This window comes from Mycobacterium sp. 4858 (assembly GCF_900240975.1).
GTDB lineage: Bacteria > Actinomycetota > Actinomycetes > Mycobacteriales > Mycobacteriaceae > Mycobacterium.
The window spans coordinates 113675-171023 of sequence record NZ_LT968776.1 but is presented as its reverse complement, the minus strand read 5'-3'; the positions used below and the strand labels follow the sequence as shown (position 1 = coordinate 171023).

Below are 57349 nucleotides of genomic sequence, written 5' to 3'. Positions count from 1 at the left end.
GACGCCGCTCACCGGATGGCCGTCCGCGTCCTGCAGCATCCCCGACGAGTCGATCGCGACGTGGCCCTGCGGGTCGCAGAGCACGGCGAAGATGTCCGGCGCCCCCGCCGCGATGGTGCGTTGAACCTCGATGCGTTCGGTCATGGTGCCTCGCAGCCGTCGTGATACGACACGGTCGTCGCTCACTCTACGACTCGGCTGTCGCGCGCCGACGCCGATCCGCGCGGAACGCGCGATGGGGTGGGGTTCATCAGCCGTCCGTGCGCGATGACGGATCCGTGCTGCTTGAGTCGCTGGGTGCGGGTGCTGACCTCGTAGGTGAGGACCTCCTCGATGGCTCCGAGGTGGTTGGCAAGGTAGGCATACAGGTCGCGGACGTCACGGCAGATGACCACGGCCATCAGGTTCTTCCTACCGCTGACGGCGGCGGCGAAGGCGACCTGATCGTGCGCGGCGATCTGTTCCCCGACGCGCTGAACGTGTCGGGGCGCGACGGTCAGCCACAGCATGGCGCTGAGGTGGTAACCGAGCCGCTCGGGAAGCACGTCGACGTCGTACAGCAACGCCCCGGCCGCCTCGAGCGCCGCCAGGCGTCTGCGCACTCGCGCCACCGACCATCCCGTGCGTTCGGCCAGCCTCGTGTGGGGGGCGCGGCCGTCGTCGGCCAGCGCGTTGAGCATGGGCCGGTCCTCGGGGGCCGGCGGCGACGGCCGGCCGGTTGTCACCGCCTCGGCACCGTCGAGGATTCGTTCGGCCTGTTCGGCGTTGAGCTTGTGGCCGTAGCCCGTCCATGGCGCGGTCGGGGGTCGCCCGAACGTGTGCAGCACCACCTCGATGTCGATGTCGATGACCGAACTCGTGCGCGGAAGTCGTTGCAGCAGCATGTCTTCGCGGCTCTCGCCGAGCGGTGCCCGGATGGTGCAGACCAGGTCGGTCCAGCCCGACAGGACGTTGGCGTGGGAAACGTCCGGGTTCCGGACCAGTGCGTCGGCCAGCTGGGGTATGCGATCGGGCTTGGCGTGTATCCGGCACACCCACTGCGCCCAATCGCCATTGCCGTCGACCCCGGGATTCACCAGCCCCACGACGCGCACGACTCCGTTTCGGCGCAAACGGTGGTAGCGGCGGGCAACCGTTTGTTCGCTCGCTCCGACAACCTCGGCGATGCGGCGAAAGGACACCCTGGGCGAGATCTGGAGGGCATGGAGAATCTGTCCGTCCAAGGGATCGATCATGAGCAATGTTAGGCAGATACCGACGATAGATGAGGGTTTCTCGACGGTGTGAGCCGAACGTTGGGTGTTTGGTGAGCGGTACTGCCAGCCTTGCACCATGAAGCTGACGGGCAATGTCGTGCTGGTGACCGGGGGAGGCAGTGGGATCGGCCGCGGCCTGGCCGAATCGTTGCACCGCCTGGGCAACCGGATCATCATCGCGGGGCGGCGCCGCGAGGTCCTGCAAGCCGCCGTGGCCGCCAACCCGGGCATGGAACATCTGCAATTCGATCAAAGCGACCCGACCAGCGCCGGCCGGCTGGCCGCGGAGGTGGCTCGTCGCCATCCCGGGCTGAACGTCGTGATCAACAACGCGGGAATCATGCGCACCGAGAACCTGCTGGCGGATGACACCACCGCGGCGGAGGCGATCGTGGCGGTCAACCTGCTCGGGCCTTTAAGACTCACCGCGTCGCTGCTGCCCACCCTGCTCACGCAGCCGGACGCCGCGATCATCAACGTCACCTCCGCCCTTGCGTTCGTACCCAAGGCGGTCGCGCCGACGTATTGCGCGACCAAAGCGGCGCTGCACTCCTACACCGAGTCGCTGCGCCACCAGCTGCGCGACACGGCGGTTCAGGTGATCGAGATCGTCCCGCCCCGGGTGGAGACAGACATTGAGCGTGGTCTTGGACCTGCGCGCCATGTGATGACGCTGGATTCCTTTGTCGCCGAGGTCATTTCGCGGTTGCGATCGGAGCCGGACGCCACCGAGGTGGTGGTCGATGCCGCCCGGCGTGTACGGTTCGCCGCGCGCGACGGCTGCTACGACGAGACCTTCGATGTCATCAATCAGCCGACCGCGCAGTCGAAATAGCGGAGGATCGCCATGCAACTCGGAATCGGATTGCCGAGCCACATCGCCCATGTGCGCGGGTCGTTGACGGTGCCTTGGTCCCGCCGGGCGGAACAACGGGGATTCGCGGGCCTGGCCACCATCGACCGGCTGGTCTACGAGAGCCTCGATTCGATCGTCGCATTGTCCCTCGCCGCAGGCTCGACCAGTGAAATCGGTTTGATCACAAACATTTTGCTGGCACCCCTCTATCCGGCCGCGCTGCTCGCCAAGCAGCTCGCCACCATCGCGGACGTCACCGACAACCGGCTGATGGTGGGTCTGGGTGTGGGTAACCGGACCGACGACTATGTGGCGGCTGGCGTGGACTTCCGTCGGCGGGGGCGCGTTCTGGACGAGACGGTGGGATTGTTGGGCGAGGCGTGGCGCGCCACGCCGGTCACCGGCGACAAGGCGCTGTGCCCGCGCCCGTTGCGCATCCCCATCCTGTTCGGGGGACGGTCGGAGGCGACCATGCGCCGGGTCGTGACGATGGGTGACGGCTGGTCTGCCGGCGCCCTGCGCGACTACGACAATCAGGCGTCATTCGCCGATCGGGCACGCGCGGCGTGGCGGGAGGCGGGCCGGTCCGGGCAGCCGCGGCTGCACGCCAGCGTGAACTTCGCGTTCGGTGGTGAGGAAGCCGTCCGACTCGGCCGGGAGCACCTGCAGCGCTACTACGGATTCAAACCGGACTACGCGGCTCTCAACGTCGCCGACATGCTGACCACCCCGAAGGACGCGGCGGCCACCGTCCGCGCTTACCGCGACCTCGGCTTCGACGAGCTCATCTTCCATCCCTCCGTCGGCGCGCTCGACCAGGTGGATCGCCTTGCCGACGCCGTTCTCTGAACGGGCGCTGCACGAGAGGAGTTTGCGCAGGGCTTGGCGAGCTCATGAAGCGTTGTTCGAATAGCTCGTGCCCCGGGACCGCGGAGGCAGTCGGGAGCTGCCCGAACAATTTTCAGAGCGCTTGGCGCTTTGGGACCAGGCGTCGTCCAGATCGCGCGCGGTTTCTCTACCAGGTGCGTGCAGCTTGCAGTGCCACTGCGACTTGGGCCAGCCAGAAATTGTCGGCCAGCGGTCGTCCGGTGAGTTCGGCGAATCGGCGCAATCGGTAGTTGATGGTGTTGCGGTGACAATGCAGTTCGTCGGCGGTAGCCGAGACGGACTGGCCGCGCTGTAGCCAGGTGTCGACCGTGGTGAGGAGTGGCTCGCGCCGCTCGGCTGGCAACTCGAGTACCGGTCCCAGTGTGGTTGTCACGACGGATGCGGCCGCGTCTGGCGAGCTGGCGAGCAAGACTGCGATGACGTCGCGGTTGTAGCGAGTACTCGGGCGACTCTTCGACGAGGCTGACATAGCGACTTGAGCTTGAGCGCGGGCTTTTGAACAGTCGGCGATGTCGGTGAAGGGGCTGCTGAGGCCAATCATGATGGGGATGTCGGTGCAGATGGTAGCGGCGATGGTGTCCAGCGCGTCCACGCGGTTTCGTCGAAGCGAGACGACCCCCAATTGCGAGTGGGACGTGAGACGAAACCACGAGTCCTGAACCGCGGGGTGCGCCGAGATCAGCGTCTCGATGTCGGGAGGCGAATGCTCCACCGAAGGCTCAGCGCTGGTTGCCGAGATGATCGTGAGCTGCCCCGTCCGCGGGAGACCGAGGGCGGCGACCGCGTCCCAGAACGCTGCCCCGACGCTGGATTCGTTGAACAGCACCGTATCGAGCAGGGCGGCGCGAACTTGTTCGTTGCGTCGCGCGTCGCGGATGTCGATTTCGCGGAAAACCGCGTGTGCGCGAAGCGAATTGGCGTTCATCCAGGCGAAGATGGACGGTGTCGCCGCGATGAGGGCTTCCTTTTCGATTTCCCCGGTGTCCGCCAGGCGTGCGAGCTCGTCCCAGATGGTCGCCGCGCCGAGGCGGTACGCGTGCAACAGACTTGACTGCGTCAGACCTTGGCTGGCGCGGTGATGAATGGCGGAGTCGAAGCTGTGGTGGCCGGGGTCAGTGCCTCGGTCGATCCATTCGAGCATTTCGTCGAGGTACTCGGCGATGTTGCCCCTAACGGTCTTGCCGTTGTCGTCGTCGACGGGCAAATAGTCGGGTACTTCAGCGCGCAGCCGGGCGAGGACCTTGGTCACGATTGCGCCCGACTGTTGTCGCACGCGATTGGTGAGCACGGTCAGCGGTCGTTGCTGCAACATGTAGCGGATCGTAAATCGCCGCGCGCCCCGTTGTGCCCCGGCACAGGTTTCGTGATCGTAAATCTGGGCTGCCGTTCATTGTGCAGTCCACACTGAACGATCACGCTTCTTGCTGTGAACGCCCCCTCCGATCAGACCATCGTTTTGGTGCACGGCCTGTGGATGACGCCGCTTGCGTGGGAGGACTGGGTTGCCCGTTACCGCGCCAGGGGATTCGCCGTTTTGACGCCGGGCTACCCGGGTGTGGCGCCCGGCCCGACAGGGGTCGCCGCGCTACGCGAGGACCCCTCTCCGCTGGCCGACCTTGGGGTGCGGGAAGTCTTCGATCACCTCGCCGAGGTCATCGGCGAACTGAGCGAACCGCCGATACTGATGGGCCACTCGTTCGGCGGCACGTTCGTGCAGCTGCTGCTCGACGCAGGTTACGGGCGGGCCGGCGTGTCCATCGACGGCGCCGGCGTCAAGGGCATCCAAGTGCTGCCGTTCTCGGAAATCCGGGCTACGTTTCCAGTATTGAGAAATCCGGGCAACGTCCACCGCGCTGTGCCCATCACGCCAGAGCAATTCCACTACGCCTTCACCAACACGCTCACCGAATCCGAATCTCAGGTCGCCTATGAGCGGTACGCGGTTCCGGTACCGGCGCGCATCTTGTTCCAGGGCGGCCTGGCCAACGTCACACCCCATGCGGCCACCACCTACAACTTCGCCAACGACGACCGCGCGCCGCTGCTGTTCATCGCCGGCGGCCACGACCACATCCTGCCGCCCGCGGTGCAGCACGAGAACTACACGACAAACGTCGAACACTCGGCCGCGATCACCGCCTACAAGCTCTTCCCTGAGCGAGACCACTTCACCTGCGGCGCACCGGGATGGGAAGAAGTCGCCGACTTCGCCTTGAACTGGGCGCTGAGCCCCCTGCCCGGGGAACTCGACTGACTCCTTTCACAACTTCGAACGAAAGCAACGGCCACCCATGACCACAGTGCGCGACGCCATCCTCGACCTGTTCCGCTCGCACAATTTGACCACCTGGTTCGGCAATCCCGGCTCGTCGGAATTAGCGCTGCTGCAAGACTTTCCCGATGACTTCCGCTACTTCCTGGGCCTGCAGGAGATGATCCCGGTCGGGATGGCCGACGCCTACGCGCAAGTCACCCGCCGTCCCGCCGTGGTCAACCTGCATACCGCCCCTGGCATGGGTAACGCGCAAGGCCAGATCTACAACGCCTACGTCAACAAGACGCCGCTGATCATCACCGCGGGCAACCAGCGCCGCAACATGCAGAACCAGTACTGCCTGCTGACCAATCACGAACCCACCACCACACCAAAGCCGTTCGTGAAGTGGGCCGCCGAGCCGGCGACCGCCAGCGAGTCCCCGGCGGTGCTGGCCCGGGCGATCCACCTGGCCACCACCCCGCCGATGGGCCCGGTGTTCGTCTCGCTGCCGATGGACGACATGCCGATCGAACTGACCGACGGCCAGCTCGCCGACATCGCGGTGGTGCGCGATCGCACCGTGACCCACGCAACGGGCTTTCCGACCGAGTTGGCCGAGCAGGTCGGCGCACAACTCGACGCCGCCACGTCGCCGGCGATCATTGTCGGCGGCGATATCGACCGCTACGACGCCTATGACGCGGTGATCGAGCTGGCCGAGCGCACCGAATCGCCGGTGTTCACCGCACCATTGACCGGCTGGAGCGGTTTCCCGGAGAATCACCGGCTCTATCACGGCGCGCTGCCCCCGGGGGCGGGCTGGATCTCCGGGCTTCTCGCGGGCCACGACCTGATCCTCACGATCGGGACGCCGGTGTTCCGCTATTACCCGTTGGTGCCCGGGCCGTACCTGCCGAGCGGCGCACGGTTGATCCAGATCACCAACGATCCCGACGAGGCCGCCCGCGCCCCCGTCGGTGACGCGATCGTCGCCGACATTCGCGCCGCCACTCGGGCCCTGGCGGCGGCGGTCAAACCCACCCGGCGCTCCGCGCCCGCGCCACGCGCCGCAGCACCGGAACGGGTCTCGGAGCAGGTGCCGCTCAAGCCCGCGGATCTGTGGACCGCCGTCGCTCACGCCGCACCCGCGGACACCCTGTGGGTCAGCGAAGCAGGCAGCAACGAGATCGTCATGACCGAAAGCATCCGCCCGGGCAATCCGCGATCACATCTGTCGGCCGCCGGTGGCGGACTCGGCTGGGGGCTGCCGGCATCGGTCGGTGCTCAAATCGCGGCACCCGACCGACCGGTCGTGTCGTTGATGGGCGACGGCTCCATCCACTACGCGATCACCGCGCTGTGGAGCGCGGCACGCTACAACATCCCGCTCACCGTGGTGGTGGCGTCCAACGCCGAATACGGCGTGGTCAAAGAATTCGGCGTCTGGGAAAAGACCCCGAACGTCCCGGGGCTCGACATCCCCGGCCTCGACATCGTGGGAACTGCGGCCAGTTACGGCGTCGACGCCCACGAAGCACACAGCTCCGACGAAGTGTACGAACTGGTCAAGGCCGGCATTGCCGACCGCGACCGACCCACCCTGATCAACGCCCGCACGACACCCGTGCCCGCGGGATTCGGCAGCTAGGAGACATCTGGTGGATGGCACGATCATTTCGGCGTTCGCCGCGGCGCTTCAGGGTCGCGACGCGGTGGCCGCCGACGAGGCCACCCTGCGCCGATCAAGAAGCCCGGCCACATCTGACTCGACCACATAGGCTTGACTCGATATCGAACTGATGTTCGAATAGAAGTATGCGCTGGGTGGACCAGGCCGTCGCAGTCAACGGGGAGCCGGTCGAGGACGGTGCGCTGCCGGGGCTGCAGCGGATCGGCCTGGTCCGCAGTGTGCGCGCCCCGCAGTTCGAGGGGATCACCTTCCACGAGGTGCTGTGCAAGTCCGCGCTCAACAAGGTGCCGGGCGCTTCTGCGCTGCCGTTCCGGTACACCGTCAACGGCTACCGGGGCTGCTCGCACGCGTGCCGCTACTGCTTCGCCCGGCCCACCCACGAATACCTGGACCTCGACTGCGGCAACGACTTCGACAGCCAGGTCATCGTCAAGACCAACGTCGTCGAGGTGCTGCGCCGCGAGCTGCGCCGGCCGTCGTGGCGGCGCGAGACCGTCGCGCTGGGCACCAACACCGACCCCTACCAGCGGGCCGAGGGTCGCTACGCGCTGATGCCCGGCATCATCGGCGCCCTCGCCGAATCCGGCACACCGCTGTCGATCCTCACCAAGGGCACCCTGCTGCGGCGCGACCTGCCCCTGATCGCCGATGCGGCGCAACACGTTCCACTGTCGGTCGCGGTGTCGCTGGCCGTCGGTGACCCGGAGCTGCATCGGGACGTCGAGCCCGGCACGCCCACGCCGCAGGCGCGGCTGGGCCTGATCACCGCGATCCGCGAGGCGGGCCTGGACTGCCACGTGATGGTGGCGCCGGTGCTGCCGTACCTGACCGACTCCGTCGAGCATCTCGATGGCCTGCTGGGCCAGATCGCGGCGGCCGGCGCCACCGGTGTCACGGTCTTCGGCCTGCACCTGCGCGGCTCGACCCGGGGCTGGTTCATGTCCTGGCTGGGTGGCTCGCATCCGGAGTTGGTGGGCCGCTACCGCGAGCTGTACCGGCGCGGCGCGTACCTGCCGCCCGGCTACCGCGAGATGCTGCGGGCGCGGGCCGCGCCGCTGATCGCGAAATACCGGCTGGGCGGCGAGCAGCGCTCGTTCCGCCGGCCCGTCGTGGCGGCGCCGCCGGAGCCGGAAAGCGTTCAGGCGACGCTGTTTTGATTCAGGCCGGCCTGTCTCGGCGCGGCTTGGTCAGGGTGAACCGGTCCACCACGGTCACTTCGCCGAACGGCCCGCTCAGCGCGTAATGGGTGGCCTTGATCGAGGTGTCGCCGCCGGGTTGGCCCGGGTCGACGTCGAACGCCGCGAAGCCGTAGGGATTGTCGCGGTCTCGGAAGGCGGACCACGGTGCGTCCTCCAGAACGTAGATCGGTGCCTTGCGCCCCAGCCCGGGGTCGAACGCGGCGACCCCGGTCAACACCCGGCAGCGCGGCTCTGCGAAGAAGAAGCCGTTGCTGGGCGCGGACGTGCCGCCGCCGCCGATGACGACGTGCACCGTCCCCTTGGTCGGGTCGATGACGTCGGTGCGGGTGTCCACCGGTATCGGCGTTCGGGTGTCGGTCTGCTGCGTGCCGCGTAACGGATGCGATCGCTCGTAATGGTGTTCGTGGCCGCACACCACGAGGTCGACCTGGTGCTGGTCGAACAGCGGGAGCCATTCCTCGCGGATCCCCAGGTCGGCGCCATTGGCGGGCGCGTCGGCGGTGGAGATCGCCGTCTGGTGCATGCACACGACGATCCAGTCGATGTCCGGGTCCCGCCGGGCGGCGACGAGTTCGGCTGCCAGCCAACGCTTTTGCTCTCCGCCCGAGTAGCCGTGCACGTAGAAGTTGCCGCCGTCCTGAAACGCCACGTCGTCGTTGTTCAGGCTGATCACCCGCACCGAGCCGGCGGTGAATGAATACCACAGCCCTCGCGTTTCGGGGCTCGATCCCGAGTCGGGCACCGCGAAATACGTCTGATAGGCGGCGTAACCGACTGGGCCATTGCCCAATTCGTTCTCGTGATTGCCCGCCGCGGGCATCCACGGCCGGTAGCGCGCCGATCGGGTGTTGTTGTCGAACCACGCCGACCACGTGCGGATCCGGTCCTGCGCGAGGTTGGCGTAGCACAGGTCGCCGTTGACCAGGTTGAACAGGGGCGCCATGCGTTCGATTGCCAGGGTGGTGTCGGCGGACGCGGGCGATCCGATGTTGTCCGTGCCGTAGGTGCCGTCGGGCATCCGCTCCAGTGTCGGCGTGGACTGGTCGCCGAAGCTGGTGAAGCGGAAGGGTTTACGTCCCGACGGCGCGGTGCGGAAGGTGCCCATCTCGGGCTCCGCGCCGTCGTGCACGGCGGCGTACACGTAGTCGGTGTCCGGGGTCAGGTCCGTCAGGCGGGCGTGGTTGACGCGGACCTCGGTGTTGGACTTGGCATCGCGATAGGTGCGGGTTTCGGCTGCGACCGTGCGCCCGAGGCCCGACGTCGGCGTGCCGAGCATGACGCGCGGGTTGCGGACCGCGTCGACGGTGTGCCAGGACACCACGGCCTCGGTGCCGGCGTGCCGGCCGAATTGCAGGTGCAGCCCGGTCACCGGCGGCGCGCCGTTGCGGCTGGGCTGATACCAGAGCGCGGGCGCGCTGGGGTGCGACCACACCAAAGTGGCCCCGCCCCCGACGCCCGCGCCGAGGGCGGCCGAGACCGCGCTGGTGGTCAACAACCTGCGGCGGCTGATGCCGGGGGCCGGATCGTTGCCTCGGGGGGCGGGGTCGTCGGCCACCCCTGCTTCATACCCGAAGCCGGTGAACGCCGCCGGAACGGCGGCCGCTAGGCGGTCGCCGCGGGCACGGACGCACAGCACGGAGCACTATTCGTGCGTAGTGCCGTAACGAATTGGGTAGCGTTTTCGATATGACGAACGTGCGAATAGTGACCACGGGGGTCGCGGCGGCGGCGTTTGCGGCCGCCGCAGCGGTGGCCGTCACGCCCGCGACCTCATCGGCGGACCCGGCCGGCCACCAGGTGACCTACACCATCACCGCCACCGGCAACCTCACCGGCAACGTCCGCTACATGAACACCGATCCGCCCAGCCAGGCGGCGTTCAACGCCAACTCCTCGCAGTACCTGAACAGCGTGCAGACGGCGTTCGCCGCAAATCAGCCGCTGGTCTACAACACGACGCTGAACGACCCGAATCAGTGGGCGTTCGTCAACGCGAGCGGCGGGTGCCACTGGCCAGACTGCGATTCGTCGAACACCCCGCAGATTCAGTGCCAGATCGCCGTCGACGGCCAGGTCGTGGTGACGCAGAGCGCCACCACCGGGGTCACCTGCTCCACGCGACCCTGGTGAGCCGGCCGACGCCGGTTCGCCGATAGCGAACACCGCGCCGCCGGGCGTGGTTCAGTGGCGCACCCGCAGCGCGAGGTAGTACTCGTGGTGGCGGGTGTTGTCGACGGTGTAGCCCACGGCGTTGGTCACCCCGTCGTGGTCGGACTCCAGCCAGCGTTCGGTGTGCTGGCGTTCGAATTCGGTCCACGATGGCACCGTGAACCGCTCGAGCACCGTGTCGGGATGTTCCAGGCTGTGATACAGCCCCCAGCTGTGGCCGCCCGTTCGCAGCCGTGAGCGCCGCACCGCGCTCATCGCCTTGACGAAGTCTTGGAGGGTGTCGGTCGCGACGCGATAGCGCACGGTCACCAGGACGGGCCCGTCGTTGGGGCACGGTTCGAAGACGACCATGGGTGACGGCCAGGCCCGCGAGATGTCGCGGCTCAGCTTCCCGGTTTCCGGCCGCAGCCCGAGCGGGACGACGCTCAGCGCGGTGACGCCCAGCAGCACCGCCGCCACGGTCAACGCCACGCCCAGTCCTTCGCGCGTGGCGACGACACCCCACAGATACGACCCGAGCGCCTGTGAGCCGGTGAAGACCAGCAGGTACATCGCCAACCCGCGGGCGCGCACCCAGCGCGGCAGATGCAGCTGCGCCGCGGCGTTCAACGTTGTCAGCGTGATCAGCCAGGTCATCCCCGACAACACCAGGAACGGCGCCGCCGCGGCGAACGGCAGAAAGACCACCGCGAGCGTGGCGGCGCCGTATGCGGCGGCGCACCCCGCCAGCAGTGTGTTGGGCGGCACCTTCTGGCGTAGCGGCGCGGGGACCGCGACGGCCAGCACGGCGCCGACACCGATGGCGCCCAGCGCCAGACCGTAGCCGCCGGCCCCCAGGTGCCAGGTGTCGGCGGCCGTCACGGGCAGCAGCGCCAGCAGGGCCGAGGCGGGGAAGACGAAAAGGGCTGCGCGCAGCAGGATCCGGCGGTAGATCGGACCGTTGACCACATAGGCCAGTCCCGTCAGGATCGCCTGGCCGAGGTGTTCTCGTTCGATGGGCGCGATCTGCTTGGGTCGCTGCCACGCCGCCAAGGCGACGATGATGCCCACGAACGAGATCGCGTTGATCGCGAAGACCGCCGCCGGACCGGTCACCGCCAGCACGATGCCGCCGATCGCGGGCCCGACCACCCTGGCGACGTTGACCGAGACGCTGGCCAACGTCGCCGCGGCGGTGATCTGCTCGCGGGGGACGACCTCGGGCTGGATCGCCTGCCAGGCAGGCGCCGTGATCGCGGAGGCGACGCCGATGGCCAGGGTGAACAGCAGCAGAGCCGTCGGGGTGAGGTGGCCGAAGTAGGTCAGTCCCGCCAGCGCGAGCGCCACCAACACCGCATACGACTGCAGGACGATCAGCAACCGTCGCTGGTCGAACACGTCGGCGAGCGCGCCGGAAAACAGTGCCAACACCAGCGTCGGCCCGAGGCTAGCGGTCTGGACCAATGCCACGACGGTGGCGCTGCTGCCGCCCTCCACCAAGACCCATTGCGCGGCCACACTTTGCATCCAGGTGCCCACGTTGGAGACGAACTGCGCGACGAACAGCGCACGGAAAACCTGGTTGCGCAACGGTGCCCACGCCGACACCTCCGCGGCGTCGGTGCGCTCCTGCGTCATATCCGACATACGGGCAACGCCTTTCGCGTCGTGCGGCGGGGTAGAAGTCTAGGGCACGCACCTGACCCGCGCACGACCTAGCGGTGGTCGTGAGCGCGGCGGAGCCGGGCGAAGCGGGCCGCCGCCATGGGACGAGCGGCGTCACCGCCGGGTGCGGAATTGCCGAAACTGCAGGCGGACTAACCCAGACTCGGGGCGGAGAAGGTGTCGCACTGCTTCGGGTCGCCGGTCTGGTAGCCGACGGTGAACCAGTGCTGCCGCTGCTCCGACGAGCCGTGCGTCCACGACTCCGGGTTGACCCGCCCGGTCGCTTCCTTCTGAATCCGGTCGTCGCCCACCGACGCCGCGGCCGACAGCGCGTCTTGGATGTCCTGGTCGCTCAAGGGCTGCAGGTACGGCACACCGGTGCTCTCCTGCTTGACGGTCGACGCGTAGTGCGCCCAGATGCCCGCGTAGCAGTCCGCCTGCAACTCCGTGCGCACGCCGTTGCCGCCGGCGCCCTTCGCCCCCTGCTGCGAGCGGCCCAGGACGCCCTGCAGCTGCTGCACGTGGTGGCCGTATTCGTGGGCGACCACGTACTCCTGGGCGAACGGCCCTCCGCTGGAACCGAATTTGTCGACCAGCTCCTGGAAGAAGTCGGTGTCGAAGTACGCGGTCTGGTCCACCGGGCAGTAGAACGGCCCCACCGCGGTGGTCGCCGGCCCGCAGCCGGTGTCGACCGAGCCGGTGAACAGCCGCACGTGCGGCCGGGTGTACCTCGGCATCAGCTGGTGCCAGACCGCGTCCACCGAGTTGCCCGTGGCGACCACGCGGCACTGCACGTACTTGTTGGCATCGGCGCCGGTCTTGCACTGGCTCAGGTCGAATCCGGGCGCGGAGTAACCGCTTGTGTTCGACTGCGACTGGTCCATGACGCGGCCCGGATCGACGCCCAACAACAGCGCGCCGATGAGGATGAGCAGCCCGAGGCCGCCGCCGCCGAGCGCCATGCCCATGCCGCCCCCCGACGAGGACGCGGTGCTGGTGTCGATCTGCATACCCTCGTTGAAGGTCACGGCAGGCTCCTAATGTTGCTGGGTCGCGGAGTAGCGGGCATCGGTGTAGCTGCGCAGGTTGCGCAGGAATCGGCGAAGGCCCAGGTTCAGCAGCGGCCCCACCAGGTACATCGCCAGCCGCGCCGGGCCCGCGGGCTTCTGCGCCATGGTCCACGTCAGCCGGCAACCACCGGGGATGGCCTCGACCCGGTAGTCCTCGGCGAACGCGGCGACGGCCTGCGTCGAGCATTCGTTGAACCGGAAAGCCATGTGGCTGAACGGCTCCCACGCCAGGAATTCCTCATTGCCGACCATGCCGCCGCGCATCTCGACGACGCGGGTGGTGCCCACACCGCGCGGCTCGGGGCTGGTCCAGGTCACCTTGGTGATCACGCTCGCCCAGCGCGGCCAGGACTCCGCGTCGGCGAGCACCTCGAACAGCTGCTCGGGCGTGATGGCCAGGTCGACGCTGTTGCGGAACACGAACGGCGCGCTGTCGATGAAGCTCATGTCCACGCGGTCGCAGGGGAACATGGCTCGAATCTATCCTGGCCCGTCGCTGGCCGCGGCCAGTAACGGCACAACGACGTCGCTGATCGGCGTCGCCAGATCATGGGCGCGGGCCTTGCGGATGATCACCCCGTTGCGGACGTCCCATTCCATCCGGCGGCCGTTCTCCCGGTCGGCCAGGATCGACGTCCCCATGTCCTCGGGTGCGCGGCGGAACATGTCCGCCAGCTCGTCGACGATGCCGTCGGGCAGCCGGGCGCCCTCGGCCCGCGCCACCGCCAGGCACTCGGCGACGTAGCGGCGCGACAGTGCGGCGACGTCGTCGCGGCGGAACATGCCGGACCGCCGCCCGGACAGCGCCATGAACCCGGCCAGCGCGTTGGTGAGCAACTTGCGCCAGGCCGCGGTGATGAAGTCGGGGTCGCAGTCCACCCGGCATCCCGCGCCGCGCAGCAGCTCGGCGATCGCCTCCGCCGAGGGCCCGCTGGGCAGTACCAGCGCGGGCTCGGTGCGCAGCCGGACCCAGCCGCCGGGCTGGGTCTCCGCGGAATACCAGACGATGCCGGGGACCACGGGCGACGACGGGCAGTGCGGCTGTACTTGCTCGACCTGCTCGACGCCGTTCTGCAGCACCGCGACGATCGTGTGCGGCCCGCACAGGCGGGCCAGCCATCCGGCCGCGGCGTTGTTCTGGGTGGCCTTGACCGCCAGCACCACCACGTCGACGGGCCCGTTCACCTCGCTGGGATCGGTGTGCACGGGCCCCGGGACGACGATCGGATCCGCGCCGTCGGGCCGCAATTCGATGCGGTCTCGGGGGGTGTGGCCGCACACCAGCACCGAATGCCCGGCCTTGTGCAGCAGTGCGGCGACCGTCGTACCGACGGCGCCGGGGCCGACTAGTGCGATTCTCATTGGGGGGTTGGTGGCGATAGGACCGAAAGTACCTGCTCTAGACTGGGCACTCGTCCAAAGCCTGCTGAAAGGGAGTGTTTGTGCTGCGCAGCCACGCCGCCGGTTCGCTGAGAAGCAGCGAAGCCGGGCAGCAGGTGACTCTGGCGGGCTGGGTGGCTCGCCGCCGCGACCACGGCGGCGTCATCTTCATCGACCTGCGCGACGCCTCGGGCATCGCCCAGGTGGTGTTCCGCGCCGAGGACGTGCTGGCCCAGGCGCACCGGTTGCGCGCCGAGTTCTGCATCGCGGTCACCGGGGTCGTCGAGATCCGCCCGGAGGGCAACGCCAACCCCGAGATCGCCACGGGTGACATCGAGGTCAACGCCGCGTCGCTGACCGTGCTGGGCGAGAGCGCGCCGCTGCCGTTCCAGCTCGACGAGCCCGCCGGCGAGGAGTTGCGGCTGAAGTACCGCTACCTCGACCTGCGCCGCGACGGGCCGGCCGCCGCAATCCGGCTGCGTTCCAAGGTCAATGCCGCCGCCCGCTCGGTGCTGGCGCGACACGACTTCGTCGAGATCGAGACGCCGACGATCACCCGCTCCACACCCGAGGGGGCGCGCGACTTCCTGGTGCCCTCGCGCCTGCACCCCGGATCGTTCTACGCCCTGCCGCAGAGCCCACAGCTGTTCAAGCAGCTGCTGATGGTGGCCGGGATGGAGCGCTACTACCAGATCGCCCGCTGCTACCGCGACGAGGATTTCCGCGCCGACCGTCAGCCCGAGTTCACCCAGCTCGACATGGAGATGAGCTTCGTCGACGCCGAGGACATCATCGCGATCTCCGAGGAGATCCTGACCGCGCTGTGGGCGCTGATCGGCTACCAGATCCCGACGCCGATCCCGCGGATCAGCTATGCCGACGCGATGCGCCGATTCGGCTCGGACAAGCCGGACATGCGGTTCGGGCTGGAGCTCGTCGAGTGCGCAGAGTTCTTCTCCGACACCACCTTTCGCGTCTTCCAGGCACCGTACGTCGGTGCGGTGGTCATGCCCGGTGGGGCGTCGCAGCCACGGCGCACGCTGGACGGCTGGCAGGAGTGGGCCAAACAGCGCGGGCACCGCGGCCTGGCCTACGTGCTGGTGGCCGACGACGGCACGCTCGGCGGGCCGGTGGCCAAGAACCTGTCCGACGCCGAGCGCGACGGGCTGGCCGCGCACGTCGGGGCCAAGCCGGGGGACTGCATCTTCTTCTCGGCCGGCCCGCCCAAGTCGTCGCGGGCCCTGCTCGGTGCGGCCCGCAACGAGATCGCGGACCGGCTGGGCCTCGTCGACCCCGACGCATGGGCGTTCGTGTGGGTGGTGGACCCACCGCTGTTCGAGCCGGCCGAGGAGGCGACCGCCGCCGGCGACGTGGCCGTCGGCGCGGGGGCGTGGACGGCGGTGCATCACGCGTTCACCTCGCCCAAGCCCGAGTTCGAGGACGTCATCGACACCGACCCCGGCGGCGTGCTCGCCGACGCCTACGACATCGTCTGCAACGGCAACGAGATCGGGGGCGGCTCGATCCGTATCCACCGCCGTGACATCCAGGAGCGGGTGTTCGCGGTGATGGGCCTGGATCGCGCCGAGGCCGAGGACAAGTTCGGATTCCTGTTGGAGGCGTTCACCTTTGGCGCACCGCCGCACGGCGGGATCGCCTTCGGCTGGGACCGGATCAACGCGCTGCTGTCCCGGGTGGACTCCATCCGCGAGGTGATCGCGTTCCCCAAGACCGGCGGCGGCGTCGACCCGCTCACCGAGGCGCCCGCGCCCATCACCGCCCAGCAACGCAAGGAATCCGGAATAGACGTCAAGCCGGACAAGGTTGACCGGGCATGACCGAAATGCCTGACACCGCGACGATCAACAACTTCAACAGCGCCATCATCGACGAGTTCCGGACCAACAGCGGCAAGGTGGGCGGCCAGTTCGAGAATGCCCATCTGCTGTTGCTCACCACGACGGGCGCCAAGTCCGGACAGCCCAGGATCTCCCCGCTGGCCTACTTCCGCATCGACGGCAAGCTCATCATCATCGGCTCCTTCGCCGGCTCGCCCGTCAGCCCGGCGTGGGTGCACAACCTGCGGGCCAACCCGCAGGCCCGGGTCGAGATCGGCGCCCCGCAGGGAGTGCAGGAGTTCGCCGTCACGGCGCGCGAGTTGCCGTCCGACGAGCGCGAGGAAGTCCTGCCGCAGATCGTCGCCGCGGCGCCGGTGTTCGCCGAATACCAGTCCAAGACCAGCCGCGTCATTCCGTTGTTCGAGTTAAACCGGACCTAGCCGGGTGGGCACGTCGCGGCAGGCGGGGCTATCGCTGGTTCTCGCCGCCGCGCGTGCCGGCGGCAAACGCCTGCGGCTGGTGTGGTTCAACCTGGTACAGACCGCCGTCGCCGCAGGCCTGTCGTGGTATCTCGCGCACGACGTCCTACAGCATCCGCAGCCGTTCTTCGCACCGATCGCGGCCGCGGTGTCGTTGTCGACGAGCAACGTGCTGCGCGCGCAACGCGCCATCCAGATGATGGTCGGGGTGACTTTCGGGATTGGGCTGGGCTCGGTGGTGCAGGCCCTGCTCGGCCCCGGCGCGGTCCCCATCGCGATCGCCGCATTGATCGCGCTGGGCGCCGCGGTGTTCATCGGGGGCGGCTTCATCGGGCACGGGATGATGTTCGCCAACCAGACCGCGGTGTCGGCGATCCTGGTGTTGGCGCTGTTCCACAGCGGCCTCGGCTGGGAGCGCATCTTCGACGCGCTGATCGGCGGTGGCGTGGCCATCGTGTTCGCAGTCCTGCTGTTCCCCGCCGACCCGCTGAAGGTGCTGCGCATTGCGCGCGTCGGCGTGCTGGGGGTGCTGCACGACGTGTTGGCGCGTGCCGCGGACGTCGCCGTCGGACGCAAAGCGCCGGCACCCGACTGGCCGCTGACGGCGGTCGACCGAGTACACGAACAGCTCAGCGGACTGCTCGAGGCGCGCACCACCGCCCGCCAAGTCGTGCGTATCGCGCCGCGCCGCTGGGGCATGCGCGACACGGTCCACGCCGCCGATCGCCAGGCCGTGTACGTGGCCCTGCTGGCCGGCTCGGTGCTGCAACTGGCCCGCGCCGTCGCCCCTACTCCCAATCCCACCTCTGACGGTTGTCGCGAGGGGCATCCGCAGATCGTGCACACCGTGTCGGTGGTGCTCGCGGCCGCGACAGCCCTTGCCGACCCCGACCCGGCCGGCGCGTGCGCGTACATCGCGTCCGCGCGTCACCACGCTTCGGAATTGCAGTCGGTCGCCCGCGAGAAAACGCAGTTGATCCTCGCCGACGTCGTCAGCGCCTGCGTCGACGACCTGCAACGGGTCATCGACCTACGGCACGGGTGACGGTTCAGCGGTTCAGCGGGAGTCGGCCAGGAATTCCTGAACCAACTTCCGCGGGGCCTGCGTCAGCCAGGCCTCGGTGATCAGCTCCTCGAGGTCGCGCACCGAGATCTCGGCCAGCCGGACCAACACCACCGGGTAGCCGTCGAAGTGGGGGGTCGTGAAATAAACGTCCGGCTCGTCGGTGATCAACCCGAACTTGACCCCCTCGTCTGACACCCGCACGCCGAGGATGTCGCCCCCGGGCGGTTCCGATCCCTCGCGGGCCAGCGCCTCGCGTTCGGACGGGCGCAGCGGCCGCTCCCAGGCCAGCAACTTCTTGCCGACCCGCCAGTCATGCGGTGACGGCTCGGAGGTGAGTGCCAGCTCACGAACGATGTGGGCGACGTCGTACCACGTGGCCACATCTCGATTGTGCTCCCGGTTTGGCCCGCGTGCCGCCGTATCGGCAAACGGTTTCGCGCCGCGGACGACGCGACGGCCCGGCGTGTGATGTGATCAGCCATGTGACTGAAGCCGAGGCCGGGGCCGCCCGCCGCCACCGGGTCACCCACCGCACCGAGTACCGCTACTCCGACGTGGTGACCAGCTCCTACGGCCGCGGTTTTCTCACCCCGCGGGATTCGCTGCGGCAGCGCTGCGTCGAGCACCGGCTGACCATCGAACCGGCCCCCGCCGACGTCTCCACCAGCGCCGACGTCTACGGCAACATCAGCTCGTACTTCCACGTCACCGAGCCGCACCACACCCTGACCGTCACCAGCGATTCCATCGTGGACGTCTATCCGCCGGCCCCGGGGCTCTACACCGCCGGGCCGGCGGTGCAACCGTGGGAGGCCGCCCGGCCGACGGGAGGTGGGGGAGCGCTCGCCGCCGAATTCACCCTCGACCTGAATCCACCCGAGATCACCGACGAGGTGCGCGAGTACGCGGCGCCCAGTTTCGCCCCGGAGCGCCCGCTGGTGGACGTGCTGCGCGACCTCGCGTCGCGGATTTTCGCCGACTTCACCTACCGCTCGGGGTCGACGACGATTTCCACCGGGGTAAAAGAGGTTCTGGCGGCCCGGGAAGGGGTATGTCAGGACTTTGCACGGCTGGCGATCGCCTGCCTGCGCGCCAACGGTCTGGCGGCCAGCTACGTGTCCGGCTACCTGGCCACCGACCCACCCCCGGGGAAGGATCGAATGATCGGTATAGACGCCACCCACGCCTGGGCGGCGGTGTGGACACCGCAGCAGCCCGGCCAGTTCGAGTGGCTGGGCTTGGACCCCACGAACGACCAGCTGGTCGACGAGCGCTACATCATCGTCGGACGCGGCCGTGACTACGCGGACGTGCCGCCGCTGCGGGGCATCATCTACACCGAGTCGGAGCACAGCGTGATCGACGTGGCCGTCGACGTGGTGCCCTTCGAGGGGGACGTGCTCCATGCGTGACTTCAACTGCCCCAATTGCGGGCAGCGCCTGACGTTCGAGAACTCCACCTGCCTGAATTGCGGCAGCGCACTGGGTTTTTCGCTCGAACAGATGGCCCTGCTGGTGATCGCCGAGAACAACGCCGGCGAGCACGCGGGTTTCGTGGACGCGGCCGAGTATCAGCTGTGCGCCAATCTGCTACTGGCCGAATGCAATTGGCTGGTTCCCGTCAACAATCCTCGGCTGCTGTGCGCGTCCTGCGCGCTGACCACCGTGCGGCCCAACGACGCCGACACCGCCGGCCTGGCCGAGTTCGCCCGCGCCGAGGCGGCCAAGCGGCGGCTGATCGCCGAGCTGCATGAACTCAAGTTGCCGATCATCGGGCGCGACGAGGATCCCGAGCAGGGATTAGCCTTCCACCTGCTGTCCAGCGGGCACGAGAAGGTGATGACCGGGCACGACAACGGCGTGATCACCCTGGACCTGGCCGAGGGCGACGACGTGCACCGCGAGCAGCTGCGGGTGGAGATGGAGGAGCCGTACCGCACGCTGCTGGGACACTTCCGGCACGAGATCGGGCACTACTACTTCTACCGGCTGATCGCCGGGTCCAGAGACTATTTGGCGCGCTTCAACGAGTTGTTCGGCGACCCCGACGCCGACTACCAGGAGGCGCTCGACCGGCACTACAGTGAGGGGCCGCCCGAGGATTGGCAGGAACACTTCGTCTCCTCGTACGCCACCATGCACCCCGCCGAGGACTGGGCCGAGACGTTCGCCCATTACCTGCACATCCGCGACACCCTGGACACCTCGGCGTGGTGCGGCTTCGCTTCGGCGTCGGCGACCTTCGACCGTCCGGCCCTGGGCCCCAGCGCTTTCCAGACGGTCATCGACATGTGGCTGCCACTGTCGTGGTCGCTGAACATGGTGAACCGGTCGATGGGCCACGACGACCTGTACCCGTTCGTGCTGCCGGTCGCTGTGCTGGACAAGATGAAGTTCATCTACACCGTGATCGACGAGGTGACCTCCGAGTCGCGGGGACCGGCCGCCATCGCGGGGTAGGGCGCGGTCCGCCAGTTCCTCGAGGCGGCGGTGTGGCCCAACAGCTTTGTGTCAGCCGGGGCGGCGCAGTCGGCGGTGCGCGCATACGTCTTCGTTGCGCTGCCGTTGCTTCCCGCGCTGGTCCCGTTGTCGGTCTTGATGCTGGAACCGCGCGGCGCCCGACTGCGGCGGCGCCTTTTGCGGTGCTCGGCGCCGTCGTGTCTGTGTACCTGGCCGTCGTCGTCCTCACCCAACCGATCGGGGTGAAGAGGTGGCCGCGCGCGCTGGAATACCAGACCGCCGTTCACGACAGCTGGGTGTGGGCGGTGCTTTACATCGCGGCTGTCATCGGGCCGGCGGTGATGTCGGGCTATCGCTCCATCACGGTGTTCGCGTCACTGTGGTGCATCTACGCCGCGGTGCTTTCGGTCCTGGTGCTGGTGCACATGCGGCGTTGTCGGCGGCTGCCCGATCCGCACCGCTACCAGGGGGTCGCCATGGATCACGCGACCTCCAAGGTGTGATTACCGCCTAGTCGTTTGGCGGTCGCATCGTTGTATTCCCTTGTGTCACTTTGGTTTCTGTGGTCACATTGTGGCGTTTTTTGTCGGTGGGTGTTTCTAGGGTTGGGGGTATGGGTGGCAGTAGTCGTGAGGAGATCGTCGAGGTCATCGACGCGCTCGATTACGATGCGGACCGGTTGTGTGGGTTGTCTTTTGACGTGCTGACCACCCCGGAGCGGTTGGCTGCCCTGGAGCGGGTGGAGCGGGTGGCCCGCCAGCTGCGCGCGCCTCAGCACGCGTTGATCAATCAGCTCGACGCCCAGGCCAGTCCCGAGGAGTTGGGTGGCTCGCTGCGTGTGGGGCTGGCCGACCGGTTGCGCATCACCAAAGCCGAGGCCGGCCGGCGCATCGCCGACGCCCGCGATCTCGGCGAGCGCTGCGCGTTGACCGGTGAGCCGTTGGCGCCGCGGTTGAGCGCGACCGCGGCCGCCCAGCGCGCCGGGCTGATCGGGGACGGGCACGTCAACGTGATCCGCGGATTCTTCGCCCACCTGCCGGCTGAGGTCGACGTGTTCACCCGCCAGGCCGCCGAGGCCGACCTGGCCGACAAGGCCGCCGGCTACCGGCCCGACGAGTTGGCCAAATACGCCCAGCGGATCCTGGATTGGCTACACCCCGACGGGGACTACAGCGACGCCGAGCGGGCCCGCAGACGCGGCATCATTTTGGGGGCACAAGACGTCGACGGTATGTCACGGCTGAGCGGGCTGATCACCCCGGAGCTGCGGGCCGCGATCGAAGCGATGCTGGCCAAACTCGCCGCACCCGGAGTGTGCAACCCCGAGGATGAGACCCCGGTGGTCGATGAGACACCCGATGAGGAGGCGGTGCGCCGCGACACCCGCAGCCAGGCTCAACGCCACCATGACGCCTTCCTGGCCGGGCTGCGCGGGCTGCTCGCGTCGGGGGACCTGGGCTCCCACAACGGGCTGCCGGTGTCGATCGTGGTGACCACCACCTTGCAAGACCTCGAAGCCGCCGCCGGCAAGGCGTTGACCGCCGGCGGCACCCTGGTGCCGATGTCGGACGTGATCCGCTGGGCGGGCCACGCTCACCATTACTTGGCGATCTTCGACAAGAGCCGATCACTAGCGCTGTGGCACACCAAACGCCTGGCCTCACCCGCCCAGCGAATCATGTTGTACGCCAAGGACCGTGGGTGTACCAAACCCGGCTGCGACGCGCCGGCCTACCACAGCCAGGTCCACCACGTCCGCGGCTGGCGATCCACCGGCCGCACCGACATCGACGACCTCACCCTGGCCTGCGGCCCCGACAACCGACTCGCCGAACAGGGCTGGACCACCCGCACCAACGCCCGCGGCGAAACCGAATGGCTCCCCCCACCCCACCTGGATCGCGGACAACCACGCACCAACAGCTACCACCACCCCGAACGACTCCTCGAAGACGGCGACGACGACGAACCCCATTGACACAACATGCAACTCGCCGCGAGGCCGGATGGCGGCGACCCGCTTCGCCCGGCTTCGCCGCGCTCGCGATCGCCGCTGGGCCGGATGGCGGCGACCCGCTTCGCCCGGCTTCGCCGCGCTCGCGATCGCCGCTAGGCCGGCATCACCCGGCGGACGTCGGGGCCCCACAGCGGTTGCATGCCACCGGGCAGCGCCAGCTGCGTCGTGGTGATCACCTCGGCGAGCTCGCGCAGCCCCGTGTCCACCGAACCGAGCAGGCCGGCCAGCTCCGCGCGCAGCCCCTCGGCGCTGACGGCTTCCAGCTCGGCGGGATGCGAGCGACGCAGCAGGGTGCCGATCTCGTCCACCAGCCGCTCCGGGCGCGACGACCCCGACGCTCCTGGCAGGTCCTTGAGGTTGGCCCGCAGCCGCTCCACTTGATAGAGCAATGACCGCGGGTTCTGCGCGTCGAACAGCATCAGCTCGGCCACGGCGGCGACGCTGACCTTGCCCACCGTGCGGCGCCGGTAGATGACCGACGACTCGCACGCCACCAGCGTCGCCTCGATGATCGTCTGTTCGGCGGCGGTGCCACGCACCGCGGTCAGTGTGGACCGCAGCAGCGCGGTCAGCCAGAGGCCGCGTTCGATGCGCTTGCCGATGTCCATCATCGTCCAGCCCACGTCGCGCACCATCGACTCGCCGGCCACCCCGGCCAGGGTCAGCATCCCGGACAGCGTCTGTGTCTGAGCCGATGCGAGCAGCGCATCCGCCTCGGCGAGCGAATCCGGCGGCTCCCGCCGCTGGGCCAGCGCGCGCTCCACCCCGGCCAGCACCATCCAGGTGTCGTTGGACATCTGGTCGCGCACGGCGCGGGCGGCCAGCGCCAAACCTTCCACCGACTGCACCAGCGATCCGGGCCGGTCCGGGTCCACGGTCAGCGACCACAGCGTGGAGGGCGCGACGGCGATCATCTCGGCGCCGTCGCTGGCTCCGTCACTGGCGCCAACATCGTCGGGCCTGTCGTCCGCCCCCGTGCCCGTTCCGGTGATCCGGCCCAGGGCGGCCATCAGGACCGGCACGCATTCGCTTTCCTCGGTGTGCTGCTGATGCCGGTAGACGTGGAACCTGTCCCGGGCGACCAGCAGCAGCCGCGCCATGTTCTCCGCGCGCTCGCCGTAACGACCGATCCAGAAGAGGTCGGACAGCACACGGGGCGAGCTGACGCCCCAAGTGCCCGCGGCCGTCTTCGCCGGCGGTGCGGGCGACGGCAGGCTCACCGCCTCGGCCCGTGCGCGCTCGGTGGGGCGCACCCAAACATCCTTTGCCGCAACGGTTTGCAGCGTGTACGCGGCCGGACCGGGCGCCAGCACGTAGCCGACGCCACCGATCATCGGGGCGTATCCGCCGCGCTGGGCGACGTTGAACAACCGGATGCCGACGCCGGCCGACGACAACACCCCGGCGTGGTCGGTGGGCGCCGACGAGAACTGGGGTAGCTCCTGGCCGATCCACTGCCAGGGCATCTTCTCGATGCGGGCGGCCAACTGCGTCAGCTGATAAGACGAAAGGGTCGGACCGACAAGGGTTTCGCCGCCGACCGTGGACTTGATCAGCAGCGACGACAGATTGGCCAGCAGGTGCGACCGCTCGCCGGATATGCCGCCCCAGTAGACCGGCGCGGTCGGCAGCAGCGGGGCCTCGGACAGCAGGCGCTCGGACAGCTGCGGCAAAAACCGAAGTAGCCCAGGGTTTTCCAGGATGCCACTGCCCAGCGTGTTGACCACGGTCACCGTCCCGCGGTGGCACGCCTCCACCAGGCCGGCGACGCCGAGCCGGGAATCGGCCCGCAGGTCCAGGGGATCGGCGTAGTCCGCGTCGACGCGGCGCAGAACGACGTCGACCCGTTTCAAGGTGCCGAGCGAGCGCATCCACAGCTTGCCGTCGCGCACCACCAGGTCGGCGCTCTCCACCAACGGGAAACCCAGCAGCGTGGCCAGATACGCCTGGTCGAACGCGGTTTCGGAGAAGATGCCCGGGCTGAGAACCACCACCACCGGATCCTGCGCGTCGTCGGGCGCTGCGTCGATCAGCGCCAGCCGCAGCGCCTGGGCGAACGGCGTCGTCGGCCGCGGCACGATCCGTTCGTAGAGATCGGGGATCGAGTGCGCGACGACGCGCCGGTCGGCCAGCGCGTAGCCGGCGCCCGACGGCGCCTGCGTCCAGTCGGCGTTGACCCGGAAGCTGCCGTCCGGTAGCCGGCTTACGTCACAGGCGTGCAGGAAAAGTTGGTGATGCCCGGGCACCTCGATGCCGTTGGCGGCGCGCACGTAACCGGGATGGGCGAACAGTAACTCCGGCGGCAGGATGCCGTCGGTGAGCAGGCTGCGCGACCCGTACAGGTCGGCGAGCACCGCGTCGAGCAGCCGGGACCGCTGCGTCAGCCCGGCCTCGAGCACCTCCCACTCCGCGGCCGACAACACCAGCGGGAGCGTGTCCAGGATCCACGGCCGCGGTTCCAGCCCGTGCACGCCGGGATCGACGTCGGTGTAGGTGATGCCGTCGCTGTCGATCAGGCCGCGCACCACCGAGCGCAGCCGGTCGAGCCCAGACCGGCCGCGTTCGGCGATGGTGTCGGCCAGCTCCGCCCAGGCCGGCCGCACGTTCCCGTCCCGGTCCACGAACTCGTCGTAGCCGGCGGCCGGGCCGTGCCGGAGGTCGAACAGCGCCTCCTGGGCGCGCGCGGCCCGGTATCCGGCCAGCAGGCGGTCCGCGTCGTAGCGGTCGTTGTAGCCGTCTTCGTGGCGGCCACCAGCGGCCGCCGGGGCTGCGCCGGCGCCGAATGTTTTGTCGGCAAACACCATTACCGCTGCACGGTACGCACGCGGCGCAGGTCGAGGATGCCCGGCGCGCCGACGTCGGTGAAGATGCGGGCCTGCTTCTCCCGGATGTCCGACAGCTCGAGCTTGCCGGCGGTGAAGCCGGTCGCCTCGAAGCGGCGGGCGCGGCGCGCCTCGGCCTCGACGGCGTTGACGGGCGGCTCGTCGTAGGCCCGCCCGCCGGGATGCGCGACGTGATAGGTGCAGCCGCCGCGCGACGTGCCCGTGGTCAGGTCGACCAGCTCGAACTGCAGCGGCACGTCGGTGCTGATGGTGGGGTGCAGCGCGCTCGGCGGCTGCCAGGCCTTGAATCGCACCCCGCCCACGTGGATGTCGGGGTTGTCGGTGGCCAGCAGCGGCACCGGGTAGCCGTTGACGGTGACCACGTAGCGGTGGCGGTCGGCGCCGATGATGCGGACCTGGATACGCTCGACCGACGAGTCGACGTAGCGGGCGGTGCCGGTGGCGGTGGCCTCCTCGCCCAGGGTGTTCCACGGCTCGATCGCCCCGCGCAGCTCGATCTCCACGCCGTCGAACACCGCGGTGCCTATGCGTGGAAAGCGGAACTCCGTGAACGGGTCCAGCCAGCTGGTCTCGAACGCGATGCCGTGTGCACGCAGGTCGGCCGCCACGTCGGCGATGTCGTGAATCAGGAAGTGCGGCAACAGGTATCGACCGTGCAGGTTGGCGCCGTGCCGGATCAGCGGGGCACGCAGCGGCTCGTCCCAGAACCACGCCACCAGCGAGCGCACCAGCAGCGACTGCACCATCGCCATGCGCAGGTGCGGGGGCATCTCGAAGCCGCGCAGCTCCAGCAGGCCGAGGCGGCCGCGGGCGCTGTCGGGGCTGTAGAGCTTGTCGATGCAGAACTCGGCGCGATGGGTGTTGCCGGTGATGTCGGTCAGCAGGTGGCGAAGCGCGCGGTCGATCACCCAGGGTTTGGGGGCGCCGCCCGCGCACAGCCGCGCGATCTCGGCGAACGCGATCTCGAGTTCGTACAGCGCCTCGGCGCGGCCCTCGTCGACGCGCGGCGCCTGCGAGGTGGTGCCCACGAACCGGCCGGCGAACAGATACGACAGCGACGGGTGCCGCTGCCAATAGGTCAGCAGCGAGACCAGCAGGTCCGGCCGCCGCAGCAGCGGTGAATCCGCGGGGGTGACGCCGCCCAGCGTGATGTGGTTGCCCCCGCCGGTGCCGCCGTGGGTGCCGTCGACGTCGAAGGATTCGGTGGACAACCGGGCAAGCCGGGCTTGCTCATACAGCGTTTCGAGCTGCTGACTCTGCTCGGCGAAGCTGGCGGTGGGCGCGACGTTGACCTCGATGACGCCGGGATCCGGGGTGATCGTCGTCGAGCGGAGTCGGGGGTCCGGCGGCGGGTCGTAGCCTTCGATCACCACCGGGCAGTCGATCTTGGCGGCCGCGGCCTCGACGCGGGCGATGAGGTCGACGAAGTGTTCCAGCGCCTCGGTCGGCGGCATGAACAGGTAGAGCAGGTCCCCGTGACTTGAATGGCGGACCTCGGCGACCATCGCGGTGGGCGGCGCGGTCTCGGGGTCTTCCACGACCGCGGTGCCCGGTTCCGGCGACAGCGCGTCCCCGACGGTCTGGGGGTCGGTGTCGAACGACGGGCGCGGGGGCCGCCAGCTGATGGAATCCAGCGGCAGGCGCAGGCCCGCCGGAGAATCGCCGGGCAGCAACACGATTCGGCCGCGGCGCAGGCGCCAGTCGGCGCTGGCCCAGCCCAGGCCGTCGTCGCGGCGGTGCAGCGGCAGCACGAAAGCCGCTGGGGCGGTGACGGACTCGTCGAGGCGGGCCAGCAGGGCGGCGCGAGCGGCGGGGGAGTCTGCGCCGTCTTGGGGGTCGAGATCATCGGCCGCGTCCACCGGGTCGCCCTCGGGATGTCGCACCTTGGTCGCCAGCCGGTGCAGTGGGTCCTCGTAGGCGGCCCGCACTTGCGACGGCGGCAGCCCGAGGCCGTCGGCGATCGCGGCGAGCAGCCGCTGGCCCGCGTCGTCGTCGACGGGCTCCGAGCGGTCCCCCCACGGGTCGGCCAGCAGCGCGTCGTCGCTCCACAGCGGACGCCCGTCGGTGCGCCAGTACAACGCGATCTGCCAGCGCGGCAACGGTTCTCCCGGATACCAGCGGCCCTGCCCGCGCTGCACCAGCCCGTTCGGCGCCCACGCCGCCTTCAGGCGGGCGGCCAGGTCGGAGGCGCGTTGGCGCTTGTGCGGGCCGTCGGCGGCCGTGGTCCACTCCTCGCTGACCTGGTTGTCCACCGACACGAATGTCGGCTCGCCGCCGATGGTCAGCCGGACGTCGGCGGCCGCCAGCCGCTCGTCGACCCGCGCGCCGACCTCGCGGATCGTCTGCCACGCGGTGTCGGTGTAGGGCAGGGTGACGCGGGGGTCCTCGTGGACGCGGGTGACGGTGTTGGAGAACTCCAGCACCGATTCGCACGGTTCGGTGCCGCCGCTGATGGGCGCCGCGGACGCCGGCTGGGGGGTGGCCGCCAACGGGATGTGGCCCTCGCCGGCGAACAACCCCGACGTCGGGTCCAGCCCGATCCAGCCCGCGCCGGGAATGTAGACCTCGGCCCAGGCGTGCAGGTCGGTGAAGTCGGCGGCCGGGCCGGAGGGCCCGTCGAGCGCCTGCACGTCGGAAGCCAGCTGCACCAGATAGCCGGACACGAAGCGGGCGGCCAGGCCCAGCTGGCGCAGGATCGACACCAGCAGCCACGCCGAATCGCGGCACGAGCCGACCCCGGTGCGCAGCGTGTGATCCGGTGTCTGCACGCCGGGTTCCATCCGCACGCTGTAGGCCACGTCGGCGTTGACGGCGCGGTTGAGGGCGACCAGCAGGTCGATGGTGCGGGTGCCGTCGGGCACCGAGAACCGGCGCACCCAGGCCCGGCAGAGCTCGCCGGGACCCGATCCCTCACCGTCTTCGTCGACGGGCCGCAGGTATGGCTCCAGGTCGGCGGCCAGCTCCTTGGGATAGGTCAACCCGTCTGCCGGCCAAGTCTCGGCCCAGTCCTCGATGAAGAAGTCGAACGGGTTGATCACCTTGAGGTCGGCGATCAGCCCGACCGTGATGGTCAGTCGCCGCATGGGGTTCGGGAACACCAGGCGCGCAAGGAAATTGCCCACCGCGTCCTGCTGCCAGTTGATGAAGTGCTCTTCGGGCTCGACGCGCAGCGAGTAGGCGTCCAGCGGCGTGCGGCAATGGGGCGCCGGGCGCAGCCGCACGACGTGCGGATACACCCGCACCGGACGGTCAAAGGTGTAGCTGGTGCGGTGTTCCAGCGCGACTTTGATGCTCATATCAAGGTGATCTCATCACAGGCGGCACACGGCCGCAGCGCACCGCAGCCGTGGCTAACAGCGCCGTAACTTGGACGGCGGGCCAGCGCAGATGCCGGCGGTTACGCCGGCTGCGGCCGCGGAGCCGGCGGTTAGGCCGGCTGCGGCCCCGGCGGCGGCGGGGCCGGCTGGTAACCCGGCTGCGGCACGGGGACGACCTGGCCGCCGGACAGCTTGCGGTAGGCGTAGATGATCACCAGGGACGCGACTGGGGCCGCCACCAAGAGGCCGATGCCGAACAACAGAAAACCGACGAGGAAAGACGCGAACGCGACCAGCCACACCAGCAGCGCGTTGACGAAATTCGACCCGGCAAGCGAGAAGCTGGACGTGAAGCCCTTGATGGCCGACTCCGAGCGGTCGATCACGAACGGCACGGTGAACTGGGTGAAGATGCCCAACACCAGGCCCGGGACGAAGCACAACGCCGACGCGATCGAGGTGAGGACCTCGACGATCAGCACGGCCAGAAACACCATGCCGAGGTTGCGTGGCTTGAAGAACGAGCCGATGGTCACCGCGCGCCCGTCGGCGAGATCGAGGCAGCCGGACAGGAACGCCGACTGCGCGAATGCGCTCACCGCGTAGGCGACCAGGTAGCCGAGGATCATCAGCCCATACCCGGGGCCGGTCAGGCTGGTCGTGAAGGTGAAGTCGTAGTCGTCGGAGCTGGTGGCCGTGGTCATGTTCTGGCTCAGCGTGAGCAGCGCGACGGCCACCCCGATCAGCAGCCCGTAGACCAGCGCGGGAACGATCAACGCCACGGCGTTCTTGGTGAAGGTGTTCCACGCCCAGTTGAACGCCTCGCCCACGCTGAACGCGGGCTTGGGCGGGGCGCCGTAGCCGGATGGTGGGCCGTAGCCGTGTGGCACCGGGATTGGGGGGCGGGGGATAACCCGGAGGGTTCTGGTCGCTGCCGTGCGGGTCGGCCGGGGTGCCTGGATACTCGGGAGGCTGGCTCATGTCCGTCCTAGCTGTTGACTCAACCTGTGGGCACGCGCACTCGGGAACTTAGCAAAGATGTGCGCTGGCCGCCCGGATTAGATTCCGTGGTATGCCTGAAGCCGTGTCCGACGGTCTGTTTGACATGCCCAGTGACCTGCCCGGTGCGCCGCCGGCGGGCGACCACGGCATGGGCGTGTCGGCCGGAGCGCCGCTGGCGGTGCGCATGCGTCCGGCCTCGCTGGACGAAGTGGTCGGGCAGGAGCACCTGCTGGCGCCCGGATCGCCGCTGCGCCGCCTCGTCGAGGGATCCGGCGTGGCGTCGGCCATCCTCTACGGCCCGCCGGGCAGCGGCAAGACCACACTGGCCGCGCTGGTCTCCCAGGCGACCGGCCGCCGGTTCGAGGCGCTGTCGGCGCTGTCGGCCGGCGTCAAGGACGTCCGCGCGGTCATCGAGAACGCACGGAAGGCGCTGCTGCGCGGCGAGCAGACGGTGCTGTTCATCGACGAGGTGCACCGGTTCTCCAAGACCCAGCAGGACGCCCTGCTGTCCGCCGTGGAGAACCGGGTGGTGCTGCTGGTGGCCGCGACCACCGAGAACCCGTCGTTCTCAGTGGTGGCGCCCCTGCTGTCCCGGTCGCTGATCCTGCAGTTGCGCCCGCTGAGCGCCGACGACATCCGCACCGTCGTGCAGCGGGCGATCGACGACCCCCGCGGGCTCGGCGGTCGCGTCGCGGTGACACCCGACGCCGTCGACCTGCTGGTCCGATTGGCCGCCGGGGATGCCCGGCGGGCGCTGACGGCGCTGGAGGTGGCGGCCGAAGCCGCCGAGTCGGTGACCGTCGAGACCATCGAGCAGTCGCTGGACAAGGCCGCGGTGCGCTACGACCGCGACGGCGACCAGCACTACGACGTCATCAGCGCCTTCATCAAGTCGGTGCGCGGCTCGGACGTCGACGCGGCGCTGCACTACCTGGCCCGCATGCTGGTCGCGGGGGAGGACCCGCGGTTCCTCGCGCGCCGGCTGATGATCCTCGCCAGCGAGGACATCGGCATGGCAGATCCGAGCGCCCTGCAGATCGCGGTGGCCGCCGCCCAGACCGTGCAGCTGATCGGCATGCCCGAAGCGCAGCTGACGCTGGCGCACGCCACCATCCACCTGGCGACCGCGCCCAAGTCGAACTCCGTCACCACCGCGCTGGCGGCGGCGATGGACGACATCAAGGCGGGCAAGGCCGGACTGGTGCCGCCGCATCTGCGCGACGGGCACTATTCCGGCGCGGCGGCGCTGGGACACGCACAGGGCTACCAGTACTCGCACAACGATCCCGACGGCGTCGTCGCCCAGCAATATCCACCGGACGAGCTGGTGGGCGTCGACTACTACCGCCCGACCGGCCGCGGCGGTGAGCGGGAGATGGCCGGGCGGTTGGAACGGTTGCGGGCGATCATCCGCAGGAAGCGGGGGCGGGCGTGAAGCACTTCACCGACCAGGAGATGGGCGAGCTGCTGCCCACCGCCAGGGAATACAGCGTCGTCATCCTCAAGCGCGGGCCGCGGTTCGGGGACGAGTCGTCGCCCGCGATCATCTGGGAGCACGGGCGGCGCAACTTCGGGCTGCGCGACGACGGCGTGCTGGCGGTGGTGCTGCCCGTCGCCGACGAATCCGACGTCTGCGGCATCGGGGTGTTCGCGGCCACGGTCGACGAGACCACCGCGATCATGCAGGACGACCCGGGCGTGGCCGCGAATGTGTTCACCTACCAGGTGCACCCCTGCCGGGGCTTTCCCGGCGACGCGCTGCCCTAGCTACACCAACTCGGGCACCCGCAGGTGAGCGATCGCCAGCTCGAACTCGGCGACGTCGATCACCTCGGCGCCCAGCTCGCGGACGCGCCTGCTGCGCAACTCGGTCGCCCGGTCGCGGTTGCGCGCCATCGCGTCCATCGAGTCGAACGTCGAGCAGGACACCGCCCGCCGGCACGCCGGATGGTCGACCAGCAGACTGGCGCTGCAGAACCCGTCGAGCTCCTGCATCTCCGGCAGCACCGAGGACCGGTAGAAGTCCAGCGATCGGCTGAGCTGATCGGGCACCACCTTGAGCCAGGTGGCCCGCACGCAGGCCCCCTGTCGGGAGCGATGGTCGCGGTGCAGCAAAGCGATGTCCCACTCCTCGACCCGCGCGCTGCCGTCGAACATCAGCGCGGCCCGATCGCGGATCGGGGCTACCCGCTCGGCGCCGGCGCGCATCGCGTCGATGCTGTCCCACGAGCTGGTGGCGATGCAGGTTCCGGACTGCCGGTCGACCAACAGTGACAGTCCGACGCACCCGTCGATCTCCATGAGGGCCGGCATGACGACATCGCGGACGTGCGCGATCCCGATATCGACGGACAAGGGTTGTGCCTGGATGGTGGTGGAGCGTGCGTACACGGCCGACCTCCTCTGTAGGACTTGTGTCGAGTGGGCCCCGGTGTCACCACCGGGCCCTACCAGTTACCTTCCTCCTGCCCTTGGTGCGCCGCAATGCCCCTCAATACCCTGATGTGGCCGCGCTCACAAACGATCGGCTGGCCTTGAGCAGGCCCTGCGGGCGGGCCGTAGGCTGGTCGGAATGCATACCGATGTGCTGGACGTGGACACCGCACGGCGCCGCATCGTCGATCTGACCGAGGCGGTGCGTGGCTTCTGCTGGTCGCGGGGCGACGGCCTGTGCAATGTGTTCGTCCCGCACGCGACGGCCGGCGTCGCCATCATCGAGACCGGGGCCGGCTCCGACGACGACCTGCTCGACGCACTGGAACGGCTGCTGCCGCGTGACGACCGCTACCGGCACTCGCACGGCTCCCCGGGCCACGGTGCCGACCATGTGCTGCCGGCGCTCGTCGCGCCCTCGGTGACGGTGCCGGTCTCCGGCGGGGAGCCGATGCTGGGCACCTGGCAAAGCATCGTGCTGGTCGACCTGAACCGCGACAACCCGCAGCGGTCGGTACGGCTGAGCTTTCTGGAGGGTTAGCGGCCCGGTACACCCTCCACTCCAGCGAATAGGCTGGAACAGACGTCCACGCAGCGAGCAAACAGGAAAGAAGCGGACTCAACAGTGCAGACACACGAGATCAGGAAACGGTTTCTTGATCATTTCGTGAAGGCGGGCCACACCGAGGTGCCGAGCGCATCGGTGATCCTCGACGACCCCAACCTGCTGTTCGTCAACGCCGGCATGGTCCAGTTCGTGCCGTACTTCCTGGGCGCCCGCACCCCGCCGTACTCGACGGCCACCAGCATCCAGAAGTGCATCCGCACGCCCGACATCGACGAGGTCGGCATCACCACCCGGCACAACACCTTCTTCCAGATGGCGGGCAACTTCTCGTTCGGCGACTACTTCAAGCGCGGCGCCATCGAGCTGGCGTGGACCCTGCTGACCAACGGCGTGTCCGAGGGCGGCTACGGGCTGGACCCCGAAAGAATCTGGACGACGGTCTATTTCGACGACGACGAGGCCGTCCGGCTGTGGCAGGAGATCGCCGGCCTGCCGGCCGAGCGGATCCAGCGCCGCGGCATGGAGGACAACTACTGGTCCATGGGGATCCCCGGGCCGTGCGGCCCGTCCTCGGAGATCTACTACGACCGCGGGGAAGAGTTCGGGGTCGGCGGCGGCCCGGTGGCCAACGAAGACCGCTACATCGAGATCTGGAACCTCGTGTTCATGCAGAACGAACGCGGCGAGGGCACCGGCAAGACCGACTTCGAGATCCTGGGGCCGTTGCCCCGCAAGAACATTGACACCGGCATGGGCGTCGAGCGGGTGGCGTTCATCCTGCAGGGCGTGCACAACGTCTACGAGACCGACCTGCTGCGGCCGGTCATAGAAACTGTGGCCGCGGTGGCCGCCCGTCCCTACGACGTGGGCAATCATTCCGACGACGTGCGCTACCGGGTGATCGCCGACCACAGCCGCACCGCGGCGATCCTGATCGGCGACGGCGTCACCCCGGGCAACGACGGGCGCGGCTACGTGCTGCGCCGGCTGCTGCGCCGGGTGATCCGGTCGGCCAAGCTCCTCGACATCGAGGGACCCATCGTCGGCGAGCTGATGACCACCGTGCGCGACGCGATGGGCCCGTCGTACCCGGAACTGGTCGCCGACTTCAGCCGGATCAGGCGCATCGCCGTCGCCGAGGAGACCGCCTTCAACCGCACGCTGGCGGCGGGCTCCAAGCTGTTCGACGAGGTGGCCGGCGCCACCAAGGCCGCCGGGACCAAGGCGATCTCCGGCTCGGACGCCTTCACGCTGCACGACACCTACGGCTTCCCCATCGAGTTGACCCTGGAGATGGCCGCCGAGGCCGGCCTGCAGGTCGACGAGATCGGCTTCCGGGAACTGATGGCCGAGCAGCGGCGCCGGGCGAAGGCGGACGCCGCCGCCCGCAAGCACGCGCACGCCGACCTGAGCGCCTACCGGGAGCTGGTCGACGCCGGGCCCACCGAATTCACCGGCTTCGACGAATTGTCGTCGGAGGCAAAGATTCTCGGAATCTTCGTCGACGGTAAGCGGGTGCCGGTCGTCACCCACGGCGCGCAAACGGAAGGGGCGGGCGCGCGGCAGGTCGAGCTCGTGCTCGACCGCACCCCGCTCTACGCCGAGTCCGGCGGGCAGATCGCCGACGAGGGCACCATCAGCGGGACGGGGGCCGGCGAGAGCGCCCGCGCGGCGGTCACCGACGTGCAGAAGATCGCCAAAACCCTGTGGGTGCACCGGGTCAACGTCGAATCCGGCGAATTCGTCGAGGGCGACACCGTCGTCGCGGCGGTCGACCCGGAATGGCGCCGCGGGGCCACGCAGGGGCACTCGGGCACCCACATGGTGCACGCCGCGCTGCGACAAGTGCTGGGCCCCAACGCCGTCCAGGCCGGGTCGCTGAACCGCCCCGGCTACCTTCGATTCGACTTCAACTGGCAGGGCCCGCTGTCCGACGAGCAGCGCACCCAGGTCGAGGAGGTCACCAACGAGGCCGTGCAGGCCGACTTCGAGGTGCACACGTTCCTCGAGCGGCTGGACAAGGCCAAGGCCATGGGCGCGATGGCGATGTTCGGCGAGGCCTACCCGGACGAGGTCCGCGTGGTGGAGATCGGCGGGCCGTTCTCGCTGGAGCTCTGCGGTGGGACCCACGTGCACAACTCGGCCCAGATCGGGCCGGTCACCATCCTTGGCGAATCGTCGGTCGGCTCGGGGGTGCGCCGGGTGGAGGCTTACGTGGGGCTGGACTCGTTCCGCCACCTGGCGAAAGAACGCGCCCTGATGGCCGGGCTGGCGTCGTCGCTGAAGGTGCCGTCCGACGAGGTGCCCGCCCGGGTGGCCGGCCTGGTGGAGCGGCTCAAGGCCGCCGAGAAGGAGCTCGAACGCGCGCGGCTGGCCGGCGCGCGTGCCGCCGCGACCAACGCCGCGGCCGGTGCGGAGCGTATCGGTAACGTCCGTGTGGTGGCGCAACGGATGTCCGCGGGGATGACGGCGGGCGACCTGCGTTCCCTGGTGGGCGACATCCGCGGCAAGCTGGGCAGCGAGCCCGCGGTGGTGGCGCTGATCGCGGAGGGCGAGGGCGGCAGCGTGCCGTACGCGGTCGCCGCGAACCCCGCCGCCCAGGACCTCGGAATCCGCGCCAACGACCTGATCAAGCAGCTGGCTGCGACCGTCGACGGCCGCGGTGGCGGCAAGCCGGACCTGGCGCAGGGCGCCGGGAAGGATCCGACCCGCATCGACGCGGCCCTCGACGCGCTCCGCTCCGAGATAGCGCGGGTCGGCTGAGTGGTCCCCGCACAGCATCGCTTGCCCGACCGGCCCGGCGACCCCGACCAGGATCCCGGACGCGGCCGACGGATGGGCGTCGACGTCGGCAGCGTGCGCATCGGTGTCGCCTGCAGCGACCCCGACGGCATCCTGGCCACCCCGGTGGAAACCGTGCGGCGCGACCGGTCCGGCAAGCACGTGCGGCGACTGGCCGAGCTGGCCGCCGAGCTCGGGGCGGTCGAGGTGGTCGTCGGGTTGCCGCGGACGCTGGCCGACCGCACGGGGCCCTCGGCGCTCGACGCCATGGAGCTGGCCGACACCCTGGGCCAGCGGATCGCCCCCACGCCCGTCCGACTGGCCGACGAGCGGCTGACCACGGTGAGCGCGCAGCGTTCGCTGCGCGCGGCCGGCGTCCGGGCCAGAGAGCAGCGCGCGGTGATCGACCAGGCGGCCGCGGTGGCCATCCTGCAGAGCTGGCTCGACCAGCGCCGCGCCACCCTGGCCGCGGGGGAGCCCGCCGATGGTTGACAGCGCACGGCGCCAACGGGCCGAGCCCGAAGCGGTCGGTCCGTCCCGGAAAAAGAGTCGCGTCGCCCGGAACCAGGCCGAACGGGGACGCCGCCGCCGGCGGTTCGCCGGCAAGATCGTGCTCGCGGTCGTGGCCGTCGTCGTCCTGGTGGGAGTCTTCGTCGGCGCCAAGCTCTGGCACACGGTGTTCGGGGCCGGCGACGACTACACCGGAGACGGCAAGCGCGACATCGTGATTCAGATCAAGGACGGTGACTCGACCACGATGGTCGGGGAGACGCTGCAGCACGAGCAGGTGATCAAGACCGTCCGGGCCTTCGTCAACGCCGCGCACGGCAACAGCAAGATCTCCTCGATCCAGCCCGGCTATTACCGGATGCGGACCGAAATCCCGGCGGCCAACGCGGTCGCGCGGCTGGCCGACCCGAACAACAGGGTGGGCCGGCTGGTGATCCCCGAGGGCCGCCAGCTCGACGACACCACCGACATGAAGACCAACAAGGTGACCCCGGGCATCCTGACACTGATCTCCCGCGCCACGTGCGTGACCCTGGACGGCGACCAGCACTGCGTGGCGGTCGAGGAGCTGCGGGCGGCGGCGACCAACAGCACCCCCGCGGCGCTGGCGGTGCCGCCGTGGGCCGTCGAGCCGTTCACCGAGCTCGGCAAGGACCATCGCCGGATCGAGGGGCTGATCGCACCGGGAACCTTCAACGTCGACCCCTCCGCGTCGGCCGAGACCATCCTGTCCGGCCTGATCAGCGCCGGCGCGGTCGAGTACATGAAGTCCGGGCTGGTGGACACCGCGCAGACCATGGGCCTGTCGCCCTACGACATCCTGGTGGTGGCCTCGCTGGTGGAGCAGGAATCCAAATCCCAGGACTTCGCGAAGGTCGCCCAGGTCATCTACAACCGGCTGCACGCCCACCACACGCTGGAATTCGACTCGACGGTCAACTACCCGCTGGACCGCCGCGAGGTGGCCACCACCGACGCCGACCGCGCCCAGAAGACACCGTGGAACACCTACGTGTCGCAGGGGCTGCCCGCGACGGCGATCTGTTCGCCCGGTGTCGACGCCCTGCACGCCGCCGAGCACCCCGAGCCCGGTGACTGGTTGTACTTCGTCACCATCGACGCCCAGGGGACGACGCTGTTCACCAAGGATTATCAGCAGCACCTGGCCAATATCGAGCTGGCTAAGCGCAACGGTGTCCTCGACTCGGCCCGTTAGCGCGCCCGGTCCGGGCGCTGGACCCCGCAAGGCGGCGGTGCTCGGCAAGCCGATCGCCCACTCGAAGTCCCCGCAATTGCACCTGGCCGCCTACCGGGCGCTGGGCCTGCACGACTGGACCTACGAGCGCATCGAGTGCGACGCCGAGCAGCTGCCCGCGGTGGTAGGCGGGTTCGGCCCCGAGTGGGTCGGGGTGTCGGTGACCATGCCGGGCAAGTTCGCCGCGTTGCGGTTCGCCGACGAGCGCACCGAACGAGCCGAGCGGGTGGGTTCGGCCAACACCCTGGTCCGCACGCCGGCGGGCTGGCTGGCCGACAACACCGACATCGACGGCGTGAGCGGGGCGCTCGGGTCACAAGGGCTGGCCTCACAAGGGGAGGTGGCCGGCCCTGCGCTGGTGTGCGGATCGGGCGGCACCGCGCCCGCGGCCGTCCTGGGGCTGGCCCAACTGGGTGTCGCCGCCATCACCGTCGTCGCGCGCAACCCCGACAAGGCCGCCCGGCTGGTGGACCTCGGCACGGGCGCCGGGGTCGCGACGCGGTTCGTGAACATCGACGACGCCGGCCTATCCGCGGCGGTGGCCGGCGCGGAGGTGCTGGTCAGCACCATCCCCGCGGACGTCGCGGCGCGGTACGCGGACACCTTCGCGCCGATCCCGGTGCTGCTCGACGCCGTCTACGACCCGTGGCCGACGCCGCTGGCCGCCGCGGTGGCCGCCGCCGGCGGCCGCGTCATCAGCGGGCTGCAGATGCTGCTGCACCAGGCGTTCACCCAGGTCGAGTTGTTCACAGGGCTCCCGGCGCCGCGCGAGGCCATGGCCGCGTCCCTCGGCTAGCGTCCCGCGACATGCGGATGACGGCGGCGCTCGCGGTTCTGGCCTGGCTTGCGGTGTTGAGCGGTTACGACGTCCGCGAGCGCCGGTTACCGAATCTGCTGACGCTGCCCGGGGCCGGGGTGATCCTGCTGGTGGCCGCCGTGGCCGGGCACGGCGGGCCGGCGTTGGCCGGGGCGGCCGCGCTGACCGCGGTCTATCTGCCGGTGCACCTGGTGGCGCCGGCGGGGATGGGGGCCGGGGACGTCAAGCTGGCGATCGGCCTGGGCGCGCTGGCCGGCTGCTTCGGCGCCGCGGTGTGGTTCCTGGCGGCGCTGGCCGCGCCGCTGCTGACCGTGGCGTGGGCCGTGGCGGGCCGGCTCGCCGGCCGGGCGTGCGCCGCGGCGGTGCCGCACGGCCCGTCGATGTGCGTGGCCACCGCCGTCGCGATCGGGCTGATCCTCGTCTGAGCCCCGGCGACGCGCGGATTTAAGCCCGCCCGGGCGCACATGGGAAGATGGTCGGGTGTTGCGCTGGATCACCGCCGGGGAGTCACATGGCCGTGCATTGGTGGCATTGCTGGAAGGCATGGTCGCCGGCGTGCAGGTCAACTCGACCGAGATCGCCGACCAACTGGCCCGCCGCCGGCTCGGTTACGGCCGCGGCGCGCGGATGAAGTTCGAACGCGACGCGGTCACCGTCCTGTCCGGGGTGCGCCACGGCATCACGCTGGGCGGCCCCATCGCCATCGAGATCGGCAACACCGAGTGGCCCAAGTGGGAGACCGTGATGGCGCCCGACCCGGTCGGCCCGGAGCGAGCCGCCGACCTGCAGAACTCGGCCCGCAACGAACCGCTCACCCGGCCGCGGCCCGGCCACGCCGATTACGCGGGCATGCTCAAGTACGGCTTCGACGACGCCCGCCCGGTGCTGGAGCGGGCCAGCGCCCGCGAGACCGCCGCCCGCGTCGCGGCCGGCACGGTCGCCCGCTCGTTCCTGCGCCAGGCGCTCGGCGTCGACGTGCTTTCCCACGTCATCGCGATCGGCCCCTCGGCGCCCTACGACGGCCCGCCCCCGCGCCCGGAAGACCTGCCCGCGATCGACGACAGCCCGGTGCGCGCCTTCGACAAGGCCGCCGAGGAGGCGATGATCGCCGAGATCGAGGCGGCCAAGAAGGACGGCGACACCCTCGGCGGCGTGGTCGAGGTGGTGGCCGTCGGCCTGCCGGTCGGGCTGGGCTCGTTCACCAGCGGCGACAACCGGCTGGACAGCCAGCTCGCGGCCGCGGTCATGGGCGTCCAGGCCATCAAGGGCGTGGAGATCGGCGACGGCTTCGAGACGGCGCGCCGCCGCGGCAGCCGGGCCCACGACGAGATGTATCCCGGGCCCGACGGTGTGGTCCGCTCGACCAACCGCGCCGGCGGCCTCGAGGGCGGCATGACCAACGGCCAGCCGCTGCGGGTGCGCGCCGCGATGAAGCCCATCTCCACCGTGCCGCGGGCGCTGGCGACCGTCGACATGGCGACCGGCGGCGAGGCCGTCGCCATCCACCAGCGGTCCGACGTCTGCGCGGTGCCGGCGGCCGGCGTCGTGGTCGAGGCGATGGTGGCGTTGGTGCTGGCGCGGGCGGCGCGGGAGAAGTTCGGCGGCGACTCGCTCACCGAGACCCGCCGCAACATCGAGGCGTATCAGCGCGCGGTGGCCGACCGGGAGTCGCCGGCCGCGCGGGGTACCGCGTGATGGCCCCCAGGGCCGTACTCGTCGGGCTGCCGGGCTCGGGCAAGTCCACCATCGGCCGGCGGCTGGCCAAGGCGCTCGGCGTCGAGTTCCTCGACACCGACGCCGAGATCGAGCAGCGGGCCGGCCGCAGCATCGCCGACATCTTCGCCACCGACGGCGAGCGGGAGTTCCGCCGCATCGAGGAGGACGCGGTGCGTGCCGCGCTGGCCGACCACGACGGCGTGGTGTCGCTCGGCGGCGGGGCCGTCACCAGCCCCGGGGTCTGCGACGCGCTCGCCGGCCACACCGTGATCTACCTGGAGATCAGCGCCAACGAGGGCGTGCGGCGCACCGGCGGCGGCGCCGTGCGCCCGCTGCTGGCCGGGCCCGACCGCGCCGAGAAGTACAAAACCCTGATGGCGCAACGCGTCCCGCTGTACCGGCGAGTCTCGACCATCCGCGTCGACACCAACCGCCGCAACCCGGGGGCGGTGGTGCGCTACATCGTGTCCAGGCTGCAGACACCGGAGAACGCCCACGCGGAGGCCGCGCCGTGACCGCGCCGGTCACGGTGCAGGTGGCCGTCGACCCGCCCTACCCGGTGGTCATCGGCACCGACTTGGGCGACCAGCTGGTCGAACTCCTCTGTGACCGGCACCGGGTGGCCGTCGTGCACCAGCCGGTGCTGGCACACACCGCCGAAGCGATCCGAAGCCGCCTGGCCGACAAGGGCGTCGACGCGCACCGCATCGAGATCCCCGACGCCGAGTCCGGCAAGGACCTGCCGGTGGTCGGCTTCCTCTGGGAGGTGTTGGGCCGCATCGGGATCGACCGCAAAGACGCCGTGGTCAGCCTCGGCGGCGGCGCCGCCACCGACGTCGCCGGCTTCGCGGCGGCCACCTGGCTGCGTGGCGTCGACATCGTCCACGTCCCCACCACGTTGCTCGGCATGGTCGACGCGGCCGTTGGCGGCAAGACGGGCATCAACACCGACGCGGGCAAGAACCTGGTGGGCGCGTTCCACCAGCCGCTCGCGGTGTTCGTCGACTTGGCGACCCTGGAAACGTTGCCGCACAACGAACTCGTCGCCGGGATGGCCGAGGTGGTCAAGGCGGGTTTCATCGCCGACCCGGTGATCCTCGATCTCATCGAGGCCGACCCGCGGGCCGCCGTGGACCCCGCGGGCGACGTGCTGCCGGAGCTGATCCGGCGCTCGATCGCCGTCAAGGCGCGGGTCGTCGCCGCCGACGAGAAGGAGTCGGAGCTGCGCGAAATCCTGAACTACGGCCACACGTTGGCGCACGCGATCGAGCGCAGGGAGCGCTACGAGTGGCGCCACGGCGCCGCGGTGTCGGTGGGCCTGGTGTTCGCCGCGGAGCTGGCGCGGCTGGCCGGCCGGCTCGACGACGCGACCGCGCAGCGCCACCGCACGGTCCTGTCGGCGCTCGGGCTGCCGGTCGGTTACGACGCCGACGCGCTGCCGCAGCTGCTGGAATACATGGCTCAGGACAAGAAGTCCCGCGCCGGTGTGCTGAGGTTCGTGATCCTCGACGGCCTGGCCAAGCCGGGGCGGCTGGCCGGGCCGGACCCGGCGCTGCTGGCGGCGGCGTACGACGGGATAGCTTCGTGAGGGCCAACGTCGGCGTGCAAGTCATCAATGGCCCGAACCTGGGCCGGCTGGGTCGCCGCGAGCCCGACGTGTACGGGGACACCACGCACGAGGAACTGGCCGCGCTGATCGAGCGGGAGGCCGCCGCGCTCGGCCTGGAAGCCGTTGTGCGGCAAAGCGACAGCGAAGCCCAGCTGCTGGACTGGATTCATGCCGCGGCCGACGCGGGCGAACCCGTGATCCTCAACGCCGGTGGCCTCACCCACACCTCCGTCGCGCTGCGCGACGCCTGCGCCGAGCTGCGCGCGCCGCTGATCGAGGTGCATATCTCCAATGTGCATGCCCGCGAGGAGTTTCGGCGCCACTCGTACCTCAGCCCGGTCGCGACCGGGGTCATCGTCGGGCTGGGGATCCAGGGCTACCTGCTTGCCCTGCGCTACCTGGCGGACACCGCCAAGCGCTAAAGCCTTGCCCTAACCCTTGTCCGGGTCCGGCTTGGCGGGCTCGTCGCCGACCTTGCGGATCACCTCGGTCTTGGGATCGTCCTCGGTCTTGGCGATCGTCTCGGTGGGGGCGTCACGCTCGACAGCTTCCGTGGGGGCATCCCGCTCGGCCGTCGCGACCGCCGCGGTCCGCTCCTCGTGCTGCGCTGCGGCCGCCGGGATCTCCCCGGTCGGCGCGTCGTCGCCGCGGACCGCCGAGAACACGTCGGTGTCGCCGTCTCGCCCCTGCTTGGCGCCAAGGCCGTGGCGCTTCTCCGGCTCCTTCTCGTACTGCCGGTCCACCCGCCAGCGGCCGACGGTGACGCCGATGATCCCGGGCAGGAACACGCACAGCGCGGTGAACGCCGCGAACGTGGTCACCTCGTTGATCAGGCCGCCGGTGTAGAGACCCTTGTACACGAGCGCGATGAGCCAAGAGACGGCGCCGGACAGCACGCCGGCCACCAGGCCGGCCAGCAGCCAGGTCATCGCCAGATCGCGGCGCCGGTCCGGGTCCGGGTTGGCGACGGCGTCGGCCCGGCCGTCGAAAACCCCCCACACGGCCACGCCGATTATGAACAGAAGCAGCAGCACCACGCTAAAGAGCCCGGCCTGCGTCTGCCACGCGTTGATCAACGCCCCCTGGAACAAGCGAACGACGACCATCGCCGCGGCGTACACCAATCCGCGCAGCATCCAGTTAGTCATGGGCAATCAGCGTAGCGAGTACCGTCAAGGGTCGTGACACATTCTCAGCGTCGGGACAACCTGAAAGCGCAAATCGTGGCCGTCGGACTGGACGCCATGCTGGTCAGCGACCTGCACAACGTGCGCTACCTGTCCGGTTTCACCGGATCCAACGGCGCGTTGCTGGTGTTCGCCGACGATCGCGACCCGGTGCTGGCCACCGACGGCCGGTATCGCACCCAGGCCGCCGAACAGGCGCCGGGGCTCGAGATCGCCATCGAGCGGGCCCTCGGGCGGCATCTGGTCGGCCGGGCCGCCGAGGGCGGCGTGGGGAGGCTGGGGTTCGAGAGCAATGTGGTCACCGTCGACGCGTTCGACGCCCTGACCGGCGAGCTCGGCGAGCGCAAGGCGGACACGGAGCTGGTGCGGGCCGCGGGAACCGTCGAGGCGCTGCGTGAGGTCAAGGACGACGGTGAGGTGGCGCTGCTGCGGCTGGCCTGCGAGGCGGCCGATGCCGCGCTCGCGGAGTTGGTGCAGCGCGGCGGCCTGCGGCCCGGGCGGACCGAGCGCGAGGTGAGCCGGGAGCTGGAGGCCCTGATGCTCGACCACGGCGCCGATGCGATCTCGTTCGAGACCATCGTGGCGGCCGGCGCGAACTCGGCGATCCCGCACCATCGCCCCACCGACGCGCCGCTGGCGGCGGGCGACTTCGTCAAGATCGACTTCGGCGCGCTGGTGGCCGGCTATCACTCCGACATGACGCGCACGTTCGTGCTCGGCAAGGCCGCCGATTGGCAACTGGAGATCTACCAGCTGGTCGCCGACGCACAGCGGGCCGGCCGGGAGGCGCTGCGGCCGGGCGCGAGCCTGCGCGACGTCGACGGCGCGGCGCGGCGGATGATCGTCGACGCGGGGTACGGCGAGCAGTTCGGTCACGGGCTGGGGCACGGGGTGGGGTTGCAGATCCACGAGGCGCCGGGGATCGGGGCCACCTCCACCGGCACACTGCTGGCGGGTTCGGTGGTCACCGTCGAGCCGGGCGTCTACCTCCCCGGCCGCGGCGGCGTGCGCATCGAGGACACCCTGGTCGTGCCCGACGAGGCGGCGGCGACCGGCGATCGCGCACCGGAACTGCTGACCAGGTTTCCCAAGGAGCTGGCCGTTCTCGGCTAGCCAACCGGGGCATTTGGCGGATCGGCGCCCCGGGGTAGAGTCGGGGGGCGTGAGTGGGGTGGAGCCAATCGAACGTGGTTTGGCGCGCCTGCGGGACTTCCGGTGGGACATCCACGCGCAGCCCTTGCGGGAGATGCGGCTCGAGATCGACATCGTGTATTTCACCGTCCCCGTGCCGTTCACCGGCGGTAGAGGCCTGAGCGTTCCCTTCTTGACGATGATCAAGCGGATGCCCCCGTCGGCCACCAAGCCGGAAGAGGCCGGCCCCTAGCGCGTGCGGCGGGCTTCCCGCCGGCCCCCGGGCCACCCGACGCGCGGGTCGTTGCCGCGACGCGATTTAGACTGACGGACACATTGCAGACAGTCGGAGAACGACTGTCCATTCCCTAGGAGAGACACCGAACCGTGGCAAGCACCGCCGATTTCAAGAACGGACTGGTGCTGGTGATCGACGGCCAGCTGTGGCAGATCGTCGAGTTCCAGCACGTCAAACCCGGCAAGGGCCCGGCCTTCGTGCGCACCAAGCTGAAAAACGTGCTGTCGGGCAAGGTCGTCGACAAGACCTACAACGCCGGCGTGAAGGTGGAGACCGCCACCGTCGACCGGCGCGACACCACCTACCTCTACCGCGACGGCTCGGACTTCGTGTTCATGGACAGCCAGGACTACGAGCAGCACCCGCTGCCGGAGTCGCTGGTCGGCGACGCCGCCCGGTTCCTGCTGGAGGGCCTGCCGGTGCAGGTGGCGTTCCACAACGGGGCGCCGCTCTACATCGAGCTGCCGGTGTCGGTCGAGATGGAGGTCACCCACACCGAGCCGGGCCTGCAGGGTGACCGGTCCAGCGCTGGCACCAAACCCGCCACCGTGGAGACCGGGGCCGAGATCCAGGTGCCGCTGTTCATCAACACCGGCGACAAGCTGAAGGTGGACACGCGCGACGGCAGCTACCTGGGGCGCGTCAACGCGTGAGCAGGCCCGTCAGGGGACGCCACCACGCCCGCAAGCGCGCCGTCGACCTGCTGTTCGAGGCCGAGGCCCGCGGGCTGGGTGCGGCCGAGGTGGTCGACATGCGGGCCGCGCTGGCCGACGCCAACCCCGACGTGGCGCCGCTGCAGCCCTACACGGTCGCGGCCGCCCGCGGGGTCGGCGAGCACGCCGCCCACATCGACGATCTGATCAGCTCGCACCTGCAGGGCTGGACGCTGGACCGGCTGCCCGCCGTCGACCGCGCGATCCTGCGGGTCGCCGTGTGGGAGCTGCTCTACGCCGACGACGTCCCGGAGCCGGTCGCCGTCGACGAGGCCGTGCAGCTGGCCAAGGAGCTGTCCACCGACGACTCGCCGGGCTTCGTCAACGGCGTGCTGGGCCAGGTCATGCTGGTGACGCCGCAGATCCGGGCCGCCGCCGCGGCGGTCCGGTCCGCCGCCGCCGGGCCGGAGGACGAGGGCCCCGACGGGTGACCCGGCTGGAGCTGCGCGTCGTCGTCGCGGGGTTGTTGGCCGCGACGGTCGTGCTGGGCGCCGTCGTCTGCGCCGCCTTCGGGTGGACCATCGTGGCGTCGGCGCTGTCCATCTACGCGCTCGGCGTGGGCGCCTGGCTGTATCACTGCGTCGAACGCCTGATCGTGGCGCGCCGCATCAGCACCGTCCGCTCGGCCGCCAGGCCGCTGCAGCCGCTGTTGCCGGTGATGGCCGCGATCATGGGCCTGACGCAGTCGGTGGTCAGGTCCCTGACCGACGTCACCGAGTTGCCGGCCCGGCGCTGGGACCTTCCGGTCCTGCGCTGGGTCGACGGCACCCGGGCGAATCGGCGCGTCGTGGACGCCGACGACGAGCTGGAGGGCTGACCGGGCTCACGCGAAACGATCACGTGGGCGGCGCGGCGGGGTGAGAATACAAGTCGCTCAGAAGAACAGGTGAGGTCATGACTCGATACACCACCCAGCCGCGACGACTCCGCGTTTCCGCGTTGGCGGCGGTGGCCAACCCGTCCTACGCCCGCGTCGACACCTGGAACCTGCTCGACGACGCGTGCCGCCACCTCGCCGAGGTCGACCTGGCCGGGCTCGACAAGACCCACGACGTGGCCCGGGTGAAGCGCCTGATGGACCGCATCGCCGCCTACGAGCGGTACTGGCTGTATCCCGGGGCGCAGAACCTCGCGGTCTTCCGCGCGCACCTGGAGAGCCTGTCCACGGTGCGGCTGACCGAAGAGGTGTCCATGGCCGTGCGGCTGCTGGGCGAATACGGCGACCGCGCAGGCCTTTTCGACACCTCGGCGCCGCTGGCCGACCAGGAGCTGGTGGCCCAGGCCAAACAACAGCAGTTCTACACCGTGTTGCTCGCCGACGACGCGCCCGACACGGCCCCCGACTGCCTGGCCGAATGCCTGCGGGCCCTGCGCAACCCCTCCGACGACGTGCAGTTCGAGATCCTGGTGGTGCCCAGCGTCGAAGACGCCATCGCCGCGGTCGCGCTGAACGGCGAGATCCAGGCCGCCATCATCCGCGACGACCTGCCGCTGCGGTCCCGCGACCGGCTGCCGCTGATGAACACGCTGCTGGGGCCGAACGAGGACGCGGGCGACCTCATCCCCGACCACGCCAACGACTGGGTGGAGTGCGGCGAGTGGATCCGCGAGCTGCGGCCCCACATCGACCTGTATCTGCTGACCGACGAGTCGATCGCGGCGGGCGACGACACCGAGCCCGACGTCTACGACCGGACGTTCTACCGGCTCAACGACGTCACCGACCTGCACAGCACGGTGCTCGCCGGGCTGCGGAACCGGTACGGCACACCGTTTTTCGATGCGCTGCGCGCCTACGCGGCCGCGCCGGTCGGCCAGTTCCACGCGCTGCCCGTCGCGCGCGGTGCCAGCATCTTCAACTCGAAGTCGTTGCAGGACATGGGGGAGTTCTACGGCCGCAACATCTTCATGGCCGAGACGTCGACCACGTCCGGCGGCCTGGACTCGCTCCTCGACCCGCACGGCAACATCAAGAAGGCGATGGACAAGGCCGCGCACACCTGGAACTCCGACCACACGTATTTCGTCACCAACGGGACCTCCACCGCCAACAAGATCGTGGTGCAGTCCCTCACCCGCCCGGGCGACATCGTGCTGATCGACCGCAACTGCCACAAGTCGCACCACTACGGGCTGGTGCTCGCCGGCGCCTACCCGCTTTACCTGGACGCGTATCCGTTGCCGCAGTTCGCGATCTACGGAGCGGTGTCGCTGCGCACGATCAAGCAGACGCTGCTGGACCTGGAAGCGGCCGGCCAGCTGGACCGGGTGCGCATGCTGCTGCTGACCAACTGCACCTTCGACGGCGTGGTCTACCACCCGTTGCAGGTCATGCAGGAGGTGCTGGCGATCAAGCCGGACATCTGCTTCCTGTGGGACGAGGCGTGGTACGCGTTCGCCACGGCCGTGCCGTGGGCCCGGCAGCGCACCGCGATGGTGGCGGCCGAGCGCCTCGAGCAGATGCTGGCCTCGCCGGATTACGCTGCCCAGTACCGGGATTGGGCGGCCGGCATGGACGGCCTGCAACAAGGGGGGGACCGGTCGGAGTGGGTTGACCGCCCGCTGTTGCCCGACCCGACCCGCGCGCGGGTCCGGGTCTACGCGACGCACTCGACGCACAAGTCGCTGTCGGCGCTTCGCCAGGCGTCGATGATCCACGTCCGCGACCAGGACTTCAACGCCCTGGCGCGCGACGCGTTCGGTGAGGCGTTCTTGACCCACACCTCGACCTCACCGAACCAGCAACTGCTGGCGTCCCTGGACTTGGCCCGTCGGCAGGTCGACATCGAGGGTTTTCAGCTGGTCCGGCAGACCTACGACATGGCGCTGGTGTTCCGCCATCGGGTGCGGAGAGACCGGTTGATCAGCAAGTGGTTTCGCATCCTCGACGAGTCCGACCTGGTGCCCGAGGAGTTCCGGGCGTCGTCGGTGAGTTCCTACCGCGAGGTCCGCCAGGGCGCGCTGGCCGAGTGGAACGAGGCGTGGCGCTCCGACCAGTTCGTGCTGGACGCGACCCGGGTGACCCTGTTCGTCGGCAAGACGGGGATGAACGGCTACGACTTCCGCGAGAAGATCCTGATGGAGCGATTCGGCATCCAGATCAACAAGACGTCGATCAACAGCGTGCTGCTGATCTTCACCATCGGTGTGACGTGGTCGAGCGTGCATTATCTGCTCGACGTGTTGCGCAGGGTGGCAACCGATTTCGACCGCACCGAGAACGCGGCCAGCGTCGCCGACCGGGCGTTGCACCAGCGGCACGTGGAGGAGATCACGCAGGACCTGCCGCACCTGCCCGACTTCAGCGAGTTCGACGTCGCCTTCCGGCCCGTCGATGCGTGCATCTTCGGCGACATGCGGTCGGCCTTCTACGCCGGGTACGAGGAGTCCGACCGCGAGCATGTCCTGATCGGCATGGCGGGGCGGCGGTTGGCCGAGGGCAAGACGCTGGTGTCCACCACGTTCGTGGTGCCCTACCCGCCGGGCTTCCCGGTGCTGGTCCCCGGCCAGGTGGTCTCCAAGGAGATCATCTACTTCCTGGCCCAGCTGGACGTCAAAGAGATCCACGGCTACAACCCCGACCTGGGGCTCTCGGTGTTCACCGAGTCGGCCCTGGCGCGGATGGAGGCGCAGCGCAGCGCGGCGACCGCCGCGGTCGGCTCGGCGTTTCCGGCGTTCGAATTGCCCTCGGACGCCTCGGGACTCAACGGCGCGCTCCACGGCAACGGTGCCGCGCAAGCCGTCAGCGAAGACGCTTGAGCCTAGCGACCCGGTTGGGCCGACGCTTGTGGCTGCGGCCGGCCCAGTTCGCCCCGCCGGATCCCGCGCGTGATCTCGTCGCTGCGGGCGGTGCTGCCGGCTGGAGCGGTCTCGGGGCAGCTGCAGCTGAGGGTGTTGAACGGGCTCGAGTCGGCGCCGGCCGGTGCCGCCCCCACCAACCCTGAGCCCAGGACGATGGCGAGGTAGGCCAGCATTCGTGTGGTCGCGCGGTTGTTGCGGCGCGCACGGCGTGCAGTACCTGACATGACGACGTCAGCCTAGGAGGGGGCCGCTGAGAGGCCGCTGAGAAACCCGTTGAGCTGGGTGTTCTCCGGGGCTCGGCGGCCCTGCAGGATCAGCGGCCCTGCAGAATCAGCGGCCCTGCAGAATCGGAGGTGTGCAGTTGGCTCGCCTCCCGCACTGGGGCATTCCCGCCCGCTCGGCCGCGGTGTCGGCGGCCGTCGTGCTGTGCGCGCTGGCCCTCGCGGGCGCGGGATTGGACGCGTTCCTGTATCGGTCGCTGTTGACGGGCGTCGATTACGCCTCAGCGGAACGGGTGCGCGACCTGCGGAACGCGCTGCAGTCCGATCCGCCGGCCGGCCTCGACAACTCCCTGTTGACCACCGATCAACGGGTGGTCGCCATTCAAGTGATCGCCCCGGACGGTCAGGTGGTGCGGCGGTCGCGCTCGGCACCCGCCACGCCGCTCGTTCCGATCGGCGAGTTCGGCCTCGATCTGCGTCGCGGCTTGTCCGACGACGCGGTGGCCGGTGACGACATGCGCGTCAGCGGTCAACGCGTCGCCACCGCATCCGGCGACTACACGGTGATCGTGGGCGGCGGCAGCCAGGCGGTCGAGGCCACCGCGCGGACCGTGGCCTTGCTGCTGGCCTGCGGCGCGCCGATCGTCATTGCGGGCGCGGCGGCCGCGACGTTCTGGCTCGTTCGCCGGTCCCTGCGATCCGTGGACGCGATCCGCGCGCGCGTGGCCGAGATCTCGACATCGGATCTGGCCGAACGGGTTCCGGTGCCGGAGGGCCGCGACGAGATCGCCGCGCTGGCGGTCACCATGAACCAGATGCTCTCCCGCATCGAAGCGGGTCATCGCGCGCAGCAACGTTTCGTCGGTGACGCGTCGCATGAACTGCGCAGCCCGCTGGCCACCATCATCTCCGGGCTGGAGGTCGCCCAGGCGCACCCCGATCTGCTCGACGCCGAGTTGGCGGTCAACACGCTTTTGCCCGAGGCGCAACGCATGCACACGCTGATCGAAGACCTGCTGCTGCTGGCCCGGGCCGACGAGCAAAGCCTGCTGCGCCGCATCGAAGAGCTGGCCCTCGATGACGTCGCCGCCGTCGAGGCGGCCCGCGCGCGACGCGGGGCGAACTGCGCGATCGACACCGACCTTTGCGCGGTGCGGTGCACCGGTGACCCGGTGGCCATCTCGCGGATGATCCGCAACCTGGTGGAAAACGCCGTCCGCCATGCGGATTCGCGCGTCGTTCTGACGGTCGGCGGCAGCGGGGGGACGGCGATCCTCACCGTCAGCGACGACGGCCCCGGAATCCCTCCGGGCGACCGGGCCCGGGTGTTCGAACGCTTCGTGCGCCTGGATTCGGATCGGGCCCGCAGCGGCGGGGGAGCCGGGCTGGGCCTCGCGATCGTCGCCGAGATCGCCGCCGCTCACGGCGGCACGGTCACCATCGACGACCGGCCGGGCGGCGGAACCCGAATGATCGTGTCCCTGCCGCAGCGCGAGCCTCAGCACAACAGCCGGTAACCGACGCCGCGGACCGTCTCGATGGTGTTGGTGCCGAAGGGAATGTCGATCTTGCGACGCAGATATCCCACGTACACCTCGACCACGTTGTCCGGGCCGTGGTAGTGGGCGTCCCACACGTTGCGCAGGATCTCGGCCTTGGTCACCACCATGTCCTTGTTGTGCATGAGGAATTCGAGCACTCCGAATTCCCTGGGCGTCAACGCGATCGGGGTGGAGTCGCGGTGGACGGTATGCCGCGCGGGGTCCAGCACCAGCGATCCGGCGGTCAGCGCCGCCGGCCGCTCCGGCACGCCGCGCCGCACCAGAGCGCGCAGCCGCGCCACGAGCACCCGGAACGAGAACGGTTTGGTCAGATAGTCGTCGGCGCCCAGGTCGAACGCGTCGGTCTCGTCGTACTCCCCGTCCTTGGCGGTCAGCATGAGGACCGGTGTCCACACGTTTCGCGCCCGCATCCGGCGCAGCACCTCGTATCCGCTCTGGCCGGGGAGCATGATGTCGAGGACCACCACGTCGAAGCTGTTCTCGACGGCCTCCCGCAGGCCGTCGACACCCGTGCCGACGTTCACGACGACGAACCCCTCGGCCTCCAGGCCCCGGGCCAGGGTCGCCGACAGCCGCGCTTCGTCCTCGACGAGAAGGACCCTCACGTCGTCACGCTTCTTGGTGGCCCGCACCGGGGTGGCGTCCCGGACGCTGGGGCAGGACGACAAGCAACGCCACGATGATCGCCGCGATCACCGCCGAGGCCAGCGGGCGGCTCAGGGCCAGGCCGCCGTCGGCGACCGGTTTGTCGATGAAGTCGCCCACCGTCGCGCCCAACGGGCGGGTCAAGATGAAGGCGACCCAGAACAACACGACGCGCGAGACGGACGTCCAGTAGTAGAGCGCCACGACCGCGGCGAGGCCGGCCGCGAACACCAGCGCACCGCGCTCGTAACCGAAGTCGCGAGTGTCGGCGAGCCAGTCGCCGAGCGCGGTGCCCAGGGTCTGCGAGAAAGTGATTGTCGCCCAGTAGAACGCCTCCACTTTCGGCGTCGAGACGGTGGTGACCGACACCGTGCCCTGCGACCAGCGCCACAGGCCCAGTGTGGCCAGCAGGCAAGCCAACAGCAGCAGCGAACCGCCGGTGTAGCCGATGCCGAGCGAACGGTCGGCGAAGTCGGCCAACGTCGTGCCGAACGTCGTCGAGGCCACGATCGTCGCCCAGTACAGCGCCGCATGAAAGCGCTTGGCGAAGATCTGCGCGGCGACCAGCACCACCAGCGCGACGCCGAACAGTGCGACGCCGGCCGCGTAGCCCCAGTTCAGGGTCATCGTGACGGTGTCGCCGCCCGTCTCGCCCAGCGTGGTGGCGAAGATCTTGATGATCCAGAACCCCAGGGTGACCGCCGGCACCTTGGTCAACGCCTGCCGCGAAACGTCACTCATGCCCAGTCAACTTCCGGTGTCGTTGTTGATGCATTTCTAGGGTAGCCGCGCTGAGAAAACGCTGAGTACACGCATAAGAGAACGCTGTGTCCGCGCTGTGAATCGCGGTCTCGCCGTGGTATTTCGGCGGTGTCGCAAAATCTAAGGCGCAGAACGCTTTACGCAGATTGACCACCGCAGCCCGGCGCGCGGATTCTGAGGACTTGTTATCAATCACCTTAGTATTCAATGAGTTACGCTGCTCGCCGCGCCGGGCGCCGGTGACGGGGCGTGCCACCATGGATTCCATGTTTGCGGAAGCCGGCAGCATCGGTCGCCTCGGCGCGGGTGCGCGCTGGTCGGTCATGGTCGTCTCCCTGGGGGTGACGGCGACGTCGTTCCTCTTCATCAACGGCGTGGCGTTCCTCATCCCCTCGCTGCAGGCGCGCCGTGGCATCCCGTTGGCCGAAGCCGCCCTGGTGTCGTCCATGCCCAGCTGGGGCATGGTGGTGACGCTGGTGCTTTGGGGCTGGGTGCTGGACCGGGTCGGTGAGCGGGTGGTGCTGACGGCCGGTTCGGCGCTCCACCGCGGCGGCGGCCTGTGCCGCGGCGTCGGCCCATTCGATGCCGGCCGTCGGCGTCTTCTTGTTTCTCGGTGGGATGGCGGCGGCCAGCTGCAACACCGCCGGCGGGCGGCTGGTGTCGGCATGGTTCCCGACGCACCAGCGGGGCCTGGCGATGGGCATTCGTCAGACCGCGCAGCCGTTGGGTATCGCCCTGGGCGCCTTGGTGATACCGGAGCTGGCCGAGCGCGGGCCTCGTTCGGGGCTGATGTTCCTGGCGCTCATGTGCACGGTGGCGGCGGTGGCCAGCGCGCTGGGGATCGTCGATCCGCCCCGGAAATCACGCCAGGCGGCCACCGGCGCGGAACTGGCCAGCCCGTATCGAGGGTCGTTCGTACTGTGGCGAATTCACGCCGTGAGTGCGCTGCTGATGATGCCGCAGACGGTGACCGTGACGTTCATGTTCGTGTGGCTGATGAATCGGCATGGCTGGTCGGTGGCGGCCGCAGGCGGCCTGGTCACCGTCTGTCAGCTGCTGGGGGCGGCGGGCCGGATCGCGGTCGGGCGCTGGTCGGACCGCGTCGGTTCGCGGATGCGGCCGGTCCGCGTCGTCGCCATCGCCGCCGCGCTGGCCCTGTTGCTGCTGGCTTTCACCGACGGCACCGGTTCGAGCTACGACGTGGTGCTGATGGTTGCCATCTCGGTGCTCGCGGTGCTCGACAACGGGCTCGAGGCCACCGCGATCACCGAGATCGCCGGGCCGTTCTGGAGCGGCCGCGCGTTGGGCCTGCAGAACACCGCGCAACGGCTGATGGCTGCGGCCGGGCCGCCGCTCTTCGGTGCGCTGATCGTGGCCGCCGAATACCCGCCGGCGTGGGCGCTGTGCGCGTTGTTCCCGCTGGCGGCGGTCCCGCTGGTGCCCACCGCCCGGGAGAGCGAGCCTGCCCCCGGGGGCGGTTCGGCTCACGGGGATCGGAAAGAAGACGTCGCCGCCGGGGTGGCGCAATAGCCGCACCGGCCGTTGTTTGGGCTGGTCGCCGTCGAACGGGACCCGGCGCAATGCGCTGAGCCGCCGGAGCAGGCCCGCGTCGCCGCCCCAAAAAGTGGGCGTGACCTGGTTAGCGTGGCCGCGTGGCGCAACCGATCAGTAGCGAACCCCGGGCCGACCGCGCCCGCCGGGTGGCCGACGTGTTGCGCCAGCAGATCCACGCCGACGCCTACCCGGACGGGTTGCCGCCCGAGCAGCAGCTGGCCGCCGAATTCCTGGTGTCGCGCAACACCATCCGCGGGGCGCTTGCCGTGCTCAAGCACGAGGGGTTGATCGACCGCGGACCCAAGGTTGGCACGCACGTCGCCCAGCGCAAGTACTCACACGGGCTCGACACCCTGCTGGGGCTGAAGGAGACGTTCAAACACCTCGGCGAGGTGCGCAACGAGGTACGCGCGGCGATGCCCGTCACCGCGCCACCGTCGGTGGCCCGCCGGCTGCGGCTGCAAACCGGCGAGCACGCCGTGTTCGTCGAGCGACTGCGGTACCTCGGCGACCTACCGCTCAGCCTCGACCTGACCTACCTGGCCCCGGACATCGGAGAACAGGTGCTGCGCCATCCGCTCGAGACCAACGATGTTTTCGCGCTCATCGAAGAGGTCAGCGGTCAGCGCCTGGGCTCGGCGTCGCTGGCGCTCGAGGCCATTCCCGCCGACGCCCATTCGGCGGCCACCCTGCAGGTGCCCGACGGCGCGGCGCTGCTCATGCTGGAGCGGCTCACCAGCCTGGCCGACGGGACACCCGTGGATTTGGAGTACATCCGGATGCGTGGTGACCGAATCACCATGCGCGGCAGCATGATGAGGAGCGATACATGACGCTGGTCAACAACACCCGGGCCGACGTGCCGGTGACGATCGACGAGTCGTTGTGCATCGAGGGCTGCACCTTGTGCGTGGAGGTGTGCCCGCTCGACGCGCTGGCCATCGACCCCCAGACCGGCAAGGCGTACATGCACGTCGACGAGTGCTGGTATTGCGGCCCGTGTGCGGCGCGCTGTCCGACCGGCGCCGTCACCGTCAACATGCCCTATCTCCTGCGCTGAAGAGACGTCCCATGAAAATGCACGCCCTCCGGCTGCTGTCGGTGGCGGTCGCGGTCGCCGCGTTCGCCTCCGGGTGCTCGCTGGAATCGTTCTCGCAGTCCTCCGGTGTGGTCAACGTGGTGGTGGGATACCAGTCGAAGACCATCAACACCGTCACCGCCGGCACACTGCTGCGCGCGCAGGGCTACCTCGAACACCGGCTGGCCGACATCACCGCCCGCACCGGCACCAAATACGCGGTGCGCTGGCAGGATTACGACACCGGCGCCCCGATCACCGCCCAGATGCTGGCCGAGAAGATCGACATCGGCTCGATGGGCGATTACCCGATGCTGATCAACGGCTCCAAGACGCAGGCCAACCCGCTGGCGCGCACCGAGATGGTCTCGGTCACCGGCTACAACCCCAAGGGCGCGCTGAACATGGTTGTGGTGGCGCCGGATTCGCCGGCGAGCGGGCTGGCCGACCTGGCCGGCGGCAAGGTCTCGGCCAGCGTGGGGTCCGCGGGGCACGGCACCTTGGTGCGCGCGCTGGGCAAGGCGGGCGTCACCGGCGTGGAGGTGCTCAACCAGCAGCCGCAGGTCGGTGCCTCCGCGCTGGAATCCGGTCAGGTGAACGGGCTTTCGCAGTTCGTAGCGTGGCCCGGGCTGCTGGTCTACCAGGGCAAGGCGCGGCTGCTCTACGACGGGGCCGAGCTGAACCTGCCCACCCTGCACGGTGTGGTGGTGCGGCGCTCGTACGCGTCGGCGCACCCCGAGGTGCTGGCGGCGTTTCTGCAGGCGCAACTGGACGCCACCGATTTCCTCAACGGCAAGCCGCTGGAAGCCGCGCGGATCGTCGCGCAGGCCAGCGGGCTGCCGCAGGAGGTGGTGTATCTCTACAACGGCCCCGGCGGGACGTCGTTCGACCCGACGCTCAAGCCGTCGCTGATCGACGCCCTGAAAAGCGATGTGCCGTACCTGAAGTCGATCGGTGACTTCGCCGACCTCGACGTCGGGAAGTTCGCCGTGGACGAGCCGTTGCGTGCGGTGTTCGCCGCCCGCGGGCTGGACTACCCGGCGGCCCGGTCGCGAGCCGCGAATCCGTCGGTCCTGGCGGGCGACCCGGCGCTGGCCGGCGAGGTGTGGTTGGACGGGGCGGATGTGACGCAGACCGTCGCCGACCCCACCAGCCTGCTGCGCACCGTCGCCGACGCGACCGCCCGCGGGGGCAGGGTTCGCGCGGCCTACGTTCCCGACGCCGAACTGGGCACCAGGTGGTTCGCCGACAAGGCGGTCTGGGTCAAGGACGGCCCGAAGTATCTGCCGTTCGGCACCCGGGCCGGGGCGCAGCGCTATCTGGCGGCACACCCGGGCGGGGTCGCGATGAATTACCAACAGGCACTGGGAGGTTCGGTATGACCGCCGATGTGGTGGCAGACCAGGTTCTTGGCGTGGTCTCGAGGCCCACGCTCACCCGGCCGCGGCGGGTGACTGCGCCGTGGCGGTCGCGGCTGCTGCGGTTGGCGTCGGTCGCGGCCGCAATCGGGTTGTGGCAGTTGCTCACCGCCGGCAAGGTGCGGCTGTTGCTGCGATTCGACACGCTGCCCACCGTCACGCAGATCGTGCACGCGCTGCAGCGCCGCCTCGCGGCCGGCGAGTACTGGCTCGACCTCGCGCAGTCGCTGATCCGCATCCTCACCGGCTTCGGCCTGGCCGCCGTCATCGGTGTCGCGACCGGTGTGCTGCTGGGCCGCTCGCGACTGTTCGCCGACCTGTTCGGCCCGCTGGCCGAGCTGGCCCGGCCCATCCCGGCGATCGCGATGGTGCCGGTGGCGATCCTGCTGTTCCCGACCGACGAGGCCGGCATCGTGTTCATCACCTTCCTCGCGGCCTACTTCCCGATCATGGTGAGCACCCGGCACGCGGTGCGGGCGCTGCCCACTTTGTGGGAGGACTCGGTGCGCACGCTGGGCGGCGGCCGGCGGGAGGTGCTGACCCAGGTGGTGCTGCCGGGCATCCTGCCCGGCGTGTTCGGGGGGCTGTCGGTCGGCATGGGGGTGGCCTGGATCTGTGTCATCTCCGCCGAGATGATCTCGGGCCGGCTCGGCGTCGGCTACCGCACCTGGCAGGACTACACCGTGCTGGCCTACCCCCAGGTGTTCGTCGGCATCATCACCATCGGCGTCCTCGGGTTCGCCACCTCGGCGGCCGTCGAGCTGGTGGGCCGGCGGGTGACTCGCTGGTTGCCCCGCGCACAGGAAGGTTTGCGATGACCACCGCGACGAAAATCGGGATGAGCCTCGAGCTGGACGCAGTCCGCTTGTCCTACACCGGAACACCGGTGATCGACGGGCTGAGCCTCACGGTGCGCCCGGGCGAGATCCTGGTGCTGACCGGGCCCTCGGGCTGCGGCAAGTCGACGCTGCTGCGCGCCCTGGCCGGGCTGCTGCGGCCCGATGAGGGCCGCGTGCTGGCCGACGGCGCGGAGGTCACCACCACCTCGGGTGATCGCGGCATGGTGTTCCAGGACAACGCGCTGCTGCCGTGGCGCACGGTGCGGTCCAACATCGAGCTGGCGCTGCGGCTGCGCGGGGAACCCCGCGCCACCCGCCGCGCCCAGGCCGAGCGCTGGATCGACGAGCTCGGGCTCTCAGGTTTCGGCCACTACCTGCCGAAGAGCCTGTCCGGCGGGATGCGCCAGCGCGTCCAGCTGGCCCGCGGCCTGGCGGGGGCGCCCCGCGCGGTGATGATGGACGAGCCGTTCGGCGCGCTGGACACCCAGACCCGGGCCGCCATGCAGCGGCTGCTGATCGACACCTGGCGCACCCATCCGACGACCATCGTCTTCGTCACCCACGACGTCGACGAGGCGCTGGCGCTGGGCGACCGGATCGTCGTGCTGGGCCGCGCCGGCGAGCCTGTCCGCGCGTCGGTCGACGTGCCCGATCCGCGCGCCGAGTTGCCCCGGGACGGGTTGCGCGCAGAAATCATTGCCGCCCTTGGCCATTTGGTGGCGGCATGATGGAGATCCCCGACGCCAACGCCCCCGTTCGCCTCGACTGCGACGTGCTGGTCATCGGCGGCGGCACCGCCGGCACCATGGCGGCGCTGTCGGCCGCCGAGCACGGCGCCCAGGTGCTGCTGCTGGAGAAGGCCCACGTGCGCCACTCCGGCGCGCTGGCGATGGGCATGGACGGCGTGAACAACGCCGTCATCCCGGGCAAGGCCGAACCCGAGGACTACGTCGCCGAGATCACCCGCGCCAACGACGGAATCGTCAACCAGCGCACCATCTATCAGACCGCCAGCCGCGG

56 protein-coding genes and 2 pseudogenes (2 of these 58 cut by a window edge) are annotated in these 57349 nt (G+C 69.7%); 40 read left to right on the top strand and 18 right to left on the bottom strand.

The features are described 5' to 3' along the window. Positions 1-144, bottom strand: partial view of a polyketide cyclase gene (locus C1737_RS08960; protein WP_068094019.1) — the 5' end (the start) only. Its footprint begins 342 nt before the window's first position; 144 of the gene's 486 nt are visible here — the first part of the coding sequence; it begins with the start codon at positions 142-144; the stop codon falls past the left edge of the window. A 38-nt stretch (positions 145-182) separates the two neighbouring features. Continuing rightward, the gene (locus C1737_RS08955; RefSeq protein WP_102417917.1) at positions 183-1235 is read right to left on the bottom strand and encodes an Lrp/AsnC family transcriptional regulator; all 1053 of its coding nucleotides are present in this window, start codon (positions 1233-1235) and stop codon (positions 183-185) included. Positions 1236-1332: 97 nt separating this feature from the next. On the opposite strand from C1737_RS08955, the gene C1737_RS08950 reads away from it, so the two are divergent. Next, on the top strand, positions 1333-2091 hold the full coding sequence (locus tag C1737_RS08950) for an SDR family oxidoreductase (RefSeq protein WP_102417916.1): 759 nt from the start codon (positions 1333-1335) through the stop codon (positions 2089-2091). A gap of 12 nt (positions 2092-2103) precedes the next feature. Continuing rightward, positions 2104-2961 carry an LLM class flavin-dependent oxidoreductase gene (locus tag C1737_RS08945; RefSeq protein ID WP_102417915.1) on the top strand — a complete coding sequence of 286 codons (858 nt, stop codon included), beginning with the start codon at positions 2104-2106 and terminating at the stop codon, positions 2959-2961. A 166-nt stretch (positions 2962-3127) separates the two neighbouring features. Here the strand turns inward: C1737_RS08945 and C1737_RS08940 are convergent, their stop codons facing one another. Then, complete coding sequence (locus C1737_RS08940) at positions 3128-4312, bottom strand: CdaR family transcriptional regulator (protein WP_067923442.1); 1185 nt, start codon at positions 4310-4312, stop codon at positions 3128-3130. Positions 4313-4426: 114 nt separating this feature from the next. Between C1737_RS08940 and C1737_RS08935 the strand changes: the two genes are divergently transcribed. From C1737_RS08935 to C1737_RS08925, 3 genes are all read left to right on the top strand, one after another. Beyond that, positions 4427-5254 carry an alpha/beta hydrolase gene (locus tag C1737_RS08935; protein WP_233214726.1) on the top strand — a complete coding sequence of 276 codons (828 nt, stop codon included), beginning with the start codon at positions 4427-4429 and terminating at the stop codon, positions 5252-5254. A 37-nt stretch (positions 5255-5291) separates the two neighbouring features. Then, a complete protein-coding gene (mdlC, locus tag C1737_RS08930) occupies positions 5292-6905 on the top strand; it encodes a benzoylformate decarboxylase (protein WP_102417914.1) in 1614 nt (537 codons plus the stop codon). A 167-nt stretch (positions 6906-7072) separates the two neighbouring features. After that, the gene (locus C1737_RS08925; protein ID WP_102417913.1) at positions 7073-8104 is read left to right on the top strand and encodes an Rv2578c family radical SAM protein; all 1032 of its coding nucleotides are present in this window, start codon (positions 7073-7075) and stop codon (positions 8102-8104) included. Position 8105: 1 nt separating this feature from the next. Here the strand turns inward: C1737_RS08925 and C1737_RS08920 are convergent, their stop codons facing one another. Further along, positions 8106-9701 (bottom strand): metallophosphoesterase family protein, encoded by a 1596-nt coding sequence (locus C1737_RS08920; RefSeq protein WP_102419865.1) that lies wholly within the window; start codon positions 9699-9701, stop codon positions 8106-8108. Positions 9702-9832: 131 nt separating this feature from the next. Here C1737_RS08920 and C1737_RS08915 point away from each other — a divergent pair, with 131 nt between their 5' ends. Further along, entirely contained in the window at positions 9833-10276 is a 444-nt protein-coding gene (locus C1737_RS08915) for a hypothetical protein (protein ID WP_067923427.1), read from the top strand. Between the two features lie 51 nt (positions 10277-10327). Here C1737_RS08915 and C1737_RS08910 read toward each other — a convergent pair whose 3' ends face one another. The 4 genes from C1737_RS08910 to C1737_RS08895 all read right to left on the bottom strand — a co-directional run bounded on the left by C1737_RS08910 (position 10328) and on the right by C1737_RS08895 (position 14391). Next, a complete protein-coding gene (locus C1737_RS08910) occupies positions 10328-11941 on the bottom strand; it encodes an MFS transporter (RefSeq protein ID WP_233214725.1) in 1614 nt (537 codons plus the stop codon). Positions 11942-12111: 170 nt separating this feature from the next. Continuing rightward, positions 12112-12987 (bottom strand): neutral zinc metallopeptidase, encoded by an 876-nt coding sequence (locus C1737_RS08905; RefSeq protein WP_102417911.1) that lies wholly within the window; start codon positions 12985-12987, stop codon positions 12112-12114. A 9-nt stretch (positions 12988-12996) separates the two neighbouring features. After that, complete coding sequence (locus C1737_RS08900) at positions 12997-13500, bottom strand: SRPBCC family protein (RefSeq protein WP_068094048.1); 504 nt, start codon at positions 13498-13500, stop codon at positions 12997-12999. 9 nt (positions 13501-13509) lie between these two features. Further along, complete coding sequence (locus tag C1737_RS08895) at positions 13510-14391, bottom strand: oxidoreductase (protein ID WP_102417910.1); 882 nt, start codon at positions 14389-14391, stop codon at positions 13510-13512. A 74-nt stretch (positions 14392-14465) separates the two neighbouring features. On the opposite strand from C1737_RS08895, the gene aspS reads away from it, so the two are divergent. Genes aspS through C1737_RS08880 form a run of 3 tightly spaced genes read left to right on the top strand, consistent with a single transcriptional unit; the run spans position 14466 to position 17771 of the window. Further along, complete coding sequence (gene aspS / locus C1737_RS08890) at positions 14466-16247, top strand: aspartate--tRNA ligase (protein ID WP_102417909.1); 1782 nt, start codon at positions 14466-14468, stop codon at positions 16245-16247. Further along, positions 16244-16687 (top strand): nitroreductase family deazaflavin-dependent oxidoreductase, encoded by a 444-nt coding sequence (locus C1737_RS08885; RefSeq protein WP_102417908.1) that lies wholly within the window; start codon positions 16244-16246, stop codon positions 16685-16687. The genes aspS and C1737_RS08885 overlap by 4 nt, the downstream gene beginning before the upstream one ends. 4 nt (positions 16688-16691) lie before the next feature. Beyond that, the gene (locus tag C1737_RS08880) at positions 16692-17771 is read left to right on the top strand and encodes an aromatic acid exporter family protein (protein WP_102417907.1); all 1080 of its coding nucleotides are present in this window, start codon (positions 16692-16694) and stop codon (positions 17769-17771) included. Between the two features lie 12 nt (positions 17772-17783). Here the strand turns inward: C1737_RS08880 and C1737_RS08875 are convergent, their stop codons facing one another. Beyond that, positions 17784-18173: an MmcQ/YjbR family DNA-binding protein gene (locus tag C1737_RS08875; protein WP_102417906.1), complete on the bottom strand. Its 390-nt coding sequence runs from the start codon at positions 18171-18173 to the stop codon at positions 17784-17786. Positions 18174-18274: 101 nt separating this feature from the next. On the opposite strand from C1737_RS08875, the gene C1737_RS08870 reads away from it, so the two are divergent. From C1737_RS08870 to C1737_RS08855, 5 genes are all read left to right on the top strand, one after another. Then, positions 18275-19204, top strand: coding sequence for a transglutaminase family protein (locus tag C1737_RS08870; protein ID WP_102419864.1), 930 nt, complete (start codon positions 18275-18277; stop codon positions 19202-19204). After that, the gene (locus tag C1737_RS08865) at positions 19197-20252 is read left to right on the top strand and encodes a putative zinc-binding metallopeptidase (protein WP_102417905.1); all 1056 of its coding nucleotides are present in this window, start codon (positions 19197-19199) and stop codon (positions 20250-20252) included. Before C1737_RS08870 ends, C1737_RS08865 begins: the two co-directional genes overlap by 8 nt. 30 nt (positions 20253-20282) lie before the next feature. After that, positions 20283-20498 carry a hypothetical protein gene (locus C1737_RS27505; protein WP_369807521.1) on the top strand — a complete coding sequence of 72 codons (216 nt, stop codon included), beginning with the start codon at positions 20283-20285 and terminating at the stop codon, positions 20496-20498. Further along, entirely contained in the window at positions 20450-20755 is a 306-nt protein-coding gene (locus C1737_RS27115; protein ID WP_233214724.1) for a hypothetical protein, read from the top strand. The genes C1737_RS27505 and C1737_RS27115 overlap by 49 nt, the downstream gene beginning before the upstream one ends. Before the next feature lie 110 nt (positions 20756-20865). After that, positions 20866-22230: an HNH endonuclease signature motif containing protein gene (locus tag C1737_RS08855; protein ID WP_102417904.1), complete on the top strand. Its 1365-nt coding sequence runs from the start codon at positions 20866-20868 to the stop codon at positions 22228-22230. Between the two features lie 131 nt (positions 22231-22361). Here C1737_RS08855 and C1737_RS08850 read toward each other — a convergent pair whose 3' ends face one another. From C1737_RS08850 to C1737_RS08835, 3 genes and pseudogenes are all read right to left on the bottom strand, one after another. Then, positions 22362-25073 (bottom strand): circularly permuted type 2 ATP-grasp protein, encoded by a 2712-nt coding sequence (locus tag C1737_RS08850; protein WP_233214723.1) that lies wholly within the window; start codon positions 25071-25073, stop codon positions 22362-22364. Further along, positions 25073-28408, bottom strand: coding sequence for a DUF2126 domain-containing protein (locus C1737_RS08845; protein ID WP_102417903.1), 3336 nt, complete (start codon positions 28406-28408; stop codon positions 25073-25075). The genes C1737_RS08850 and C1737_RS08845 overlap by 1 nt, the downstream gene beginning before the upstream one ends. Before the next feature lie 131 nt (positions 28409-28539). Beyond that, positions 28540-29410 (bottom strand): annotated as a pseudogene (locus C1737_RS08835) (hypothetical protein). A 91-nt stretch (positions 29411-29501) separates the two neighbouring features. Between C1737_RS08835 and C1737_RS08830 the strand changes: the two are divergent. After that, entirely contained in the window at positions 29502-30866 is a 1365-nt protein-coding gene (locus C1737_RS08830) for a replication-associated recombination protein A (RefSeq protein WP_102417902.1), read from the top strand. Beyond that, entirely contained in the window at positions 30863-31198 is a 336-nt protein-coding gene (locus tag C1737_RS08825) for a hypothetical protein (protein WP_067920401.1), read from the top strand. Before C1737_RS08830 ends, C1737_RS08825 begins: the two co-directional genes overlap by 4 nt. On the opposite strand, the gene C1737_RS08820 is transcribed toward C1737_RS08825, so the two are convergent. Beyond that, positions 31199-31822, bottom strand: coding sequence for a hypothetical protein (locus tag C1737_RS08820; RefSeq protein ID WP_067920403.1), 624 nt, complete (start codon positions 31820-31822; stop codon positions 31199-31201). Between the two features lie 193 nt (positions 31823-32015). Between C1737_RS08820 and C1737_RS08815 the strand changes: the two genes are divergently transcribed. From C1737_RS08815 to aroQ, 10 genes are all read left to right on the top strand, one after another. Beyond that, complete coding sequence (locus C1737_RS08815) at positions 32016-32405, top strand: secondary thiamine-phosphate synthase enzyme YjbQ (RefSeq protein WP_197509136.1); 390 nt, start codon at positions 32016-32018, stop codon at positions 32403-32405. An 84-nt stretch (positions 32406-32489) separates the two neighbouring features. Beyond that, on the top strand, positions 32490-35195 hold the full coding sequence (gene alaS, locus C1737_RS08810) for an alanine--tRNA ligase (protein WP_102417901.1): 2706 nt from the start codon (positions 32490-32492) through the stop codon (positions 35193-35195). Beyond that, positions 35196-35705, top strand: a complete 510-nt coding sequence (gene ruvX, locus C1737_RS08805; protein ID WP_067923719.1) for a Holliday junction resolvase RuvX — start codon at positions 35196-35198, stop codon at positions 35703-35705. Then, entirely contained in the window at positions 35698-36939 is a 1242-nt protein-coding gene (mltG, locus tag C1737_RS08800; RefSeq protein ID WP_067923716.1) for an endolytic transglycosylase MltG, read from the top strand. Before ruvX ends, mltG begins: the two co-directional genes overlap by 8 nt. Next, on the top strand, positions 36917-37774 hold the full coding sequence (locus tag C1737_RS08795; protein WP_102417900.1) for a shikimate dehydrogenase: 858 nt from the start codon (positions 36917-36919) through the stop codon (positions 37772-37774). Before mltG ends, C1737_RS08795 begins: the two co-directional genes overlap by 23 nt. Before the next feature lie 11 nt (positions 37775-37785). Next, positions 37786-38220: an A24 family peptidase gene (locus C1737_RS08790; protein WP_102417899.1), complete on the top strand. Its 435-nt coding sequence runs from the start codon at positions 37786-37788 to the stop codon at positions 38218-38220. A 55-nt stretch (positions 38221-38275) separates the two neighbouring features. Continuing rightward, a complete protein-coding gene (gene aroC / locus C1737_RS08785; protein WP_102417898.1) occupies positions 38276-39490 on the top strand; it encodes a chorismate synthase in 1215 nt (404 codons plus the stop codon). Then, a complete protein-coding gene (locus C1737_RS08780) occupies positions 39490-40026 on the top strand; it encodes a shikimate kinase (RefSeq protein WP_102417897.1) in 537 nt (178 codons plus the stop codon). Before aroC ends, C1737_RS08780 begins: the two co-directional genes overlap by 1 nt. Continuing rightward, positions 40023-41099 (top strand): 3-dehydroquinate synthase, encoded by a 1077-nt coding sequence (gene aroB, locus C1737_RS08775; protein ID WP_102417896.1) that lies wholly within the window; start codon positions 40023-40025, stop codon positions 41097-41099. Before C1737_RS08780 ends, aroB begins: the two co-directional genes overlap by 4 nt. A 14-nt stretch (positions 41100-41113) precedes the next feature. Continuing rightward, positions 41114-41542: a type II 3-dehydroquinate dehydratase gene (gene aroQ, locus C1737_RS08770; RefSeq protein WP_102419861.1), complete on the top strand. Its 429-nt coding sequence runs from the start codon at positions 41114-41116 to the stop codon at positions 41540-41542. Positions 41543-41551: 9 nt separating this feature from the next. Here the strand turns inward: aroQ and C1737_RS08765 are convergent, their stop codons facing one another. Then, positions 41552-42268 (bottom strand): B-4DMT family transporter, encoded by a 717-nt coding sequence (locus tag C1737_RS08765; protein WP_102417895.1) that lies wholly within the window; start codon positions 42266-42268, stop codon positions 41552-41554. A gap of 33 nt (positions 42269-42301) precedes the next feature. Between C1737_RS08765 and C1737_RS08760 the strand changes: the two genes are divergently transcribed. The 6 genes from C1737_RS08760 to C1737_RS08735 all read left to right on the top strand — a co-directional run bounded on the left by C1737_RS08760 (position 42302) and on the right by C1737_RS08735 (position 48208). After that, positions 42302-43420 carry a Xaa-Pro peptidase family protein gene (locus tag C1737_RS08760; RefSeq protein WP_102417894.1) on the top strand — a complete coding sequence of 373 codons (1119 nt, stop codon included), beginning with the start codon at positions 42302-42304 and terminating at the stop codon, positions 43418-43420. A 49-nt stretch (positions 43421-43469) separates the two neighbouring features. Further along, a complete protein-coding gene (locus C1737_RS08755) occupies positions 43470-43691 on the top strand; it encodes a hypothetical protein (protein WP_231980576.1) in 222 nt (73 codons plus the stop codon). Between the two features lie 134 nt (positions 43692-43825). Then, positions 43826-44389 (top strand): elongation factor P, encoded by a 564-nt coding sequence (gene efp / locus C1737_RS08750; protein WP_007171952.1) that lies wholly within the window; start codon positions 43826-43828, stop codon positions 44387-44389. Continuing rightward, positions 44386-44880 (top strand): transcription antitermination factor NusB, encoded by a 495-nt coding sequence (nusB, locus tag C1737_RS08745; protein WP_067923689.1) that lies wholly within the window; start codon positions 44386-44388, stop codon positions 44878-44880. The genes efp and nusB overlap by 4 nt, the downstream gene beginning before the upstream one ends. After that, positions 44877-45266, top strand: coding sequence for an antitermination protein NusB (locus tag C1737_RS08740; protein ID WP_067923687.1), 390 nt, complete (start codon positions 44877-44879; stop codon positions 45264-45266). The genes nusB and C1737_RS08740 overlap by 4 nt, the downstream gene beginning before the upstream one ends. Positions 45267-45343: 77 nt before the next feature. After that, positions 45344-48208: an aminotransferase class I/II-fold pyridoxal phosphate-dependent enzyme gene (locus C1737_RS08735; protein ID WP_067923684.1), complete on the top strand. Its 2865-nt coding sequence runs from the start codon at positions 45344-45346 to the stop codon at positions 48206-48208. A 2-nt stretch (positions 48209-48210) separates the two neighbouring features. Here the strand turns inward: C1737_RS08735 and C1737_RS08730 are convergent, their stop codons facing one another. Continuing rightward, a complete protein-coding gene (locus tag C1737_RS08730) occupies positions 48211-48474 on the bottom strand; it encodes a hypothetical protein (RefSeq protein ID WP_067923682.1) in 264 nt (87 codons plus the stop codon). A gap of 131 nt (positions 48475-48605) precedes the next feature. Between C1737_RS08730 and C1737_RS08725 the strand changes: the two genes are divergently transcribed. Then, complete coding sequence (locus C1737_RS08725) at positions 48606-49988, top strand: HAMP domain-containing sensor histidine kinase (RefSeq protein ID WP_102417892.1); 1383 nt, start codon at positions 48606-48608, stop codon at positions 49986-49988. Here C1737_RS08725 and C1737_RS08720 read toward each other — a convergent pair. The 3 genes from C1737_RS08720 to C1737_RS26590 are packed head-to-tail and all read right to left on the bottom strand — an operon-like array spanning position 49970 to position 51765. Further along, positions 49970-50638 carry a response regulator transcription factor gene (locus C1737_RS08720; RefSeq protein ID WP_068098279.1) on the bottom strand — a complete coding sequence of 223 codons (669 nt, stop codon included), beginning with the start codon at positions 50636-50638 and terminating at the stop codon, positions 49970-49972. The genes C1737_RS08725 and C1737_RS08720 overlap by 19 nt on opposite strands. Before the next feature lie 4 nt (positions 50639-50642). Continuing rightward, positions 50643-51419, bottom strand: coding sequence for a hypothetical protein (locus tag C1737_RS08715; RefSeq protein WP_067923675.1), 777 nt, complete (start codon positions 51417-51419; stop codon positions 50643-50645). Next, on the bottom strand, positions 51412-51765 hold the full coding sequence (locus C1737_RS26590) for a hypothetical protein (RefSeq protein WP_199183014.1): 354 nt from the start codon (positions 51763-51765) through the stop codon (positions 51412-51414). Before C1737_RS26590 ends, C1737_RS08715 begins: the two co-directional genes overlap by 8 nt. Here C1737_RS26590 and C1737_RS08710 point away from each other — a divergent pair. The 7 genes and pseudogenes from C1737_RS08710 to C1737_RS08680 all read left to right on the top strand — a co-directional run. Then, positions 51707-52970, top strand: a pseudogene (locus tag C1737_RS08710) (MFS transporter). The gene C1737_RS26590 and the pseudogene C1737_RS08710 overlap by 59 nt on opposite strands. 122 nt (positions 52971-53092) lie before the next feature. Beyond that, complete coding sequence (locus tag C1737_RS08705) at positions 53093-53827, top strand: GntR family transcriptional regulator (protein WP_068098266.1); 735 nt, start codon at positions 53093-53095, stop codon at positions 53825-53827. After that, positions 53824-54054, top strand: a complete 231-nt coding sequence (locus tag C1737_RS08700) for a ferredoxin family protein (protein ID WP_068098265.1) — start codon at positions 53824-53826, stop codon at positions 54052-54054. Before C1737_RS08705 ends, C1737_RS08700 begins: the two co-directional genes overlap by 4 nt. An 11-nt stretch (positions 54055-54065) precedes the next feature. Beyond that, positions 54066-55454, top strand: coding sequence for an ABC transporter substrate-binding protein (locus tag C1737_RS08695; protein ID WP_067923668.1), 1389 nt, complete (start codon positions 54066-54068; stop codon positions 55452-55454). Beyond that, a complete protein-coding gene (locus C1737_RS08690) occupies positions 55451-56308 on the top strand; it encodes an ABC transporter permease (protein ID WP_102417891.1) in 858 nt (285 codons plus the stop codon). The genes C1737_RS08695 and C1737_RS08690 overlap by 4 nt, the downstream gene beginning before the upstream one ends. Next, entirely contained in the window at positions 56305-57057 is a 753-nt protein-coding gene (locus C1737_RS08685) for an ABC transporter ATP-binding protein (protein WP_068098263.1), read from the top strand. Before C1737_RS08690 ends, C1737_RS08685 begins: the two co-directional genes overlap by 4 nt. After that, positions 57054-57349 carry the beginning of a fumarate reductase/succinate dehydrogenase flavoprotein subunit gene (locus C1737_RS08680; RefSeq protein ID WP_102417890.1) on the top strand. Its footprint extends 2392 nt past the window's final position, so only the first 296 of its 2688 coding nucleotides appear in the window; it begins with the start codon at positions 57054-57056; its stop codon lies off the right edge, out of view. Before C1737_RS08685 ends, C1737_RS08680 begins: the two co-directional genes overlap by 4 nt.

Excerpts from the sequence above, each read along its gene's own strand:
- C1737_RS08955 (WP_102417917.1), bottom strand. The coding sequence starts at position 1,235 with ATGATCGATCCCTTGGACGGACAGATTCTCCATGCCCTCCAGATCTCG.
- C1737_RS08950 (WP_102417916.1), top strand. The coding sequence starts at position 1,333 with ATGAAGCTGACGGGCAATGTCGTGCTGGTGACCGGGGGAGGCAGTGGG.
- C1737_RS08945 (WP_102417915.1), top strand. The coding sequence starts at position 2,104 with ATGCAACTCGGAATCGGATTGCCGAGCCACATCGCCCATGTGCGCGGG.
- C1737_RS08940 (WP_067923442.1), bottom strand. The coding sequence starts at position 4,312 with ATGTTGCAGCAACGACCGCTGACCGTGCTCACCAATCGCGTGCGACAA.
- mdlC (WP_102417914.1), top strand. The coding sequence starts at position 5,292 with ATGACCACAGTGCGCGACGCCATCCTCGACCTGTTCCGCTCGCACAAT.
- C1737_RS08925 (WP_102417913.1), top strand. The coding sequence starts at position 7,073 with ATGCGCTGGGTGGACCAGGCCGTCGCAGTCAACGGGGAGCCGGTCGAG.
- C1737_RS08915 (WP_067923427.1), top strand. The coding sequence starts at position 9,833 with ATGACGAACGTGCGAATAGTGACCACGGGGGTCGCGGCGGCGGCGTTT.
- C1737_RS08910 (WP_233214725.1), bottom strand. The coding sequence starts at position 11,941 with ATGTCGGATATGACGCAGGAGCGCACCGACGCCGCGGAGGTGTCGGCG.
- C1737_RS08900 (WP_068094048.1), bottom strand. The coding sequence starts at position 13,500 with ATGTTCCCCTGCGACCGCGTGGACATGAGCTTCATCGACAGCGCGCCG.
- C1737_RS08895 (WP_102417910.1), bottom strand. The coding sequence starts at position 14,391 with ATGAGAATCGCACTAGTCGGCCCCGGCGCCGTCGGTACGACGGTCGCC.
- C1737_RS08885 (WP_102417908.1), top strand. The coding sequence starts at position 16,244 with ATGACCGAAATGCCTGACACCGCGACGATCAACAACTTCAACAGCGCC.
- C1737_RS08865 (WP_102417905.1), top strand. The coding sequence starts at position 19,197 with ATGCGTGACTTCAACTGCCCCAATTGCGGGCAGCGCCTGACGTTCGAG.
- C1737_RS08855 (WP_102417904.1), top strand. The coding sequence starts at position 20,866 with ATGGGTGGCAGTAGTCGTGAGGAGATCGTCGAGGTCATCGACGCGCTC.
- C1737_RS08850 (WP_233214723.1), bottom strand. The coding sequence starts at position 25,073 with ATGGTGTTTGCCGACAAAACATTCGGCGCCGGCGCAGCCCCGGCGGCC.
- C1737_RS08845 (WP_102417903.1), bottom strand. The coding sequence starts at position 28,408 with ATGAGCATCAAAGTCGCGCTGGAACACCGCACCAGCTACACCTTTGAC.
- C1737_RS08830 (WP_102417902.1), top strand. The coding sequence starts at position 29,502 with ATGCCTGAAGCCGTGTCCGACGGTCTGTTTGACATGCCCAGTGACCTG.
- mltG (WP_067923716.1), top strand. The coding sequence starts at position 35,698 with ATGGTTGACAGCGCACGGCGCCAACGGGCCGAGCCCGAAGCGGTCGGT.
- C1737_RS08790 (WP_102417899.1), top strand. The coding sequence starts at position 37,786 with ATGCGGATGACGGCGGCGCTCGCGGTTCTGGCCTGGCTTGCGGTGTTG.
- C1737_RS08780 (WP_102417897.1), top strand. The coding sequence starts at position 39,490 with ATGGCCCCCAGGGCCGTACTCGTCGGGCTGCCGGGCTCGGGCAAGTCC.
- C1737_RS08765 (WP_102417895.1), bottom strand. The coding sequence starts at position 42,268 with ATGACTAACTGGATGCTGCGCGGATTGGTGTACGCCGCGGCGATGGTC.
- C1737_RS08735 (WP_067923684.1), top strand. The coding sequence starts at position 45,344 with ATGACTCGATACACCACCCAGCCGCGACGACTCCGCGTTTCCGCGTTG.
- C1737_RS08730 (WP_067923682.1), bottom strand. The coding sequence starts at position 48,474 with ATGTCAGGTACTGCACGCCGTGCGCGCCGCAACAACCGCGCGACCACA.
- C1737_RS08715 (WP_067923675.1), bottom strand. The coding sequence starts at position 51,419 with ATGAGTGACGTTTCGCGGCAGGCGTTGACCAAGGTGCCGGCGGTCACC.
- C1737_RS26590 (WP_199183014.1), bottom strand. The coding sequence starts at position 51,765 with ATGACCGACCAGCGCGCACCCGCGCCGAGGCGACCGATGCTGCCGGCT.
- C1737_RS08700 (WP_068098265.1), top strand. The coding sequence starts at position 53,824 with ATGACGCTGGTCAACAACACCCGGGCCGACGTGCCGGTGACGATCGAC.
- C1737_RS08695 (WP_067923668.1), top strand. The coding sequence starts at position 54,066 with ATGAAAATGCACGCCCTCCGGCTGCTGTCGGTGGCGGTCGCGGTCGCC.
- C1737_RS08690 (WP_102417891.1), top strand. The coding sequence starts at position 55,451 with ATGACCGCCGATGTGGTGGCAGACCAGGTTCTTGGCGTGGTCTCGAGG.
- C1737_RS08685 (WP_068098263.1), top strand. The coding sequence starts at position 56,305 with ATGACCACCGCGACGAAAATCGGGATGAGCCTCGAGCTGGACGCAGTC.